Origin of the sequence: Shewanella livingstonensis, from assembly GCF_003855395.1 — a bacterium.
GTDB lineage: Bacteria > Pseudomonadota > Gammaproteobacteria > Enterobacterales > Shewanellaceae > Shewanella > Shewanella livingstonensis.
In genome coordinates this window covers 3917269-3974939 of record NZ_CP034015.1, presented here as the reverse complement: position 1 = coordinate 3974939, position 57671 = coordinate 3917269, and the positions used below count along the sequence as shown (strand labels likewise).

The following is a 57671-nucleotide window of genomic DNA, read 5'->3' as shown; positions in this document are numbered from 1 at the left end:
ATATGATGTTCCAATCGTATGCTTTATTTCCGCACATGACCGTTGAACAAAATATCGCTTTTGGGTTGAAGCAAGATAAAATGCCGAAGGCTGATATTGCTGTGCGCGTTAAAGAAATGCTCAAACTGGTGCACATGGAAAAATACGGTAAACGTAAACCGCATCAGTTATCCGGTGGTCAGCGCCAGCGTGTGGCATTAGCTCGTTCGTTAGCAAAACGGCCTAAATTATTATTACTTGATGAGCCAATGGGCGCATTAGATAAAAAACTGCGGACACAAATGCAGTTAGAAGTGGTTGATATTTTAGAAGCCGTAGGCGTAACGTGCGTGATGGTAACTCACGACCAAGAAGAAGCCATGACTATGGCGGGCCGTATCTCAATTATGCATGAAGGTTGGATCGCGCAAACGGGTAGTCCAATGGACATTTACGAGTCTCCAGCCAGCCGTATGGTGGCAGAATTTATTGGTACGGTTAATTTATTTGAAGGCGCAATTATTGAAGATGAAGTTGACCACGCAATTATTAAGTCAACTACTCTGGACCGTGAGTTTTATATCGGCCATGGTATTTCAACCAGCCTTGAGAATAAAAATGTCTTTTTGGCCCTACGTCCAGAAAAAACCATTATTACTCGCCAAAAACCAGAAAGTGAATATAACTGGGCACATGGCGTTGTGCACGACATTGCCTATCTTGGTGGCTTGTCGGTGTATTACATCAAGTTAAAAAACAACCAAATTGTACAATGCTCAATGATTAACCGTGAACGCCGCGCCGATCATCCTACTTGGGAAGACGAGGTGTACATCAGTTGGGAAGACACCAGCGGGGTTGTATTAAACTCATGAAAAATCCACTGAAGTTATTCAAAGGTCGACATCTCACCATGGGTATACCGTACCTATGGTTGTTAATGTTTTTTGCCTTACCCTTCGCCATTGTATTAAAGCTAAGCTTTTCTACTGCGGCCATTGCGATTCCACCTTACGAGCCAACGTTTAACTATGTTGATGAGGCACTTAATATATTCGTTAATTTGGGTAACTATTTATTGTTACTGCAAGACTCGATGTATTACATGGCATACCTTACCTCATTAAAGATGGCCTTTGTGGCCACTTTAGGTTGCTTGATACTGGGTTTTCCAATGGCTTACGCTATTGCCCGTGCGCCAGCAAGAATGCAGGCAGTATTGCTGCTATTAGTGATGTTGCCATCATGGACTTCATTCTTAATCCGTGTTTATGCCTGGATGGGTATTTTAAGCAACAACGGTCTAATTAATAATGCCTTAACCTGGTTAGGGGTGATTTCTGAACCCATACAAATGCTCAATACTAATTTTGCGGTATATATAGGGATTATTTATGCCTATTTGCCGTTTATGATTTTGCCGCTGTACGCCACCTTAGTTAAATTAGATTTAAGCTTAATTGAAGCCGCATCAGATTTAGGCTCTAGCAGTATTAATACTTTCTGGAAAATTACTCTACCACTATCAATGGGCGGTGTTATAGCTGGCTCAATGTTGGTCTTTATTCCTGCCGTGGGTGAGTTTGTTATTCCTGAATTACTTGGTGGTCCAGACTCATTAATGATTGGTAAAGTGTTGTGGCAAGAGTTCTTTAATAACCGCGATTGGCCTGTGGCCTCATCGCTAGCGATTGTGATGTTGGCATTACTGATTATTCCAATCACTTTATTCCACCGTTATCAGTCACGCAGCATGGAGAGCGAGGTATGAAGAACTTAAGTTTCTCTAAAGTGATGTTGTGGGTGGGATTAATCTTTCTATATGCGCCAATGCTTATTTTGGTGATCTACTCATTTAATGACTCAAAACTGGTTACCGTGTGGGGTGGTTTTTCGCCTAAATGGTATGGTGAACTATTTCAAGATCAGCAAATACTCAATGCCGTGTGGACCAGTTTACGTATTGCCTTTTACAGTTCTACCATGGCAGTGATTATTGGCACCATGGCAGCTTTTGTGATGACCCGTTTTAGACGTTCATGGGCTAAGTTAACCCTGTCTAATATGATCACTGCGCCATTGGTTATGCCTGAAGTGATCACCGGTTTGTCGTTGTTACTATTATTTGTACAAATGTCGGAAACCTTTGGTTGGCCAACTGAACGTGGCATGTTTACCGTGTGGATTGCCCATTCTACTTTCTGTGCGGCTTATGTCGCGGTGGTAGTGTCGTCAAGGCTGCGCGAAGTGGATTTGTCGATAGAAGAAGCGGCGATGGATTTGGGTGCAACACGATTAAAAACCTTCTTTTTAATTACAGTTCCTATGATTGCTCCATCACTCATCGCTGGTTGGTTATTATCATTTAGCTTGTCATTAGATGACTTAGTTATTGCCAGCTTTACTTCTGGTCCAGGTTCTACAACCTTGCCTATGGTAGTGTTTTCGTCAGTGCGTTTAGGTGTTTCACCTAAGATTAACGCACTCGCGACAATTATTATTTTAGCGGTATCTTTAGTGGCCTTCTTGTCTTGGTATTTAGCCCGCCGAGCAGAGAAAAAAGCTAAAGCTGCGATGGAATAAAAAAGTCTGAATAAAGACCTTATGAAAGCCATGCTGATATCAGTGTGGCTTTTTATTTTTAGATGATTTTTTACTATATCCAGATTTTATGGGTGTTTAATATATTCTACAAAGTGTCAAAAATTACATGATAAATGCTAGTTTTTGAATTTGCTTAAGTGTAGGATGAATCAGTTGTATTACGTTTTGAACATATAAAGGAAGTGCTATGTCCGCCACACCTCATGCTAGTTCATATTATGCTGCATCGGCCAATGATAAAGTTGAACGCCCTCGCTTAGAATCTACAATTGAAACAGATGTTTGTATCATTGGCGCGGGTTATACCGGGCTGTCTTCTGCGTTACATTTATTAGAAAGCGGCATGAAAGTTGTGGTGCTTGAAGCGGCAAGAATTGGCTGGGGAGCCTCCGGTAGAAACGGCGGTCAAATTGTCAATTCTTTTAGTCGTGATATTGATTCTATTGAAGGTGTTGTTGGCAAAGAGCAGGCTAAGTTATTTGGTCAAATGGCGTTTGAAGGTGGTCAAATTATTCGTGAGCGTATTGCCAAATATAATATTGATTGTGACTTAAAAAATGGTGGTGTTTTTGCCGCCATGAACGCAAAACAAATGGGCCATTTACAGTCGCAGAAAAAATTATGGGAAGCTCATGGCCATAATAACCAGTTAGAGTTACTTGACCAGGATGGTATTCGCAAAGTCGTAAATACTGATTTATACGTCGGTGGCTTACTGGACAAAAGCGGTGGTCATATTCATCCGCTCAACCTTGCATTAGGTGAGGCTCGTGCGATTGAATCTCTTGGTGGTCTGATTTTTGAAGACTCTGCAGTCATTAAAGTCGACGATGGCGTATCACCGGTAGTGCACACAGCACAAGGCCAAGTTAAGTGTAAATATGTAGTGGTTGCAGGTAATGCTTACTTAGGTAAGTTACTACCAGAGCTACAAGCTAAATCAATGCCTTGTGGTACTCAAGTGATCACCACTGAACCATTATCAGATGAAATGGCGGCGAGTTTATTGCCACAAGATTATTGCGTTGAAGACTGTAACTATCTATTAGACTATTACCGTCTAACGGGCGATAAGCGCCTTGTTTTTGGCGGCGGTGTGGTTTACGGCGCACGCGATCCAGCTAACGTTGAAGCTTTGATTATGCCTAAACTATTAAAAACCTTCCCGCAATTAAAAGGGATTAAAGTTGATTACGCTTGGACGGGTAACTTCTTAATGACCTTGTCGCGCTTGCCACAAGTGGGCCGTATTGGTAACAATATTTATTACTCGCAAGGCTGTAGTGGCCATGGAGTTACCTACACTCATTTAGCCGGTAAGTTAATTGCCGAAATGCTTAATGGCCAAGCTACACGTTTTGATGCTTTTGCTGCATTACCTCATTATCCATTCCCTGGTGGACATGCTATGCGTGTGCCGTTTAGTGCCATAGGTGCTTGGTATTACACCCTTAGAGATAAGTTTGGTATTTAACCTCCTTTGAGTGCAGATAAATAAGAGTGTGAGTCGGTTGAGTACAAAGAGTCAATTTAGGAGAATATTGTGCAATTGAACGATCCAAGTTTATTACGTCAACAGTGCTACATAAATGGCCAATGGCGCAATGCCGATAATGGTAACACTATCGCAATAGCTAACCCTGCTACCCATGATGTTATCGGTCATGTTCCCGTAATGGGCAGCGCTGAAACGCTTGCGGCCATCGATGCTGCTAATGCGGCACTACCAGCATGGCGTGCATTAACGGCCAAAGATCGCGGCCAAAAATTGCGACGTTGGTTTGAGTTAATGCTGCAACATAGCGATGATTTAGCGTTATTGATGACTACCGAACAAGGCAAACCTCTTGCTGAAGCTAAAGGTGAAGTGGGTTATGCCGCCTCTTTTATTGAATGGTTTGCTGAAGAAGCTAAGCGCATTTATGGCGATACTATTCCGGGCCATCAAGCGGATAAGCGTATTACGGTGATAAAGCAACCTGTAGGGGTTACAGCAGCCATTACGCCGTGGAATTTTCCTGCGGCGATGATTACTCGTAAAGCAGCGCCAGCGTTAGCAGCCGGTTGTACTATGGTGGTAAAGCCTGCGCCGCAAACACCGTTTACCGCATTAGCATTAGCCGAGTTAGCTGAGCGCGCTGGTATTCCTGCAGGTGTCTTTAGCGTGGTGACCGGTGACTCAATCGCCATTGGTAAAGCCATGTGCGAAAGCCCAATAGTACGTAAGTTATCGTTTACCGGCTCAACGCCAGTAGGCATTAAGCTGATGGAACAATGTGCTCCAACGCTTAAAAAACTATCACTTGAACTGGGGGGTAATGCGCCGTTTATCGTGTTTAATGATGCCGACATTGATGCCGCAGTTGAAGGCGCAATGATTGCCAAATATCGTAATGCAGGCCAAACCTGTGTCTGTGCTAACCGTATTTACGTGCAATCTGGTGTTTACGATGAGTTTGCTAAACGTCTTGCTGTAGCAGTAACTCAGCTTAAAGTGGGTTTAGGCACTGAAGCTGGCGTGACCACAGGGCCGTTAATCAATGCTGATGCCGTTACAAAAGTACAGCGTCATTTAGATGATGCAGTATCAAAAGGTGCGCAGATTATTGCAGGTGGCAAACCCCATGCGTTAGGTGGTTACTTCTTTGAACCCACCATATTAACTGGCGTAACCCGTGAAATGTTAGTGGCAACCGAAGAAACCTTTGGTCCTTTAGCGCCGCTGTTTAAATTTGATGATGTTGATGATGTGATTAAACAAGCTAACGACACTGAGTTTGGCTTAGCAGCCTATTTTTACGGTCGCGATATTTCGCTTGTATACAAGGTTGCTGAAGCGCTTGAATATGGCATGGTTGGTGTAAACACTGGATTGATCTCGACAGAAGTGGCGCCTTTTGGTGGCATTAAATCGTCTGGATTGGGCCGTGAAGGATCTAAATTTGGTATTGAAGAATACCTTGAAATGAAATATATCTGCATGTCAGTTTAAGAGAGCGGGCTATGACTAAAACAAATGATGGACTAATGGCTCGTCGCCAAGCGGCTGTGGCACAAGGTGTAGGGCAAATTCATCCCATATTTACTGATCGTGCTGAAAACGCCACAGTATGGGATGTTGAGGGGCGTGAATATATCGATTTTGCAGGTGGTATTGCGGTACTGAATACTGGTCACTTGCATCCTAAAGTAAAAGCAGCTGTGGCAGCGCAGTTAGAGGCATTCTCACATACTTGTTTTATGGTCATTGGCTACGAAAGTTACATTGAAGTGTGCGAGAAACTCAATCATTTGGTACCGGGTAATTTTGCTAAAAAAACCGCTTTATTTACCAGTGGTTCTGAAGCGGTCGAAAACGCAGTTAAAGTCGCCCGTGCTTATACCAAACGAGCAGGCGTTATCGCGTTTACTTCGGGTTACCATGGTCGCACCATTGCTGCGTTGGCATTAACCGGTAAAGTGGCACCGTACAGTAAAGGTATGGGCTTAATGTCGGCTAATGTGTTTAGGGCAGAATTTCCATGTGAAATGCATGGCGTGTCTGAAGATGATGCTATGGCATCGATTGAGCGTATCTTTAAAAATGATGCCGAGCCTGCCGACATCGCCGCGATCATTTTAGAACCGGTGCAAGGCGAAGGCGGTTTTTATGCTGTGACACCATCATTTATGAAGCGCTTGCGTGAACTGTGTGATGACCATGGCATTGTATTGATTGCTGATGAAGTGCAAACCGGCGCCGGTCGTACGGGAACATTTTTTGCCATGGAGCAAATGGGCGTAGCAGCTGATATTACTACGTTTGCTAAATCTATCGCGGGTGGTTTTCCACTGTCAGGTATTACTGGTAAAGCCGAGGTGATGGATGCCGTTACTGCCGGTGGCTTAGGCGGTACTTATGGTGGTAGCCCTATTGCTTGTGCCGCGGCATTAGCCGTTATTGAAGTGTTTGAAGAAGAGCAACTACTGGCCCGTGCTAATGACGTGGGTAATAGACTTAAGTCGGCATTAACCGATATGCAGGCTAAGTATCCACAAATTGCTGATGTACGTGGATTGGGTGCAATGATTGCTATTGAGCTGATGGAAGACGGAGAACCTGCACCACAGTATAGCGGTAAAATTTTAGCTGAAGCGCGTAATCGTGGCTTGATTTTATTGTCTTGTGGTACCTATGGTAACGTTATCCGCGTTTTGGTGCCATTAACCGCTCCTGATGCGCAAATTGATACAGGTCTGGCGATTATGGATGGCACATTTCAAGCGGTGTTTAATTAGTGAAGTATGTTAAATTGGTTTTGACATAATATTCAATAAAATCCCGCTTTTAGTGGGATTTTTTATAAGATTTAGCTATACATTCTCAAAAGCTGACTACACTTCATATTATCGGAAAAACGAATACAAAAGCGGGAGCTAAATTGAATGAAGGCATTGTCCATTAAAGTAAAGTTGTTGTGGATCACCTCGGCATTGTTTATTGCCACTGTAGTAGTGCTGTCATCCAGTTTATGGGTAGTTCTAAAAGATAAAAATAATAGCTTAGCGGCAGAAGTTGAAGTGGCATTACAGCAAGAGATCAACGATAAGTTATCTGCCCGAGCGGGTGAGTATGGTGAGCGTATTGCAGGCTTTATTAACGAGGCGTATCGTATTCCATATTCATTTGCTGGCTTGTTAGAGCAAACTGCTCAAAAAGATCCTTTAAGTCGCGAACGTGTAGAGTCGTCTTTAGCCGCAGTATTGCAAAAAAATGAACAGATATCATCCATGTATGTTCACTTTGAGCCTAACGGTTATGACTATCTCGATGACAGTTATTTAGACGGTAGTAGTCATAGTGTGGTCAATGCAGGCACCTTAGAGGTTTATAACACTCGCGGATCGGATGGATTGGTACAACAGCAATCTGTGGCAAATGCAGAAGATAAATATATCAGTACGCTAAATGAATTTGGCGTACGCGAAGCCGAATGGTATTTGTGTGCTAAAGACAGTAAAAAGCCTTGTTTAATGGAGCCGTATTTATACGAAATCACACCGGGCAATAAAGTATTGATGACATCGTTAACTGCAGCGGTCGTCGTGGATAATCAATTTAAAGGTATCGTTGGTGTCGATATTAACTTACCGATTTTCCAAACCATGATTATGCAACTGTCTAAAAGTTTGTACCAAGGGCAAGCCAAAGTCACCCTGGTTAGCCAAAAAGGCTTTGTGGTGGCAGCGAGCCATTATACTAAATTCGCTCGGCCACTGAGTGAGTCGGTTAAGCCTGAATTGGCCAAAAAGTTATTAGCATTAAATAACACGTCTGGTTTTGTTAATGAGCCAGACAGCATTGCAGTTGGCTATCCTATTGCTATCCCTATTGCCAATGCAACGTGGTCATTAATTATTGAAGTGCCCAAAAGCCAAGCCTTTATGGCCGTTAATAACATGAACGATTCAATGACCGAAATGGAAATGTCATTAGGTGGCTTGTTATTGATGATTGGCATAGCCGTTACGGTTATCGCCGTTATTATTATTAGCTTGGTTATTCGCAGCATCATTGCGCCGCTTAGTATGATCCAAGCTCGGGTTGAAAATCTTGCCAGCGCGGAAGGTGACTTAACTCAAGCGATAGAAGTGGATGCGCATGCGGAGTTGATTGCATTAGGTAGCGGCATTAATGCTTTTATTGCAAAACTGCGTCATCTTATTTCTGAGCTTAAAATTCTTGCTGATCGTTCACAGCAAGAAAGTATAAAATCGGCCGATATTGCTAAGCTCACTCGTGAAAGCGTTAATCGTCAATATGGCGAAATCGAAAGTGTGGTTACGGCTGTTAATCAAATGAGTGCTACCGCGCTTGAAGTGGCTAAAGCTTCTGAGCAAACCGCAATGGAAACGGAGTCCATGACCGTCAATGTCAAAGATGGTCAATCTCGATTAACTCAAGCGATGGTATTTGTCGAGGGTGTATCGACAGATTCTGAAAAAGCGCAACAAGCTGTGGGTATGGTGTCGCAAAGCAGCGCCAATATTAGCCGTATTTTAGAAGTAATAAGTGCGATTGCAGAGCAGACTAATCTATTAGCGCTCAACGCCGCTATTGAGGCTGCCAGAGCCGGAGAGCAAGGTCGAGGTTTTGCGGTTGTTGCTGATGAAGTAAGAACGTTAGCCTCTAGAACGCAAAAGTCGACTAATGAAATTAGTACCTTAATTGAGTCGTTACAAAAAGAAGTTAAAAATGCCTCGAGCATTATTGATAAAGGCGCTCAGGGGGCACAAAAAGCCGTTGAACAAACTCAGCTTGCGTTACAGTCGCTTAATGCCATAGTGGAACAAATTAACGAGGTATCGGGTCAGGTTACCCATATTGCCACTGCTGCAGAAGAGCAGAGCGCGGTAACCGAAGAGGTTAATCGTAATATTACAGGTATTTCAGACTCTGCATCAGAGTTGTCACAGCTTGCTGACAGTGCCCAACAAAGCAGTGATAGCTTAGCCAAATTAGTACATGAGCAACATCAGCAGTTGGGTAAACTAAGAACGTAACCTGTTTTAGCAGGATACCAACAATATCAAAGGTGGCTTCTACGCCACCTTTTCTATTATTATCTCGGTTAAAATAGCTCCTATGGAGATGTTATTTGACTATTGCGATGAACACATTATTCCTCTCAAGGCATACAACCAAGACATTGCAACCAAGCCATATAACCAAGATATTACGACTAAGGCATAATGACTGAATTTATTGCTCCACCCTGTAATGGGATTATTGAGGTTTTATACCAAGACGAGCACCTATTATTAATCAATAAGCCAACAGGGATATTGAGTCTCTCGGGGAAGAACCCATTAAACAAGGACTCAGTACACTATCGGTTAGTACAAGATTATCCAACTGCAACCTTAGTGCATCGACTCGACTTTGGTACCTCTGGTCTTATGCTGGTGGCGTTAAACAAAGCGATTAATGGATTATTAACTAAGCAGTTTCAGCTGCGCACTGTTAGTAAAAATTATACCGCTGTGCTTCATGGTGATGTACTCAACGATAGCGGCGACATTGAATTGCCAATAGCTAAAGACAGTGAACATTTTCCGCTAATGAAAATTTGCCATGACAACGGTAAACCTGCTCATAGCCAATACCAAGTCACAACGCGGGATCCGCAAGGGCTCTCTACGCGCGTAATATTTACTCCTATTACAGGCCGAACTCACCAGTTACGGTTGCACAGCCAACAAATGGGTCATCCTATTTTAGGCTGTGATTTGTACCATAATGACTATTCGCAGCAGATGTCAGATAGATTAATGTTACATGCGACTGCTTTATCATTTACTCACCCTATGACAGAACAACGAATTGACTTTGTTTGTCAGAGTCCTTTTTAACGTGTTAAGTATTTGACTATTTAAGTAACAAACTGATTTCAGCATGATGAAAACTGATGCATAATCAATCCATTATTTATTCTTACGCAGGTTAATCAGTATGGTTATTTCATGGTTAGATGCGCTAGCATTAAGTGTTTTTTTAGTTAGTTGGGTCGGTTATACCGGTTTTGCCCGGCGTAAAGCAAAAAACACTAATTGCATCGCGCGAGTGATGCATCAACAACGTATTCATTGGATGTCACAAGTGATAGCAAAAGAAATACGTGTAGCCGAAGCGGCGTTACTGGCTAATTTAGAACGTAATATTGCATTCTTTGCTTCAACAACATTACTGATCCTTGCCGGTGTATTAACGCTTTTTTCTCAAGTAGAAAAGCTGGAAACCGTGATTGGTTCTATTCCTTTTACCTCATCGCCTAATCATGCCTTGGTACAGGTTAAACTGGCTCTTTTAGCCGGGATTTTTGTGTTAGCTTTTTTCCAATTTACTTGGTCTATGCGTCAATATGGTTTTGTTAATATTATGATTGGCGCTGCACCATTAGATAAAACGGGCACTGATAAAAATGCGCTCGGTTATGCAAGGCAAATGGCCGTAGTGCAAGACCAGGCAGCGCACTCATATAACTACGGCTTACGTTCGTATTATTATTCTATGGCTGCATTATGTTGGTTTATGCATCCGGGAATGTTTATTTTAGCCAGTTTATTTGTAGTTTATACCTTGTACCAACGTGAATTTAACTCAAAGGCTGTGGTCGCTATCACCGCTGCGCAGGCCTATTTAGAAAAAAATCCCGCTTATATTCGCGCTGATTAAATCGGTTTTAAAAATAAAGAGGTCACCTCGCTGTTGATGTTTTTATCGATAATCCTATTAATCAACTGAGGGGACGGTGGCACTCTTTTAACATAAGCCGTTATCAAGTTTAATCAATATGCTATTGCTGTCGGGATCGAAGTTTAGGTTATCGATTAGCAGATAATATTAACTGTCGTTAAGTGGTTTAACATCTTAATACGTTCCTGGAATAGTGTATTGGTTAATATGGATTGATAAGCGCGAAGGGAGAGGTGACAAACTACAGATATGAAAAAGCTACAGACATGAAAAAGGCGCTTGAATTTCTTCAAGCGCCTCATCAACAAATTGGTGGCCCCTCCCAGACTCGAACTGGGGACCTGACGATTATGAGTCGTATGCTCTAACCAACTGAGCTAAGGGGCCGACTTAAGATAGTCGTCACTATCGAAAGCGGGTGAATTATACGAAGTTTATTCTTGCTTGTCACCCGTGATCTGCATTGAATTATAATATCTTGTTCTAATTGGTTATCTGTTAAGCAATATGCCTGATTTGAAACATAAAAAAACCTGCAGAAGCAGGTTTTTTATCATTCGTTTTTAACAATTACTCGTCAAGGAACGATTTTAATATTTCAGAGCGAGAAGGGTGACGTAATTTACGTAACGCTTTGGCTTCAATTTGACGAATACGTTCACGTGTTACATCAAACTGCTTACCCACTTCTTCTAACGTGTGGTCGGTATTCATGTCGATACCAAAACGCATACGCAATACTTTGGCTTCACGGGCCGTTAGACCGGCTAAGACTTCGTGTGTAGCGTTCTTTAGACTTTCGCTGGTTGCAGAGTCTAATGGTAGCTCGAGGGTAGTATCCTCGATAAAATCACCTAAATGCGAATCTTCATCGTCACCGATTGGAGTTTCCATTGAGATTGGCTCTTTAGCGATTTTAAGTACCTTACGGATCTTATCTTCAGGCATCATCATACGTTCTGCTAATTCTTCTGGAGACGGCTCACGGCCCATTTCTTGAAGCATTTGACGAGAAATACGGTTCAACTTGTTGATAGTTTCAATCATGTGTACTGGAATACGGATCGTACGTGCTTGGTCGGCGATTGAACGAGTGATTGCCTGACGGATCCACCACGTTGCATAAGTTGAAAACTTGTAACCACGACGGTATTCAAACTTATCTACTGCTTTCATCAAACCGATGTTACCTTCTTGAATTAAATCCAAGAACTGCAAACCACGGTTGGTGTATTTTTTAGCAATAGAAATTACCAAACGTAAGTTAGCTTCAACCATTTCTTTTTTCGCACGACGAGCTTTCGCTTCACCGATAGACATACGACGGTTAATGTCTTTAATGCCTGCGATGGTTAAGTCTGTTTCTACTTCGATAGCCGCTAATTTGGTCACACAACGTGTTACGTCATCGGTGATCATACGCAAACCTTCAGCGTAAGGCTTAGAGCTTTCTTTTTCTTTGTTAAACCAATCTAAGTTGGTTTCGTTGCCGGTGAAAGCCTTAATAAAGTTTTTCTTCGGCATTTTAACTTGTTCAACACAAAGCTTGATGACTAAACGTTCTTGAATTCGAACGCGGTCCATCATGTTGCGCATACTTTTAACTAAACGGTCAAACTGTTTAGGTACTAAGCGGAATTCTTTGAATAATTCACCAATAACAAATAATGAGCCAATGGCTTCAGGATGATCACGGCCTTTTACAGCAATAATACCTAAGCTTTTTTCGTAGGCTTCTCTGAGTTGAGTAAATTTCTCTTTGGCTTCTTCAGGATCAGGTCCTTTGTTACCTTCTTCCTCTTCTTCATCATCGTCATCGTCATCATCGTCATCATCGTCATCTTTTTTAGTATCAGCTAATTCTGAACCAACGTTGGTGGCGGTAGGTGCGACGTCATCGTCGTCAGGATTGATAAATCCAGAGATAATATCAGACAAGCGCAATTCTTCAGCTTCATACTTATCGAATTGCTCTAAGATCATTGCGATCGCTTGAGGGTATTCACTGACAGAGCTCTGTACAGTGTTGATACCTTCTTCAATACGTTTAGCAATAACAATTTCGCCTTCGCGAGTAAGTAGTTCTACCGTACCCATTTCACGCATATACATGCGGACAGGATCTGTGGTTCGGCCTAACTCACTTTCTACGGTTGCGAGAGCTGCCGCTGCTTCTTCTGCAGCATCTTCGTCTGTGTTGTCTTCCGACATCATCATGTCATCGGCATCTGGCGCTTCTTCAAAAACGCGGATACCCATGTCATTTATCATCTGGATAATATCTTCAATCTGATCGGAATCGACCATGTCTGCAGGTAAGTGGTCGTTCACTTCTGCATAGGTTAAGTAACCTTGCTCTTTACCTTTAGCGAGCAACAGTTTGAGTTGCGACTGCGGAGTGTGATCCATAGATATCATCCAATTTTGGGGAACTGATAAAACGATAGGCCAGTTAGCTGTACTAAGTGGCACGCAAATCGTCAATTATAGCTGTGTGGACTAACCTTAGCTAGTCCATGGCAATGTTTGTACGCATATTCTTTAAGAATAATTGCGTATTACTTCGCTATGCCTTTCATTATAGAAATCAACTTTGTTAGCTGCATTTTTTCAACTTTCGTTAAAGCCTGTTTTAGACTTAATTCCTGATATCGTTGTTCAATATATTGGTTGTTTAACCAAATCAGGGTTTGTTTAAACTCTGGCAATACGTTTTCATCCGCCACTTGATGGTCCCATTGGGCTAGCTTTATGAGAGTGCTCTTTTGGTCATGCTCTCTATGCATTTCAAGTAGTTGTGCGCTGTTTAACGTTTGCTCTCGAGTTATATCTAACAAATGATTGAGCAATTCTATGCCAGTCATTTGCAATCGATCTAGTGCAGGCTGTTTTGCTAAACCAAAGCCTAAACTTGGGTTTTGGACCAGGAGCGCAATGGCCAATCTTAATGGCGTGCCCCGGCCTTGTAAGCCTTTAGCATTTAATGGTTTTATCTTTTTTACCGAAAAACCTAATTTTCTCTTTAAATCTTCGCTACTGTTCATGCCTAATTTATGGGCTAAATTTTCTAACAGTAAATTCTGTAGGACGGTATCTTGTACCTTTTCGATTAGCGCAATTGCTTGCTTGGCTAATGCCCCTTTATCGGTACCGTGGTTAGCACTTAATGTGTCAAACAAAAACTCGGGCAGTAACATGGCTTCTTGCATTAACGCTTCGAATGCTTCTTTGCCAATTTTGCGGACCATAGTGTCAGGGTCTTCACCTTGCGGTAGAAACATAAACTTGACTTGGTCACCCGGTTTTAACAAGGGTAATGCTGTTTCCAGTGCACGCCATGCGGCTTCTCGGCCGGCGCGATCACCGTCGTAACAACACACTACTTGTTTTGCACTACGCACTAAAAGCTGAAATTGTTCAGCTGTCGTCGACGTACCTAACGATGCAACCGCATAATCGACCCCAAACTGGGCGAGTGCGACGACATCCATATATCCTTCAACAATTAACACATGTTGTGGATCTCGATGCGTTTGCTTTAGCTCATATAAACCATAAAGTTCATTACCCTTATGAAATATGGGCGTTTCTGGAGAATTCAAGTACTTTGGGGTGCCATCACCCAAAACTCTTCCACCAAATCCCACCACACGACCACGACGATCGCGTATTGGAAACATTAATCTGTCGCGAAATCTGTCATAGCGTTTACCGCTATCATTGGCAATTAGCATGCCTGCTGTGAGTAATTTATCTTGGGCGGGCAAATTTTGCCTGTAACGACCCAGTAAACCATCCCAACCATCGGGTGCAAACCCAATACCGAACTGCTCAACAACGTCATTTGATAATCCGCGGAACTCAAGATAATCGATGACTTTTTGTTTGTCTGCATGTTGCCTAAGTTGGCTTTGATAGAAGAGGTTAGCTTCTTCCATCAGTTCGTATAAGTCTCGACTTAATCCTTGATCAGGTCTTTTGCCTGTACCTTGTTCTCGAGGTACATCAAGACCTAATTGACTTGCAAGTTCTTCAATTGCATCAACAAATTCTAGGCGATCATATTCCATGACAAAATCAATAGCATTGCCATGTGCACCGCAACCAAAGCAGTGGTAAAACTGTTTGTCTCTGCTGACGGTAAAAGAGGGTGATTTTTCGCTGTGAAAAGGACAACAAGCCGAATGATTCTTACCGGCTTTTTTCAACGTGACTTTACGATCAATTAGATCGACTATGTCTATTCGAGCTATTAGCTCATTGATAAAATCACGAGGTATCGCCATTGATTGCTGTTGTTCTCGAATTTACTTTATCAACTGATGTAAACAAACAAGCCGTGCAAGTGCACGGCTTATTCAACATTAAAACTTGATTACTTCAATTTTGCACGGATCATTGTACCAATGGCACTCATATCTGCGCGGCCTTGAACTTTAGATTTTAATGCTCCCATTACTTTACCCATATCCGCCATGGATGCAGCACCAACTTCAATAATAGTTGCATCGATAATCGTTGCAACCTCATCTTCAGTTAACGGCGTAGGCAGAAAATTTTCGATAACTCGAATTTCTTCTGCTTCTACTGCGGCCAACTCCGGACGATTCGCTGCTTCATATTGAGCAATCGAATCACGGCGTTGTTTAACCATTTTGGTTAATACAGCTATTGTCTGTTCATCGGTCAGAGTTTCGCGGGTATCCACTTCAATCTGTTTGATGGCAGCAAGTGCCATACGAATTGTTCCTAAGCGTACTTTTTCTTTAGCACGCATGGCGTCTTTCATTTGGTCTTTTAGCTGATCGGTTAAGTTCATAATGAGATTAATATAAACGTACGCGACGTGCGTTTTCGCGAGAAAGCTTCTTAGCTAGACGCTTAACTGCAGCTGCTTTTGCACGCTTACGGGCAGTAGTTGGCTTCTCGTAGAATTCACGAGCACGCACGTCAGCTAGAATACCAGCTTTTTCACAAGAGCGCTTGAAACGACGAAGAGCTACGTCGAATGGTTCGTTTTCACGTACTTTAATAATTGGCATACGCCATCACCCCTTAGGTGTAGTTATGCTGGATGATTAAATCGACTAAACATTTTAGTGATTTAACTCAAACCAAAGGCTATTTAAAATGGTGCGGAATTTTACACCGAGCGGCGACCATTTGTAAACCCCCAGATTGATTTTCTCTTTGGGCGAGAGCTCACACTTTCATTTAATAATCGTTATCGCGAGTTCAAGATTCGCATTGGTTATCTCGCGGCTCTTTATTTACTCTGTTTAACATTGACTAACTATAGGCCTGTTATCGGTGCATTAAGGTGTTTTGTTAGTAAGCACATGGCTAGCTTGATATTACAGCTTTAACATAATGCCATTTTTAACGATTTACTTTACCTTTCGTTCCGTATTGAATTTATCTCATAAAATCTCTGTTTGGGTAAATACTGAAACATTGGAATATTTATGTTTAGACGGGTAGAATTGATGCCTTATTTTTAATGAAGACGAGAGATTATGCGGGTTATTGGTATTGAGACATCCTGTGACGAGACTGGGATTGCAGTATATGACGATAAATTAGGCTTATTGTCACATGTGCTATATAGCCAAGTTAAATTGCACGCCGATTATGGTGGTGTGGTGCCCGAGTTGGCCTCTCGTGATCATGTTCGTAAAATTGTGCCATTGATTAGACAGGCCTTATCGCAAGCTGATTCACGTTTAGATGATATCGATGGTGTGGCATACACCAAAGGCCCAGGGTTGATTGGTGCATTGCTTGTTGGGGCTTGTGTAGGGCGGTCGCTAGCCTATGCGTGGAATAAGCCCGCCATTGGTGTGCATCACATGGAAGGGCATTTGTTGGCTCCTATGTTAGAAGATAATGCGCCTGAGTTTCCTTTTATCGCCTTGTTAGTCTCTGGTGGTCATTCAATGTTGGTGCAAGTTGAAGGCATTGGCCGGTATCAAGTGCTAGGCGAATCTGTTGATGATGCTGCTGGCGAAGCTTTTGATAAGACAGCCAAGCTGATGGGTTTAGATTATCCAGGTGGGCCACGTTTAGCCAAATTAGCTCAAAAAGGCTTGTCTGTTGGCTATAAATTTCCTCGCCCAATGACCGACAGACCTGGATTAGATTTTAGTTTTTCAGGCCTAAAAACATTTACTGCAAACACGATTGCTAAAGAGCCTGATGATGATCAAACTCGTGCTAATATTGCGCGCGCGTTTGAAGAAGCTGTTGTCGACACTTTAGCGATTAAATGCAAGCGTGCTTTAAAACAAACTGGCTATAAGCGCTTGGTAATAGCAGGCGGTGTGAGCGCTAATACACGCTTACGAGAGACTTTAGCTGAGATGATGACCAGTTTAGGCGGCCAAGTGTATTATCCTCGTGGGGAGTTCTGTACTGACAATGGCGCTATGATTGCCTATGCTGGATTGCAGCGATTACGTGCAGGGCATATTGAAGGACTTGCCGTTAAAGGTCAGCCTAGATGGCCTTTAGATACCTTGCCTGCAGTGGATTAACGAAGCGTTTATACGGTTAATTTATTTTTGCCATTTTAAGCCAATATGAAAACCTAATCCGACTTGGTATTAGGTTTTTTTATGGTTTTTTTTCGTGAAACTTTGCTTTCTTTACCAATACGTAAACGCCCAATATTATCTTTGTGACGAATCAAAATAAGAGTGGATAACATCGCAACTGGAATAATAAAGCGTTCGTCTAGCCACCAAGTATACAAAGGTGCCAAGGTAGCCGTTGCCATAGCGGCCACAGATGAATAGCGGGTTAATAACACAAGCACAATCCACGTTAGCATTAAGCATAGCGCTAAATCACCACCAATAGGGGCCATAGCACCAAAGGCTGTCGCAACGCCTTTACCGCCTTTAAAACCAAAAAATATTGGGAATATATGCCCTAAGCAGGCGCTGACAGCGATCAAACCTAATGATACGGCATCGAGGCCCATAAGGTAGCCAAAGTAAGAGGGCAGTGCGCCTTTAAGCATATCAAAAAACAGCACTAGGGCTGCTGAACTTACGCCACCAATGCGCAAAACATTCGTAGCACCTGGATTACCAGAGCCGCTGCTCCTTGGGTCGGGTAAACCTCTAATTTTACATACCAATACGGCACTTGAGATCGAACCAGCTAGATAGGCGGTAATGATCATCAACATTGTGACGGTAACGGTGTTCAAATTGGTTTCCTTACTCTTCTTAGGGTATTATCGCGCATTCATTTGTGAGACAAATAATTTTCAGTATCCACTGAAGTCGCTATAGCGTTAACATTAATCATTTAGTTGATGTTAATTGCACAATAGCGCCTATCCTACTGCTTTAATTCATTAGGAAAAAGGCTAAATGTGGATTAATAAGCATATAATCGGTAATAAAGTTTGTTTAGAACAATTTTGACACTGTTTAACGTTGATTAAAGTAGGGATTTATATGGATAAAGTACTCATACGCCAGCTAGCGATAGAGACCATTATTGGTATCTATGAATGGGAAAAAAAGCTTCATCAAACATTACTTATCGATTTAGATATGGCGTGGGATAATCGTCTTGCCGCTGCTAGTGATAGTTACGAAAATGCTTTGTGCTACGAAACAGTATCAAATCGTTTAACAGCATTAATTACTGAAAATCCGATTGAACTGATTGAGACTGTTGCCGAAATGATTGCCCATTGTTTGCAAGATGAATTTAATGTTCCGTGGGTTAAAGTTGTGGTGATGAAGCCAGGGGCAATACCTCATGCTGCTTCGGTCGGTGTTGAGATTGAACGCGGTAGCCTTTAAGTCTTATTTCTTTTTATTGTTTAGCATTAGGTCAGTCAATGGCACGTATTTACATTAGCTTAGGCACCAATATTTCTCCTGAGCAACACCTAAAAGCAGGTTTGGTTGATTTACAGCAACATTTTGGCCAGTTACAGCTATCGAGAGTTTTTGAAAGTGAATCGGTAGGATTTAAAGGCACTAATTTCTTAAATATGGTGGTCGCTGCTGATACCGATTTATCGATTGCACAGGTTGTGGCAACCTTTAAGCAAATTGAACAAGATAACGGCCGTATTAGAGGCGAGAAAAAGTTTAGTCCACGAAGCCTTGATATTGATTTGTTGCTCTATGACGATGTTATTTGTGACATTCCCGTCCAAGTGCCTCGAGGCGAAATCTTGTACAACGCATTTGTGTTGTGGCCACTGGCTGAATTAGCCCCTAATTTATGTCATCCGCTGACGTTACAAACCTACCAAATGCTTTGGCAAACTTATGATAAGCAGTGCCAGCAATTGTGGCCTATTACATTTGAGTTCCCAGCAGAATTATTACCCGTTAAATATTAATTATTCATCAATCAATTAATTTCTTACAAGGAAAGATATGGAAACGTTTCAAGTTATTTTGCTGGCATTAATTCAAGGGCTAACAGAGTTTTTACCGATTTCTAGCTCGGCACATTTAATTTTACCATCACAAATTTTAGGTTGGGCTGATCAAGGTTTATCATTTGACGTTGCGGTAAATACCGGTTCTTTATTTGCGGTAGTGATTTATTTCCGCCATGAAATTATTATCCTAGCGAAGGCGTGGTTTACCAGCTTAGCCAGTAAACAACAAACTCAAGAAAGTAAGCTCGCTTGGTGGATTATTTTAGCAACCATACCTGCGGTTATTGTCGGCTTTACCGCCAAAGACTTTATTGAAACACATTTTAGAAATACCCTCGTTATCGCCATCACTACGATAGTGTTTGGTTTACTATTGTGGCTAGCCGATAGAATGTCAAAAGCACAGTTAACCGAATTTCAAATGGGTTGGAAAAAAGCGTTGATTATCGGCTTAGCACAAGCGATGGCATTAATCCCTGGCACCTCACGCTCAGGCGCCACCATGACAGCGGCACTGATGCTAGGTCTTACCCGTGAAGCCGCTGCTAGATTTTCATTCCTTATGTCTGTGCCTGTTAGCTTTGGAGCGGCGTTATTGGTGACAAAAGACTTAGTCAGTAGCCCTGCACCGATAGATTACCAAGCCCTTGGTTTAGGGATCGTGGTATCATTTTTTGCCGCCTATTTATGTATCCATTTCTTTTTAAAGTTTATTAGCAAAATAGGCATGACACCGTTTGTATTATATCGTCTTGCCCTTGGTGCGGTATTGCTTGGATTGCTCTATCTTTAAGGTAAGTATTTAAGCGATATTTCTTTGCATAGCGGGTAGTCTTACCAAACTAGGTATTACTACCCGTTTTGTTTTATCCTTTTTTAATTAACTATCAGTGTAATTATGACTTTATCTCTATTATGTCCAGTGTGTTCTGCTCCACTAAATCAACATCAAGCTTCTGCGGGATTTTATTGCGACAACAAGCATCATTTTGATAAGCATCCTAATGGCTATTGGCCACTGCTGAGCAACACTAAGGCCAAATCTAAGCCGCAAGTGGAGTCTCGTCAACAAATGCGTGGGCGACATTTCTTATTAGAGTCGGGTCTGTTTGCACCGCTAATTAAACAACTTCAAACAGTGCTGTTAGATTTGTGTGCACCACGTGGCGAAGCTCAATTGCAGCATATCGATTATCAATGTGCTGATGGTTATTATTTACGCCAGCTTGTTCCTGCATTAGCTGAAGCCAATGTGTCATGTGAGCATTGGGGTATTACTGATGCTGAAAATGCTATTTTTGCAGCGGCTAAAGCAGAAACGCCAGCTAATTTATTGTTGCTGGCACTAAAGAAATTACCTTTTGAATCACAATCAGTCGATATTGTGACGGTACTTGACTCACCGCTAAAGGGTAAGGAGTGTATTCGGATTTTAAAAGACGATGGTCGTATTGTGCTACTGCAGCCTGGAATTCGACATCTATGGCAGATTAAACAACAAGTTTATCCTGACCTAGTGGAAAAGCCGCTGCAGTTAAACTTAACCAATGATGTTGAAATTGATTCCCAGCAACAAGTGGTATTCACCCAATCTGTTACTGGTGAGCAAGCATTAACATTACTTGATATGTCGGTATTTGGTTGGCGCGCAAATGATCAGCTAAAGCATCAAGTAAAATCTACTGCCATTAGTGAGTTAGAGTTTGATTGGCAGATTATAACGCTCAAAAAACGCTTGTAAAAATGTAAAAGCTGATGGAAAGCGATAAGGACGACAATGCGGTGAGAGCGTTAGAGCCTAAGGGCTAGGACGCTTCGCGGCTAGATGATATACAAGCTAAAATTGGTTGCGAGCGGTGTTAAGCGATGAGAGTTGATTAGGGCGATAATGTGGTGAGAGTGTTAGAGCCTAAGAGCTAGGATGCTTCGCTGCTAGATGTTATAAGAGCTGGTGCTAATATTTCTGTGAGATTGTTTAGAAAGATTAAATGCAATGTATAGATTAATAGCGAAAAAGCTGGTGTGGAGAAGCTGTAGGTGTTTAGATTTTTCGCTTGATACCGCTTGATACCGCTTGATACCGCTTGATACCGCTTGATACCGCTTGATACCGCTTGATACCGCTTGATACCGCTTGATACCGCTTGATACCGCTTGATACCGCTTGATACCGCTTGATACCGCTTGATACCGCTTGATACCGCTTGATACCGCTTGATACCGCTTGATACCGCTTGATACCGCTTGATACCGCTTGATACCGCTTGATACCGCTTGATACCGCTTGATACCGCTTGATACCGCTTGATACCGCTTGATACCGCTTGATACCGCTTGATACCGCTTGATACCGCTTGATACCGCTTGATACCGCTTGATACCGCTTGATACCGCTTGATACCGCTTGATACCGCTTGATACCGCTTGATACCGCTTGATACCGCTTTCTAACAGAGCAGAAATAATTAAGGCTTGATGTTGAAGTACTACTTAACGTAGTGGTATCAACAATCAAGCCCTAATAATCAACCTATTAAATAAGCTAATTTTTAATCACAGTTCTTACTTTTTGTAAGAAGAAGCCATGTTGTCTAAACGGTCATTAGCACGTTTAGCTTCAGCTTGTGCGTCCATAGAAGCAGCTTTAGCGCCTTTAACATCGGCAGATAGCTTGCTTTGCTCAGACTTTAAAGAACCAACTTGTGCTGATAGTTGATCAACTTTGTTACCTAGGTTTGCTACGCTTTCTTCTAAAGCAGTAGTGTTAGCACAACCACCTAATAAAGCAGTCATCGCAACACCAGCAATCATCAGTACTTTCTTGTTCATGGGTAAATCCCTTAATATATAGGTTGTTAAATAGTGCAACGGCATGTGCCTTTGCAACGGCGTAATTATGTCACAGATTTTTTTATTTGCTATAGGCAAATATAAGAATGTTTATTTAAAATAGCGAAATAAATGAAAATTGCAAGTCTACTGGGCTAAAAGCATCATTAATTGCCGAATTTATATAAATTTTAGTGATTTATTGCTTATTCACTGCTAAAAAATGCATTTTTCCGCTTTTTTCAACAAAACGTTAATTAGGCGATTGCTAATACAGTCAATTACATTCAATGTGTTGTATTTTATAGTTATTAATCACTTCAGTTCGCTTTAGCTGAAGTTGGCCCTTAATTTGTGATCCCTGGTAACCTGCGGCAATAATAGATTGCACATCAACGTTGCTCGCTAACTGATAGCAATGTTGTAAATATTCAGCTTGTGGATAGGGTACTTTTTCAAATCCAGTTCGTCCTCTTAAGTCGCCATGGCAACATAATAATAACTCTGTTAAGCGTTGTGGTTTGCGCCAAAAATCACCTTTATCAAATAGTTTGACGATGGTTTCTGCCCTAAGTTCAAAGGCGTTATGGATATTCTGATGTTGGTCGCTAACGAGTAAAGCTAAATCACGGTATTCATTTGGCACCCGTATTCTTTGGCACAGCGCTTTGATAGCGCTTAAGCCTTTTTGGCCGTGACCATAATGTTTTGGCCAATCTTGTTTTGGGGTTAATGCTTTGCCTAAGTCGTGAACCAGCGCGGCAAAACGTACCGCTTTATTGTCACTTAACAGACTCGTTTGCTCGAGAACCATGAGGGTGTGAATGCCTGTATCTATTTCAGGGTGCCACTTTTCAGGTTGTGGCACGCCAAACAATGCATCAATTTCTGGAAATAGCACCGCTAATGCTTGGGATTGCTTTAATACGTCAAAAAAGATTTGCGGACTTTGGCTGCTTAATGCTTTATCACATTCCTGCCATACTCGCTCTGGAGTGAGGTGATCGAGTTCGCCACTATTAGCTATGTCAGTCATTAACTGTAAGGTTTCTGCTGCAATGGTAAAACCTAAGTGATGGAATCGGGCTGCAAAACGAGCCACGCGCAATACTCTTAAGGGATCTTCTATAAAGGCATCGGACACATGGCGCAGTACTTTGGCGTGAATATCATCAATGCCATGGTAGGGGTCATGGAGGGTACCATCACTCTCTTGTGCAATGGCATTAATGGTTAAATCACGGCGCAGTAAGTCATCGGCAAGGCTAACATCTTTATTGGCATCGCAGCTAAAACCTTGGTAACCCTTACCGGTTTTCCGTTCTGTTCTAGCCAATGCATATTCTTGTTGAGTTTTTGGATGTAAGAAAACCGGAAAGTCTTTACCGACTTGCTGATAGCCTTGAGCTAACATTTCTTCAATGCTACTGCCAACTACTACATAATCTTTATCGACAACAGTTTGTTTAAGAAGCGTATCGCGCACCGCCCCGCCGACTAAATAAATCTTCATGGCGTACCACAACGTGTAATAATAAGTTGCTTAAATCTTATCAGAGTTAGATTTTTACGGCTAACTTTTGACAAGATGTTGTACAAGCATTAACGTGAGCCGTCAGTTTCAAATAAGGATTTTTGGTCGAATGTATAAAGCCTTCTATGGATTAAACGATAATCCATTCTCTATCGCGCCTAACCCTCATTATATGTTCTTAAGCGATCGTCATCGCGAGGCCTTAGCACACTTAACTTACGGGTTAGGTGAAACCGGTGGGTTTGTATTGTTAACAGGTGAAGTCGGTACTGGAAAAACCACCGTTTCACGTTGTTTATTACAACAAATACCCGACAACACCGACACGGCATTTATTCTTAATCCATCATTAACTGAGCTGGAACTCTTAGCTACCTTGTGTGATGAGCTTGAAATTAAGTATGGTGATAATCCGACGTTAAAGCAGCTAACTGATTTAATCAGCATGTATCTGTTAACTAATCACAAAAATGGTCGTAATACCGTACTAATTATTGATGAGGCACAGCATTTGCGCTCAGAGGTATTAGAGCAGCTTCGTTTGTTGACCAATCTAGAAACCAATACCAAAAAGCTGTTACAGGTTATTTTGATTGGTCAGCCAGAGTTACAACAATTGCTAAAACGCCAAGATTTACGCCAGTTAGCACAACGGATTACCGCGCGTTATCATTTATTGCCACTCAATAAAGATGAGATTGGCCTATACGTTTTGCACCGATTACAAGTAGCGGGTCGGCATGAACCCTTATTTACGCGTAAAGCGATAACTGCTTTGCACAAGCATTCTGGCGGTATTCCACGTTTAACTAACTTATTATGTGAACGTGCATTAATGGCAGGTTATGGCCAAGCTAAAGTACCGATAGATCATAAAATGGTAAATCAGGCTGCGGTTGAAGTGTTAGGTGATATTGATGCACCTAACGACAAACGCTGGCCATTCATTGCTGCAACAGCACTAGTATTGGCATTTGGTTTGTCATTCTATCTGTTTAATCGTTCGGCGATTGACGATAAACTTAACGCTCACACGGAGTTGCCAGCGAACCAATCTGAACCGTCTATAAATACGCCAGCGTTAGCGGCCATTGCCAGTGCTGCTAATCAATCTATTACTGCTCAGGCTCCACAAATACAAACCTCTACACCAGTAGTTAATGCACAGCAACAAATTCTGCGTCAAGCCATGGCACAAAGCAGCAGTATTGATAATGCTTTTGCTGGCTTATTTGGTTTATGGAGTAAGCAACCCATTATTGGCTTATCTGCCTGTCAGGCTGCGCAGCAACAAGATTTAGCCTGTTACCAACAGCAAGGTAATTGGCATAGTATTATGCGGCTTAATTACCCTGCCGTGGTGTATCTTCAAGATGCACAAGCGAATGTGTTCTATGGCGTCATTGTTGAACGTCAAGTGGAGCAAATTTTATTGCAACTGGGCGAACAACAATTCTGGGTTAATAAAGATTGGTTCGATCGTCACTTTAGCGGTACCTTTGAAATCCTGTGGCAACCAGACAGTATATTGCCACGTGAAATTGGCGTGTCATCGAGTCTGGCGCAAGTGCAATGGCTTGAAAATAGCTTAGCGCAAGTTAATAAACGCCGCGCTCGATTACTGACGCAATTTGATAGTGAGCTAGAACAACAATTAATGAATTTTCAACGTCAACATGGTTTAAAACCCGATGGTATTGCGGGTAATCAAACCTTAGTACAGCTTAATTTATATTTGAGCCAGCAAGGCCCACGTTTGAGCGCTTCTTTGGAGCGCAGTTAATGTCAATTTTATTAGATGCAGTTAACCGCAAAAAGCAACAACAAGAAAATGTTGTTGATGTTATTTTAACTCCTAGAGCCCATTATTCTTCGCAGCCTAAAATATCTGCTAATACCCGAAAAATAACCTTGCTTGCGCTATCGATAGCTCTGGGCGTGGGTGCAGCATGGAGCATGAGTTTATTGCTACAAGCTCCGTCATCAACTGTTGAAACGGTTGCGTCACAAGCTGGGTTTATTGCGGAGCCACAAGTAGCGAGCTCCGTGGACGTGCGATACCCTTCAAATTCGACAGTGAAAGAAGTCGTCGTGAGTAATCGTTACAAGAACCCGCAACGTGTTGAGTTGAGTGCTGTTGCGCAGGCTAATGATGACGTTCGATTAGCCGGTAAAGTGGCATTGCCGATTGCTCAACCTTTTAATCAAAACATCAATCAATCTTACATTACTGCGTCGAGTCATCTTGATAACTCAGTGGATGCGCAATTTGAATCTCGTTATCAATCCAATTCAGGTATTGTTGCTATTGATGACGTGCAACAGCATAATAGTGATGCTTTTGTGGATTTATCCTTGCAAACTCGTGATCAACCTTATGAAGTGTCAGGCAGTAGTGCTTCTTCTAATCGGACCAATAATATTCAGCCGATTATATTAGGTGCCAATTCAAATCGTCGTGGTCAAGCTGAACTTGAAGCATTACGTTTACAGGTGAATGCAGCAGCACAGGAAGTTGATTTTGCTTCGGTAAAAGCACCATCAATTGATGAACGTAATAACTTGTTAGCCGCCTTTGAAACAGCGCTAAAAGATGTTGAATATGAACAGTCTGCTAATCAGCAAGTGACGCAGGAAAAGCTCGATCCGATTCCACGACCTTCAAATCAACAAATCCCCAAATATGGTGATTTACCTGCCAGTATTCAGTTACAAGTGCCTGAGTTTAATATTAATGCTCATGTGTATTCATCTGAACCAAACAATCGCTGGCTCAATGTCGATGGTGTTGAATTGCAGCAAGGTGGCATGATTAAGAATAAGCTTACAATTATTGAAATAAGGCCTAGGGATATCGTATTAGAAATTAACGGCGAGCAATTTAGAGTACCGGCTATATAGGCGTGACTTGATTCGTTATATCAAGATCTGTATTTGTTACCGATATATTGGTATCAAAGTCAAAATATACACCTTAATAGATATCAACACCGCTATTCTAATCCGTTAATCTCAATGGATAAATAACACTAAGGCGCTTATAGCGCCTTAGTGTTATTGGTCGAATTAATCGTTAATGCTAGGCATGAATGTTATTGGCTAAAAACAAGGTTAATCCATAACCGATGCAGTAGCATAATAGTAATGCCGGTACGTATTTTAAGTAGCTTACAAATGTTAGCTCTTCAACTTTACTCATGGCAATAATGCCTGATGCTGAACCGATGATTAATAATGATCCACCCACACCCACAGAGTAAGTCAGTCCTAACCACTGTGCCGTTGTTAGCACAGGATCTGCTTTTAATAATGCCGCCGTTAATGGCACGTTATCTAACAGTGCAGAACCCACACCGGTGAAGAAGTTAGAAATGCTAGGGTTATACATACCATAGACTTCGGTAAGTAAATTAAGTGTGCCAATCTCTTTTAGCATACCGACAAGCAGTAAAATACCTAAGAAGAACAATAGAGTATCGAATTCAACTTGGCGAATATATTCTAATACTTGCAGTTCTTCTTTTTTACTCTTATGGGTAGTGCCAACTAAGAACATGACTGATAAGCCGAATAAAAAGGTCAATACTGGTGGAATACCAAATAGTACGTTAAGTACCATGGTTAATACGATGGTAGTGAAGAAAATCACCCCGATAACAATATCAACCGTATTGTAATTTTGCTCAATCGGAGTGGTGCTGACATGCCCTTCAGCTTTGAGTGAAAACAATATTGCCAAGATCATCACGCTAACGCTTGCGGGAATAAACAGGATTAATAATTCCGAAATATGCACTTTACCGGCCAGGAAAATCATCAAGGTAGTCACATCGCCCGTGATTAATGCTACCCCACCAGAGTTCACGGCAAAGATAATTAACACCGCCATACGGCGACGCATTTGCTTATCTAAATTAAACGTTGTTAGTAACCCTAACGATACCAATGTGGCCGTTACGTTGTCACAAAAAGTCGACAATACTAGTGAGAACATTCCTACCTGTATCATCAACATGCGCACAGATACTTGCTGCGGAAAGATCTTTTGTACCAGTACCTGAATCATACCTTTAGCATTAAGGTAAGCAACAAAGGTCATAGTTGACATTAAAAATAACCATAATGTGGCAATTTCTAATAAGTTTTCATTAAGGTTTTCACCCACGAGTTTACTTTTTTCTGGGCTGCCAGAAGCAATAAACAAGGTGATCCAAGCTACACAGCCAAGGAACAGAGTGGTTTTTGCTTTATTAATATGGGTAACTTCTTCGAGCACGATACTTAACAGCGCAAGCACCGCAAGTGAGATAAGAAAGGTATGTAGCATGACTGCAATTCCAACTTTGTGTTGTAGGTAATTAACATCATTACCATGAATTTTTGCTAACCTAATTTAGACCCGTTTTTAAGGTTAAATTAAGCTTTCCGTTTGGCGGGGCGATCACATCACACAACAGCGGATTTCGCAACTGAGATCACAGTTATTTTGTCAATAATCGACCAAAGTAGTGAATAAAAAATGATTATAGTGAAAGGAAATAGCAATTTGTTAACACAAATAAAAATAGGATAAACAACGTAGTTGTTTATCCTATTTCTGTTATCAACCGTTTGCTTAACCTAAAATAGGCTTAAGCGATGAGGTTAATTTATTTCATAGCTGCAAAAATGCGATCAACAGCCGCTAAAGTATATTCAATTTCAGCATCGCCATGAGCCATTGACATGAAGCCAGCTTCATAAGCACTTGGTGCCAAATAGATGCCTTCATCTAACATGGCATGATAGAAATGACGGAAGTGCTCCATGTTGCATTTTGTCACTTGGGCAAACGAGGTCATTGGGGTGTTATCTTCAGTAAAGAAGAAACCAAACATGCCGCCGACATAAGTAATATTTAACGGAATACCATGCTTATCTGCTGCCGCTTTAAAACCTTCAGCAACCCGTTTAGTTTTATCAGCAAGCGCTTCGTATAAACCGGGTTCACACAATGCATCCATTTGGGCTAAGCCAGCTGACATTGCTATTGGGTTACCAGACAAGGTACCCGCTTGATACACCGGACCCGTAGGAGCAATAAACTGCATAATATCTTTACGGCCACCAAATGCGCCTACAGGCATGCCGCCGCCAATCACTTTACCTAGTGTGGTTAAGTCTGGTGTTACGCCGTAGTGACCTTGTGCGCCGCTCATTGATACACGGAAACCTGTCATCACTTCATCAATTATTAATAATGCGCCAAACTCATCACAAATAGTACGCAAGCCTTGTAAGAAACCTTCAACTGGCGGAATACAGTTCATGTTGCCTGCAACAGGTTCAAGGATGATACAAGCGATACTTTCTGGGTTCTGTTTAAATATAGCGCGGACAGAATCAAGGTCGTTATAGGTTGCGGTTAAGGTATGCTTAGCAAAATCTTCAGGGATACCTGGAGAGCTTGGTTGCCCTAACGTTAATGCACCAGAACCTGCTTTTACTAATAAACAATCGGCATGGCCATGGTAGCAACCTTCAAATTTTAAAATATTGTCACGGTTAGTAAAACCACGAGCTAAACGAATGGCGCTCATGGTGGCTTCAGTGCCTGAGCTCACCATACGAACTTGTTCTATTGATGGCACCATTGAAATGACTTTTTCAGCCATTTGCACTTCAAGTTCAGTCGGCGCGCCAAATGACAAGCCATTCTCAACAGCATTTAATACCGCTTGGCGAATTTTAGGATGGTTATGGCCTAAAATCATTGGTCCCCATGAACCTACATAGTCGATGTACTTTTTACCATCGGCATCAAAAATATAAGCACCATCAGCTTTTTCAATGAACAAAGGTGAACCACCCACACCATTAAAAGCACGTACAGGTGAGTTAACGCCACCAGGAATGGTTTTTTTAGCCTGTTCAAATAAAACTTCGGAACGGGTCATGTTTAATCCTTAATATTATGTGCCAATTATCTATCGGCTTTACGTGAATACCAGTTGACTGGGCACTCATACTTTTCGAGCTGATCTTCAACCCCAAGTGTTAATGCAAAGAGTGCCATACGTATAAGTAAGCCATTATCGGCTTGTCTAAAAATAGCCAAACTTGGATGGCTGTTTAAATCATTGTCGAGTTCATTTGCTTGTGCGCGTGAATCACGAGGTAATGGATGCATAATCACCGTATTTGATTTGCAATGCTGCGTATAAATATTGTGATTTAATCGGAACTTACCACGGTATTTATTGGCTTCTTCCTGTGACGGAAAGCGCTCTTCTTGAATACGGGTAAGATATAAAATATCTGCGTTATGTAAATTGCCTTCAAGTTGCTCGGTTATTGTGATCTTATGGCCAGCATTTTCAATGTCGGCGATCACATAGTCAGGCATTGCCAGCTCACTAGGTGATATCAATGTGAACTTAATGTCTTTATGCATGCAAAGTAAGCGAGAAAGTGAATGCACTGTACGACCATATTTTAAATCGCCTACCATGGCGATATGCATACCGTCGATACCCATACCTGAATGGCTTAATTCTTTCTTGATGGTAAATAAATCAAGTAAAGCTTGAGTAGGGTGTTCATTTGGACCATCGCCACCATTAATAACCGGTACGCGGCTACCTTCGGCAAATTCCTTTACTGAGTAGGCATCTGGGTGACGCATGGCAATCACATCAGAATAGGTTGATAGCACACGAGCGGTATCGTAAAGCGACTCGCCTTTAGATAATGACGATGATGCCATTCCAGTGGTTTCTCGAACATGTCCGCCAAGTAAATTAAAGGCACAACCAAAGCTGACACGAGTTCGGGTGCTGGGTTCAAAAAACAGATTGCCTAAAATGGCACCTTCTAATACTTTGGTACGTTTTTCACGCAAAGCATAAGGGGTCATTTTGTTAGCGACGTTAAAAATAGTGTTAATCGAATCCAGATCTAACTGGCTTACTGAAAGGATGTGTGAACCTTCGAACTGCGTCATCAGCCTGATTTCCAAAGTTTGGGGGCAAAATATTCACCAGAACAGCATGCTATTTTACCGTATTATTATATAGGGTGTTATAGAGATTACATGTAGGGTGGCTGAGGCAAAATTGTAGCAGAAAATAACCGCCAGATAAATATAATAACCATACTGAACGCCGAGATTCACTTGCTGTAATCAAGAACATTGTCACGGTTTTAGTCGTCAATTTAATGCTATTTGTTTAATGGACTTTGCTTGTAAGTAACATCATTAATTAACATTATACTCACCGAAATATAATCTGAAGCTCCAATTTGCTAAACAAGCTAAACAAGCTAAAGAGGTATGAATTATATTTGTCCTGAGCGAATTTCTTGGAGTAAATTAGCCCAACTGATCACGCCAACCACTTTTTGATTGTTACCGCGGTAGATATACACTTCACCAGAGCGTTTTGGTGCCAGTGCTTCATAGGCTTCATTTAGGGTAGCGCTGTCGGGTAATCCGGGCATAGGATGACGCGACAAAGTCGTCGAGTCTTCAAAAGATTGCATTTCAAGCCGCAGCATTTCAATTGCACCTTCAGCATTACGCACCAATACTGGCCGCCCAGCGGCACGTTTGAGTACTTCAAGTAGCAGTTCGTCATCATCGTTAACAATCACAAAGCGTTTATCCATTAGTACCCTAACACCTTTCTTCTGCAACCCTTGATTCAATGGTGCTACCTTGTAGCCTAAGCCCATAATATCCAGTTGTTTAAGCAAAATAGAATTAGTATTAAAACCTTGGTAGGCGACTAAAAAGGCTGGAATAGTGACAAACATCGCCGGTAAGATAATCGACGCATCGTTAGTTAATTCAAGCAATGCAACTAATGCCGCTAAAGGCGCGCTAAGACAAACGCCCATCATTGCCGTCATGCCAATAACAGTATATAAGCCCACATAAGGTGCAATTGATGGAAACAGTAAACTACTGACTAAGGCCAGGATCGCACCAATTAATGCCCCAATACCATACAGCGGGCCAATGAGTCCGCCAGGTACGCCAAAGCCAATGGCGGCGATGGTGGCCAACATTTTCGCTAATAACAACGCAATTAAAAACAGTAAACTAGGATGCTCACTAATGGCTTCTGTTATCGCTAAATCACCCGACCCTAAAGCTTGTGGCATCACCAGGCCCACAAGCGTAGTAATTGCGCCAGCAATAAGCAGCCGATAAATTAATGGCCAGTGTTGGCCTGTGGCGGTAACTTTTACTAATGAAAAGTTAAACAATGCAGCGACACACCCCAACGCAATGCCGCCAATCAGTAAAATAGGGTAATGATCCAGCGGAATGTGAATTACGTTGATCAAGTCGTACTCATGAATATTGCCAAACACCAGTTGACTGGATACCGCGCCACAAATGGCAGACAGCATAATAGGGAAAAAATAGTGGATTTTGTATTCGCGCACAATCACTTCAAATACAAATAATACCGCAGCCAGCGGTGCATTAAAGGTGGCGGCAATTCCAGCAGCAATACCACTGGCGCACATAATACGTACACTGTTATCTGGCAGGCTAAATTTTTCGGCCATCACACTGGCACTTACTGCACCTAAGTGAATAGCGGGGCCTTCTTTACCAACAGAAAAGTTAGCCATTAAGGCGATTAATGCTTGGAAAAACTGTCCAGCAGCTGATTGAAGCGGTACCTTACCGTAATGTAATTTGAATCGGTGCAATACGTACGCAATACCCATGCGCCGATATCGCTTTGAACCCAATAATGACAGTAACCAAATCAGTAATGCGCCGATGATGGGTAGATAAGAGCGCCAATCGGTTAGGGTTGAGCTAATGCTCATTGTTTCGGTATGCAGGTATTGATCTGCCCACACTAAGCTCAAACGGAATAAGATAATCACTATAGAGGCTATGATGGCAAACAGCAGTGCGAGTGCACAAAGTTGCACACTAATTTTGGCCTCAGATAACTGATCTCTAAATTCATTACGAAGATATTTGCGCGTCGTTCTTTTGGCGTGAATAATAGCGGCTTTATTTATCTTAAATTGCACTGTTGGACTCTAAGGTCTGTGGATGTTTTAGGAATGTTTTTAGTTGTTGTTTATTGATTGTAAGATAACGCGTCGGTGTCATGTTATGACTCTCCATCAATAGAACTAAGGTTGTTAACAGCGCAATACTTAAAGCACAAATAAGGCTCTTTTAGTGCTCTGAGCTGGGTATTAAAACTTCATTTAGTAAGGTAAATATAATCATCTGCATTTTAGATAGAATGGGTGATATTTGCATATAATGTTATGTGCTATATAAAAATTAAACCTAGGCAAATAAGCTTCAACAAGCATACTGTATTTTATTAAAAGGTTGTAACTTAATGTTAAATTATCACCGTTGGCTAGACAGACTGCAAGTTTTAGAACGTAAAAATCGGACATCAAGCATATACTTGATCGGATTAATGTTAGTGTGTTTTTTACTGGGTGCAGTCAGTTTTAATCTGTGGCTTTCATTTGCACCAGAGGCCACACCCAATAGCGCCAGTGGTAAGCGTAAATTATTGCAACAACTCGAGACGCAAGCGCAAGTCCTTGCCAGTCGAAATTTAGCACTAAATATTGCCGATAATGCCAATAAAGAAATGCAACAGATGTTTAGTCAGCAATTATCCACGCAGAAAGCATTAGAGAAAGAATTAGCTTTTTATCGCAGTATTATGGTTACCGATGCCGATGTTGAAGGGGTAGCTATTCATGGAGTGGAATTGGCTCAAGGTTTGTCTCCTGATCAATATCAATTAAGACTCATCCTTACTCAGTTGCAAAAACACCAAGTAAAAGTGAAGACCAGTACTACTGTATTGTTGCTAGGTACCCAAAATGATCAACCCGCGGAGCTGTCTTTGAGCAAGTTAATTGATAAAAAACTGGATTTTGAATTTAATTATTTTCAAATTATGGATAACAATTTTGTACTACCAAGCGGTTTTAACTTACAACGGATAATGGTTAAAGTGAAGGTAGCTGCTAGTCGTGGTGTCAAAGGTGGCGAGATTGAACAAGTCTTTAATGTACCAGAGCTATTGATGGGCGAAAAAGAACTGCGGGTAATACTTGAACAAAATAGTCAGGTAAAGGATAATTCTCAGTAGACACCGAAGTAAGAGGTAGTAATGACTGAACAAGTTGATGCAGCAATGCCGATCCAATTTACCGATGCGGCGGCGATAAAAGTAAAAGGTCTGTTAGAAGAAGAACAGAATCCTGAATTAAAGCTACGTGTGTATGTAACAGGTGGTGGTTGCTCTGGTTTTCAGTATGGCTTTACATTCGATGAAAAAGTCAACGAAGGTGATTTCACCATTGAGAAACAAGGTGTGCAGTTGGTTGTTGATCCAATGAGTCTTCAGTACCTTGTTGGTGGTGAAGTAGATTATACATCGGGTCTTGAAGGTTCACGATTTTTTGTTAAAAATCCTAATGCGACGACGACATGTGGTTGCGGGGCGAGTTTCTCGGTGTAACGAGTTTAACTACACTGATAAATGTACCTCAGGATGAGTTATAAATCATCCAATAAAAAAGCCGTCTTTCGACGGCTTTTTTATTGGCGCCAGTACAGGCATCAATCGATAACTAGCTACTCATAATATTAAGATTCATCCGCGGTTTAAACCACGCCTTCACTTTAGCGTTGAAGCTGATCCACACTTGAGTTATCCCTAGCACAATCAGCACAGAGTAGATCATCCAATCGGCAACAACGGTTTGGAATAAACCAAAATCAAAGGTGGTTGGGCCGGCAACTAAATTATCAGGATCATACATAATAATTGGCAGTACGCTGTATAACAAAAGTTGCAGCACACAATATACCCGCAATAGGTATAAGCCGGCTTTCTGGCGGCCGATTATAGCTAGCACCATCATCAATGTTAATATGCATAACATTGCACTTAACTCTGACAACGAGTTGGCAGCAAATAGCCCACTAATAGCCGACAGGGTATAAATGATCATTAAGCCAATTAACCTTTTAGGTAAATGCGGCTTAGCAACGGTCTGAGCTTGATCAACGTGGCTTAATTCTGGGCTAGTATCGGTCATAACCATTAATGCTTTTGTTGTTTCTTTGGTGAAATTCGTTCATTCATTTCAAACGGAGGTACTACAACACCTAAATCTTCTTGAACCGGGAACACCGCAATAAATAAGTCATCGTCTTCCATACCGCTAACCCAACGTTCTTGAAACTCGTCAAGTGGAATGGCTAATGGTTCGCAATCTTTCCACTCATCCACAGCCCATAACACAGCTGTTTCTTCAGATGGCCACATTGGAATACAATCTTCATCTTCGGTGGTCAGCATGACACAACCATCTTGATCTTGAAGTGTCCAAATAATCTTTTCAGTTTTAATCTGCTCAACCATATAATCATAACGACCTTCTGGCGTTAGATTCATTAATTCAGACACACTCTTGGTTTTGTTGCTCATATTGACTCTCATCTTAAGTGACGGCTTTGCTCAATTTTACATAATTAAGCAAATTTGTGGGCATCATAACATTGAGGCCACAATTGCAAAAGTAAACCGCACATATTGGTGTATTTATCTTGCTTTAAAGCGGCCACCTAATACAGCTGTGCGTGACGCCCCTGTAACAGCCGGTAAGTTGGCGGGTAAATCATGATGATAACGCATGGCTAACCAGGCAAAGGCGATTCCTTCAACCCACTTAGCATCCACACCTAATGCGCTGGTGGTATCAACTTTATAACTGGGTACCAATATCGCCAGTCGTCGCATTAAGGCTTTATTTAATGCGCCGCCACCGCAAACAAATAATTCACCTGTTGGTGACAGTTTATTAATGTCGTTGGCGATACTATGACAGGTCAGGTCAAGTAAAGTTGATTGAATGTCTTGTTGATCTAAATGACTATAATCAGCAAGTTGTTGCTCAAGCCAAGCTTGATTAAATAACTCTCTGCCTGTGCTTTTAGGATAGGCAAGCGAAAAATAAGAGTGTGACAATAGCTGCTTAAGTAAGTCTGGATTACTGGTACCAGACTCAGCCCAAGCACCATCCTCATCAAATGGTTGATTTAAGTTTTGCTGAATAAAGACATCAATTAAATTATTACCTGGGCCAGTATCAAAGCCTAACACTTGGTCACTATTGCCGGGTAAATAGGTTACGTTGGCAATGCCACCGATATTCAAAATAACTCGAGAGTGACCAGATTGGGCAAACATTTGTTGGTGAAAGGCGGGGACTAATGGTGCGCCTTGGCCGCCAAGAGCGATATCTTTACGTCTAAAGTCTGCGATAACATCAATATTGGTTTCAATGGCAATAGTATTTGGGTCACCAATTTGTAGGGTAAAACCCATCTCTAAATTAGGCATGTGGCGCACGGTTTGTCCATGAGAACCAATCGCGATAATTTCATCCGCTGTCACCGTTGTTTTGGTCAATAAGTGATTCACAGCTTGAGCAAATAATTTACCGACACTACGATCGAGTCTACCCAGGCGATTAATCTCATCGGTTGCAGGCTGACATAAACGCTGTAGGCTCGTTAATAAGTGGGCTGGGATAGCTTCTGTGTGGCTGGCGACTAGAACCGGTTTGTCGGCCGAAAAATCAACCAATACCGCATCAACACCATCCATGCTTGTGCCCGACATTAGACCGATAAAATATTCTGGCTTAGACATGAAGTCACTCTCTGTTAACTGCAATAAATAGGCGTTAATTACTTGCCAATCGCTGTTGTTGATTTGATTTTAATTGCGTCATCAATTGTTTACTGAGTGCAGCAAATTTGTTCTTTTCTCTACTATCAATCGGCATTGACTTAGGTAAGTCGATGGTACGTGGATTACGATGAACACCATTTACAATAAATTCGTAATGTAAGTGAGCACCCGTCACTCGGCCTGTTTTACCCAGAGTACCAATTATCTGACCTTGTTTTACCGTTTCACCACGGTTTACATTACGCTTGGTCAAATGTAAATATTTAGTAGTATAAGTTTCATTGTGCTTAATAAATACATAGTTACCGTTAAACTGGTTGTAACCAGACTCAACCACCTTGCCTTTACCTGCCGCTTTAATCGGTGTGCCAATTGCGGCAACATAATCAACTCCGCGGTGGGCTTTAATTTGGCCTGTTACCGGGTGTAAACGACGTGGATTAAAGTTAGAGCTAACATATTTAAAGTCTACTGGTGAACGTAAAAAGGCTTTACGCATACTGTTGCCATTTTCTGAATAATATTCACTGTCGGTATAACGAACCGCAGTGTAGCGTTCACCTTGGTTAATAAACTCAGCGGCGAGAATATTGCCATTACGCAAAAATTGGCCATCGGCGTACTCTTGCTCAAACAATAACGAAAAGTGATCGCCCTTACGGATATCAAGAGCAAAATCGACGTCCCAGCCAAAAATATTGGCTAACTCCATAATGTGATTACCCGATAAACCAGCATCAGCAGCCGCATTCCAAAAGTTGCTTTTAATGTTGGCGCTAATAAACGAGGTACGATTTTCGATTTCTTTGGTATTAACGGTCTCTTTGTATTGTTCATTGTGTTGACTAATCACTAACGTCGACACTTTATCCATACGATAAGTTAATTCTTGTAATTCACCCAGGGCATTTTTACTGATAGCGATTTCTTCGCCGGGCATAATTTTTAGCAGATTCTTTTTCGCTAGTGGCAATTGAGTTATGTCATAGACATCTTTTGCGCTGAGTCCTGCACGGCTAAATAAGCCGCCCAATATGTCGCCTTTAACTACTTCATAGTATTCGACGGTATCGTCATTGTTAGCAACTTGTTGCTTTAATTTGGCTTTTTGTTTTGCAACTTGCTTATCGATATCATTAATCATGCTATCAATATCTGAGGTGCTAGTTTGCAACATTGCAAGGTGATGGGCAAAAGCTTCATCATCTGGGGTTTCGCCGCTGTTCAAATCTTTGCTGTCATTACTTGATATCAGGTTGTTATTTGGTGCGGCATCAATGGTCCCATCATGATCAATAGTGTCATCATTTTCTGGCGGTGTTGGCGTGCGAAATGCCAGTGGAATAGCATAACGTTTATTGGTTTCTATGTCGGGTTGTTCTACCGATTGATTCATCAATTTGGTTTGTTTGGATGCTTGAGCGTCTTCCGATGGGAACATCAGAATAATAGTCGTTAGAATCACCAATAAAGATAATGTGATTTGATGTGCTTTTGGCAACAATGTGAATAAAGTAAGAAGCTTTGCCATTGATTCAGGTACCAATTTCTCTCTAGCGTTATTATCTACCAATTGTACACTCTTTCATTTGCCGTGGCTAACAAGTAACATAGGCCTCTTTATTTTTTGTGCAAGCCCCAGGAGTTGCAGTAGTAATGGCTAATTTAGATCAAGTATTGGCAGAGATTAAGCGCGGTACCGATGAGATATTACTTGAGGCGGATTTGCTTGAGAAACTGAAAGAAGGGCGCCCATTACGTATCAAGTTAGGTGCAGATCCTACCGCTCCTGATATTCACTTAGGCCACACGGTTATTTTGAATAAGATGCGTACTTTTCAAGAGTTAGGTCACGAAGTGATTTTCTTGATTGGTGATTTTACCGGTATGGTCGGTGATCCTAGTGGTAAAAATAGCACCCGTCCGCCACTGACTCGTGAACAAGTGCTTGCTAACGCAGAAACCTACAAAGAACAGGTCTATAAAATTTTAGATCCAGCAAAAACTCGCATTGAATTTAATTCTAGCTGGTTAGAGCCATTAGGCGCAGCCGGTATGATCCGTTTAGCATCGCAGCAAACGGTTGCCCGTATGATGGAACGTGACGACTTTAAAAAGCGTTATGCATCTGGTCAATCTATTGCGATCCATGAATTTATGTATCCTTTACTACAAGGTTACGACTCGGTTGCATTGAAAGCTGATGTTGAATTAGGTGGTACTGATCAAAAGTTCAACCTGCTAATGGGTCGCGAACTGCAAAAGTCTGAAGGCCAAAAGCCGCAAACTGTCATCATGATGCCATTGCTTGAAGGTTTAGATGGCGTTAAGAAAATGTCTAAATCGGCCCACAACTATATTGGTGTGAGCGAGCCTGCCAACGAAATGTTTGGTAAGCTTATGTCGATTTCAGATGATTTAATGTGGCGTTATCTTGAACTGTTGTCATTCCGTCCACTAACTGAATTAGCCCAATTTAAGTTAGATGTTGAAAATGGTACTAATCCACGTGATATCAAGATTTTGTTGGCTAAAGAAATCATCGCGCGTTTTCATGATGAAGAGCAAGCACAAGCGGCGCATCAAGCTTTTATCGACCGTTTCCAAAAAGGTGCCATTCCTGATGACATCGAAGAAGTGGTATTAGAAGCGGGCGACGGGTTAGCTATTGCTAACTTACTTAAAGATGCAGGCCTTGTGGGTTCAACCTCTGACGGTATGCGCATGATTAAGCAAGGCGCAGTTAAAATGGACGGCGAGAAGATTGAAGACAGTCGCATTAGCTTTAATGCTGGTCTTGACGCGGTATTCCAGGTAGGTAAACGTAAGTTTGCCAAAGTGATGTTAAAGTAATCACGGATATCAAAAAAAACGGCTTATTACTAAGCCGTTTTTTTATGCCTGATACATGGTCAATCGATGATTAATTGACGCGTGTAACATTACTGAGACTCTAATTGATCAGACATGGTCTGATAATCCATTAAGTCCATTTGCTCAATTAAACGCTCAGTATTGTTATCAAATTTTAGGGTGGTGACACCTGGTACCGCAAGGTCGATAATTTTACCGGGTTTACCATATTGATCGCCGGGGCCTCGTAATCGATAACTGCCTATTATCACCACGAGAGAGCCGGTATTAAACATGTGTTCTACGTTTAAACGGTATTCTAATACACCTTCATGAGCCCGCTGTAAAAACGCAATAATATGCCGACCGCCTGTGTAAGTTGTATTGGCTGTTTTATCGTAAAAGACCGTATCGCGAGAGTAAAAACGTCGCAAAACGGTATAGTCATGATCGGTAAGCGCTTCCATGTATTGCATCGCAAGCTGTTGTTCTCGTGGCATATCGCCAATATTGGCTTTTGTAGAAAAGCTCAATAGCAAACAGCATAATATGAAGATTATTCGCACATTAAGTTCTCTTTGTTTTCAAATCAAAAGCCGGTAAAGATAAGTGCCAGCGGATAGCACTAAGACGGATGATTAGCGTGCTGAACATAGCGATCAACATCGATGTCATGCTATCCATGCCGACAAATATGCTTAAGGTATAACAGATCCCTCCAACGATGGAAGCGGTTGCGTAAATTTCCGTTCGCAACACCATTGGAATTTGCCTACATAACAAATCTCGGATAATACCACCACCGACACCGGTTATTAATCCCATGACTACCGCGACCATACCAGATAATTCAAGCAATAAGGCTTTTTCTGCACCAATTACGGTAAATAGTGCTAAACCGAGTGCATCGGCAATAGATAATGAACGTGGAGGTAATTTATGCGGTTTACGCACTAACACTAAACAGGTTATTACGGTCGCAAGAATGACGAGCATATAATTAGGATCACGGATCCAAAAAACTGGCGTGGCACCTATTAACGCATCGCGAATACTACCACCACCAATGGCGGTTACTGAAGCTAATACAATAACGCCAAAGGGGTCCATGCGGTGCTTGCCCGCAGCTAATGCACCTGAAAGGGCAAATACAGCGGTACCGCATAAATCAAAAAAGTAGATCCACTGACTCATTTACTTAACTCTTCAAGGTGAATCGTGAGAGCATCGACTGAAATACGGATCTCGATTACAGATAAAATTAACGAATACAATAACAGTAATAAACTTAACCCAAAGACTACCGAACCAATTTGGTTAAAACCAACATAAATCAAAATCATGCAAAACACACATAGGGCAAAGCTGCTAACACCGGCTTCTTGCATTTTTCGGATGATAATGATGCGTTGGCGTAAGTTTTTAATTTGATCGCCTTGCACCGGTTTTTTGTCGTTGCTTAATTGACGGATCAATGCGGCTAACGAAAAAAAACGATTAGTGTAGGCTAGTAATAACAGCGAAATAGCTGGGAAAAGCAACGCTGGGGTTGTTAGTGATACATGTAAATTGTTGAACAAAATGACATTCCTAAACAGATCTTCAAGCTGGTAATCATCAATATTGAATGACTATAAGATATTTTTGTTATCGAGATGTAAGCTCTTTGGAATCATAATTATCTCATGTTAACAACTGACTATGACATAACGTCATAGTAGGCTTATTTCACACAAATATTGATTCATTATCGCTAAATGATAGCCTGTTTAAAACAAGATTTATATGGTTTAAATAAATCTTAATCCACTCCAAATAAGCGGCAGTAGCAAGGTTAAGCTGATCCAAAATAGGTTGGCAGTATGAGTTACCGTTATGGCTTGGCTGATGTAGCGATAATCGGGTAATGGGCCAGCTTTTATTTTAGGTAAATCTACTCGAATTGTTTTACCGTTTTCAACAAATTGCTGCGGACCACCTAATTCTATTTTTAGTAATTTTGCCGCCAATGCATAACTACTGTAATGATTGTTGGGCTGATTTTTATTCGTTTGGGCCAATATTGGTTGAGAAAAAATAGACTTAAGACCCAGTTGACCAAATTGAATGGCTAATGAGCAGTGCCATAGCAAGGTAGGAATAAAAAATATTACTCGATTGAACTGACCAATAAAACTAGAGAAAATATGAAAGTGTGGATGATATGGCGGCCAACAATGTTCTAGTTGTCTTAACATTCGCACCACCAGTGCCATGGTAGCGCCGCCTAAGCTAAAAAATAATATAGTAGCTAACGTGCCATAAATGGGCGTGGTGAATAACTTCTCAATGGTAGTTTTACTTAACCCGACTTCAGACAACACTTGAGTATTTTGCCTTACCCAAGGAGTGAGTAGTTGTTTAGCGTCTTGCTTATTCCCCATTTTTATTGCTGTAACGACCTTCTCTGCCACGGGTTTAAAAGCGGAATCACATAAACAAAAATACAAAATAATAAGCTCAAAGAACCATGGGTAGGCGGCAAGGCTAAGTAGAAAACTGACGATAATCCCGCTAGGTACTATCAAAATAAGTGTGGCTAAAATGCCAGCGATAAGCTGCTGGCTCACTGCTCGCTCAGGATGATTAACTTTACTGGCAATTAACACCGCTAAACGATTGAACCATAATAGGGGCTGTAAATCTCGGGGAATTGGCGCGAAGCGAGCCAATATTAATGCACAAAATAAAATACAACAGCTCTGTAGTAAGCCGCCATCTTGGCTCAATAATTGAGGATTAAATAATTGATTGACCATAGAAACTCAATAGTTAGTCGGTTGTTAAACCGTCGGGCTTCATTGGCCCAGAAGCAGATACTACTAAGTCATAATACCTGCACTGAGTCTAGGGCCTGTTGATCTTTGTTGGTTGAATTTTGTTCAAGTTAAAAACGTTTTAATCGAGGCGAATGGATTGATGCCTAGTCATCTAAGCAAAATGCATTCAACAAAGAGTAAAACGTTTTTAGCCGAACCCTTCGGGCAGCGTTTGTTGGCCATTTTTACTGTGTTATCGACTTTTTATGTAGAATAACTACACCTCAAAGTCTCTGCCTTGTACAAATGGCCAACAATTCGCTGCAAAAATAACCTTGAAAGATCAACAGGCCCTAGAAAGTTTATAGCTGTTGCAACAGTGCAATAACCATCATTGCTGAATGCATACCAGCTTTGATTATGTATGAGTCAAAATCAACTGGCGAGTCATTATTGGCATTATCTGACAGTGAACGGATCACCACAAACGGCACGTTAAACTGATGACAAACCTGAGCAATTGCAGCGCCTTCCATTTCGCATGCTGCCATGGTTGGGAAGTTTTCGCGCATCACTTTCGTTCTAACAGGATCGCAAATAAAACTATCGCCAGTACAAATTAACCCTTCAATTGCTTTTACTTCACCCAATTCAGCAACGGCGCTTTTGGCGGCATTAACTAATGTGCTGTCTGGTATAAATGCCGCAGGTTGCTGAGCCATTTGGCCAATTTCATAACCAAAAGCAGTCACATCTACGTCGTGGTGACGCACTTCTGATGAAATCACAATATCGCCAATCGCCAAAGAATCAACAAAACCACCAGCAGAACCGGTATTTATCACATGAGTGGCGGCAAATTTTTCGATTAATAATGTAGTCGCGATACTGGCCGCGACCTTACCGATACCAGAGCGAGTAACTACTACATCTTTACCAGCAATGCTACCGCTAATAAATTCGATTCCAGCAATTGTTGTATGTACTGGTTCTACAATCGCTTGAACTAAATGAATAACTTCTGGCTCCATAGCGCCAATAATACCGATTTTCATGGATAAACCTTCACTGATTAAACAAATTCGAATGGGCGCTAATATAGCATGGGCGGGGGGATTTGTGAAAAATACGCTTGAGTTAAGTGATTTATATCGCGTGATTTAATCCGTTAGCGAAGCGTTACCCAGCTAACGGTTTTTTATCATAATTAGAGTGCAAGGTAATTATTGGTGCTGACTTTGCGACAGTAAACTATCGATGGCTTTTACCACGCGAATACTGGCATCTTCCATGCTTTCAAGATGAGTTAAAATCGTTGCTTCATCACCTGACTGCATAGCCACCACCGCAGCTTTACCTGCGCTGTGTACTGTTTTGTGTGGTTGCTCAATCGCTTTAAAGCTGGATAAACTGGCAAATTGTTGGCCTTCACCATGGTAATACCATTTTCCGAGTCGACACTCGGTGTGGCTGTTGACACTGGCTTTATTGTCTTTATTGGCTAATATACTGTAAACGTTACTCTTCCAGACGCTATGGTCTAACTTGACCGTAGTTAAAAATGCAGTCATTGACGCTTCGCCAATAACACGTTTCATCACACCAGAGCTTTGTAGTACTTCGGTGACGACTTGATCAATTTGTTCAGAAGAGACTGCTATTTCACTTGAGCAAGTTTGGTTGGTTATCACAACTTGTTTAATTTGTTCGGTTTGTTCAATGACCGTAGCGACTAACTTTTCAATGTTGGCGCTAGCGTCATGAGCATTGCTTGCTAATTGGCGAACTTCACTGGCGACAACGGCAAAACCACGGCCAGCATCTCCTGCTCGTGCAGCTTCAATTGCGGCATTAAGGGCGAGTAAATTAGTTTGTTCTGAAATTTGTTGAATCGATGCCACCAGATTACTAATGCCATTGGCAGAATTACTCAACTTAGCCGCTGTAGCCATGCTTTTTTCTGCATGCTCATTTAAATGCCCTGCACGATCTTTTAAGTTACCAATAGCGACACGAGTCTGATTGAACAGTTTATCTACAGCTGAGAGCATCTGCTTTTCTTCATCTAACTTGATTGAGTTAGCTAGGGTTGTGTCACGGATATCGTTGAGCATCGTTGCGCCTTGTAGCTGTAAATTGGCGCGAGCGGCGTCGTATTCTGATTGATTTTCAGACATTGTTAATTGTTCAGTTAACATCGTAATGCGTTGTTGTAATTGAGTGAGTTCATCACTGTGTTGTTGCTTTTTACTAACGATTTGATGTTCTAGGTCGGCAATGCGGGCTTTCAAGCTTTGGGTAAAACCGATCATAGTATCTCTATTGGTTATTTATATATTAGTAATATAGTGGTCAGGTTTTACTGTTTAATCAAGCGATGAAGGTGTTGCATATCACATTCTGAATGAATATAAACCTAAGATTAAAGGGTTAATGAGTATGGCGTTCTATTTATATTGTTAATACAACACGCTGACATTAATTTAACTTGCAGTATCACAATCACTTTCTAAAGTGTTATTTGTTCTTGTTGCTAAAAGGCATCCACAATAAACCGTTTAACCATGCATTTTGCTTCGCATTAGGGTATTGGGTTAACCCAATATCAATTAGGGCATCAGGTTTACTGGCCTGTGCGGTGTAAGTGCCAAATAGTTTGTCCCACCAGATAATACTAAAGCCAAAGTTGGTATTGCTTTCGGCCATTAATTGGCTGTGATGTATGCGATGTAATACTTGGGTGACCAGAACCAAGCGGGCTAGTTTTTCAACATTAGCGGGTAAACGTATGTTGGCATGGTTAAAAATAGCAAAGCCATTGAGCAATATCTCAAACAAGATGACCGCTTCAGCTGGGATACCTAATACCACAATGGCAAACGCTTTTATGCCAAGGCTGGCAATGATTTCGATAGGATGAAAGCGCAATGCGGTGCTGCTGTCGACGTGGCGGTCGGCATGATGAACTTTGTGCAAACGCCATAATGACGGAATGCGATGAAACAACCTGTGCTGCCAATAAATCAACATATCTAACAGCAATATACTGACGCCGATATTAAGCCAAAGCGGCAAACTCAAATAATGTAATAACCCCCATTGCTGGTTTGTGGCATACAAGGCAAAGCCTGCTAAACCCAATGGTAGTATTAACCTTGCGATTAGCGATGAGATCATTAGCAAGCCAAAATTTCCCAACCAACGTGTTGCCATGGTGGCTGTTTGTGGCGTTTTAGTCAGCTTTCTGGCGGGAAACAACCATTCTAGACTCATCATCAATGCTAAAATTGCAATAAACACCCCTAAGCGAATCGCTGCCATATCATCTATCATGTTCTAGGCTCCTTAACGTTTTTCTCTTGCTGGTTATTGGCTTGCTGGTTAGTAGAGTGATTTTTTAAGGTGTTATAACCGCCATGGATGCGTGTGAAAATAGTAATCGCACCTAAAAATGCAAACGTATAAGCAAGCTCTGGGAAATAGTCTGGCCATAAGCAAAATGCCATAAAAAAGGCGATGGTTTCGGTACCTTCAGTTAGGCCATTTAAGAAATAGAAACTTTTATGAGCAAACTGTGGTCGTGGTAAGTTAAGTTTTTCAGCAGGAATCGCAAAAGCTAAAAAGCTTGAGCCTGTGCCAATAAATACCGTGAGCAATACCGCTGCAGCTAAAGCATTTTCATTAGGGTTGGCTAAGGCAAATCCTAGCGGAATAGCGGCATAAAATAAAAAGTCGAGGCAAATGTCTAAATAACCGCCCGCAGCAGAGGTGTGTTTTTGGTGGCGGGCAAGGGCACCATCAAGTCCGTCGATAACCCGATTAAGTGCGATAAATAATAACGCGCCATACCAAAGCTGTAATGCCAGTAACGGTACTGCCAACATGCCTAAGCCAAAGCCGACTAATGTCAGTTGGTCTGGATGGACTTTTCGTTTATCGAGTAACAGCACCACTGGCGTTAATAGTGGTTTTATCACCGGCGTAATAAATTTATCTAGCATATGTTGTTCCAAATTAAGCGTTCGTCGCTTATTGCTGAATCTAGTTAATTAGTGGCTTATATCCATTTATGTTAATTGAATAACCTTGCCTTGAGCAGCATCTGCGTCAGTTTGATCATGCGTTACCATGATGGCGGGTAACTTATATTGACGTATTTGATCAAACACCAATTGCCGAGTTTCCTGGCGTAATTGGCTGTCGAGTTTGCTAAAAGGCTCGTCCAGTAAAATAGCTTTAGGTTGACTCATTAATACCCGTAATAACGCCACCCTAGCTTGTTGGCCACCAGATAAACTTTGCACGTTACGTTGCTCTAGCCCACCAAGACCCACCTGAGCAAGTGCCTGGCTAATATCGGCTTGTCGCTGCGCTTTAGGGCCTGCGGGCATCGCAAAACTGATGTTACCTGCCACGGTTAAATGCGGAAACAATAATGGGTCTTGATACAATAAACCAATACGGCGCAAATGGCTGGCGGTATCAGTAATATGTTGGCCATTTAAGTACAGTTTCCCAGTTGCGCTAAAGCCTTTAGGTAGCATTCCGGTTAACCAGTTTAATAAGGTTGATTTACCGCTGCCAGAAGGCCCCATGATAGTGAGGATGTCACCGCCTTTAATGGTTTCATTTAACGATAACAACTCATGCTGTTGTCGATGCAACACTAGCTCATCAATGATTAGCGCAGGAGATTCCTCTTTGATCTCAGTTGAGGGTGTTTGCATGGGCTTCCTTATTCGTGTGGTCTAAAGAGGATTTTTGGTATAAACCTGTTAATGCCCATGCCAAAAGAAAGCCAAGGGCAGGGAGGAACATTTGCACTAATGCATACACGGCACTGGTGCGACGACTGCCGCCATTAGCGAGCGAAACAGCTTCGGTGGTAATAGTATTAATTCGCCCACCTCCGGCTAATAATGTGGGTAAATATTGACTAAAACTAATCGCTAAGCCTAATGCACAGGCAATCAAAATAGGCGCGAGTAACATCGGCAGTTTAATTTTCCAGAATATTTTTGCATCACTTGCGCCTAAACTGGCAGCTACTGCACTAAAGCGTGGATCTAAGCGGCGATAGCTACCGGACAGCGATAAAAACACATAAGGCAATACAAACAACAGATGAGCTAATACCACGTTGATAAAGCTATGATGGCTGTTAATTTGTTCAAATAACCACACTAAACCAAAGAGAAACGCAATGCTGGGGATCAGCAGTGGTAAATAAATGATCACACTGCTTAACCTCGACACCTTTTTACTTGTGTGTTGTTCAGCCTCTAGGGTAAACAAGGTTAAAATGATGGCTAAGCTGGTGGCGCAAACGCCAATCAATACGGTATCGATTAGTGGCGTGTGCATTTGTTGCAATGCCGACTGCCAATGTAAGCCAACAAATTGTTGCGGCAATACATCAGGAAAATGCCAAAAACCAGCTACAGACCATAACATCATGCCTATTAATGCTAAACCAATAGTGCTGATCATTACCACGGTGATCACGTGGGTAATGTTTTGCATAATCGCGCCGGCATACTCACGTTTGCCGTTGATGAGCATGGTTTGAGATAATATTTTGATCAGCTTTTCAAGTCTCCACCAACTGAGTAGCAAAAGTAGTGTCAGTATAATTTGTACTATGGCACCAGCTGATGCCTTAATACGCAAGCTTAAATCCACATCGTGAAACCATTGCATAATGGCCACAGCAAGCGTTGGGGGACTATTAGGGCCTAAAATTAACGGAATTTCGACACTGGCACTGGCATAGGCGAGTACCGCTAAAATCGGCAGACGCAAAAATGGGTATAAGCTGGGCAATACCACTTTAAAAAAAGCGGTCATCGGGCAATAACCCAGGCTTAATGCCACTCGATGTTGAGCTCGCAGCGTATGCCCTAGCTCGGGTTGAGCAAGTACCCCTAGTGCCATTAATAATAAAAAGGGTAATTCTTTTAGTGTTAGACCAACAATAATGCTCAGGCCCATCGCATCATGAGGATACAGCCAATCTGGCGGCGCATCCCATCCGCTGAGCCAGGGGGAAACCAGCCGAGATAACATCCCCGATGGGGTAATTAAAAAACCAATCGCAATCGCCGCCGCTGCGTGAGGGATCACTAATATAGGCCCTAATAACCGTTGAATGTAACTAAGCCAGGGGCTGGTAAAATAACTGCCTAAGATTAAAATAGTAATTATAAATGCAAGTACAGTGCTGATAAAGCTGGTGGATACGCTGAGTAATGCCATATAACCAATACCCGGTGTGTGCCATAAATCGACAAAACCATCCACACTAAACTGAGTCTGACCAAGTACCGGAAACCAACCAAAAGCAGGTAAAACAACCGCAATTAAGCCACCCATTACCGGAATAACCAGTAACGCCATCATGATGTATGGGCTGCTGCGCACCAAGGTATTAAATCCACTTTTTGATGTCATCATCACATTACCCCATAGCGTTGTAACCACTGGGTGGCAATCACTTTGGTCCAGCTCGGATCGGGCTCGCTCAATGCTGGGCTACTCGCCTGGTTAGCAATTTGGGCGCTAGGGTGTGATTCTGTTGGTGCCTTAAACCATGCTTGTTGCGCTGTAGGCAGTTGCGATAGCGCGATGACACTGGTATCGCCCCAGATGCTAGGTTGTTGCTTTTTAGCTTGAGCCTGTGCACTGAGTAAAAAATTAACCACCAGTTTAGCGCTGTCAGTGTGAGCAGCATTATATGGAATGGCGACAAAATGGATATTACTTAGGCTGCCATCTTGCATACGATAACTACGAATGCTGTCTGGTAAGTCAAAACGGGCCACCGCTGCAGGCACATCGGCGGCAGAAAAGGTAAAAGCCAGTGACAGTTCACCATCACCCATTAGGCGGCGCAGTGCCATGCCATTAGACATAAAGTGTTGGCCTTTACGCCATAAATTTGGATGTAAATTATCTAGATATTGCCAAAGTACCGGTAACAATAATGCTTGGCTTTGTAAAGTGGCAGGTTGATACAGCAGGTTATTAACCGCTTCTGGTTGTGAGTGATTAAGCACAATTAAGGCGTATTTTAAAAAGCTCATGCCTAAAAAGTCAGGTGGCTTAGGATAGGTAAATCGCCCAGGGTGCAGTTGAGCCCATTGGCTTAACTGTTGCAAGGTTTGTGGCGGCGCATGGTTAACAAGGCTGTCGTAATAAAAGGTTAACGAGGCTTTACCCCACGGCGCTTCCATGCCTTGTGTTGGCAGGCCAAAATCTCGGGTCATGGCTGGGTTATTGTCTGGGTCGGTTAAGCCAAAGTTCGGCAGTTTTGCCGCCCAGAGAGGTGTGAGCAACTGATGTTTAGCCATCGCGGCAAAATTATCACCATTAATCCATACCATATCCACTTGACCGTTATGATCATTATTTGCTGATTTTTCTGCCAGTACGCGACTGACTGCTTCGCTAGTGTCTGTGAGTTTTACATGGTGTAATGTGATTTGATATTGCTGCTTAACTTGATCTGCAACCCACTGAATATAGCGATTGATTTGCGGATCGCCGCCCCAAGCATGAAAATACACATCTTGGTTTGCACCACGCGCTTCAATGTCTAACCATGTTACAGAACCATTGGTATCAGCGTCACCAGCCCAAAGACTGGCGCATAGAAAAATGCTTAATGCGGTTGCTGTAATATTCAAGGTGGCTTTAGGCGTTTTGATTAAAAACATCAACTTATCGAACAGCATTTAACGACCAGTCATAATCTAAAAAATCGATATCCAATTGCTGCTTTTCTGCTGCGGTTTCAAGTGCTGGACTGAGTTTTAGCGCCGCTGGATACAATAATAAAAATGCATCTATCGAGTCTGCTCCACCAAAGCCTTTGGTAAAGTCGTCGCCATACCATTTAAAAATCGCCGACAAATAAACCTTATCGCCTTTAGTGTTGTTTCGGCTGCTGTCGCTAAGGAAGCGCTCGGTTTGTGCTGTTAGCTGCTGCTCAAGTTTGGCGCCTGTGTAAGCTTCTTCACGTAGTGCTGGGCAGCCGATACTGGCACAATTGACCGCAAAATGAATTCTGGGGTCGTTGTAACGATCGCTACCACGGATCAGCTTATGCTCAATATCATTGAGGCTGCGGGTTTTACCCAATAATGGGATAAAGCTTTTATCCCAAGGTGAGCTAAAAAAACCGCCTAAGTCTTTGATTGACTTGATGTCAGGGTACTTGGTTAAGATAAGCTCAACTGTCCACGCGTTGTAAGCATTGATTAACAATGCGAGTTGCGTTGATTTATCCCAGGCATCGAATTGGGTTTGTGTAATTTGACTGAGTTGAGCCAAATAGCCCTGCAATTTGGCGCGGTCTTGCTGGATAGCAGTGTAGTCTACCGCGCTACTGTGACTTTGGTTAATGGGCTGTACATGCTGGCTGACTATGTCTTGCCAGATTTGGTGTAATTGAGCCGGCGCTGTCGTTGGCGCAGATATAGCCACTGACGCAGGAGTATCAGTTGTTGCTACTGGGTTTACTGCTGCAATACTCACTTGGCTTATTAGCAGGGGAAACATAACCACTGCGGCTGAAATTAATCTCATCATCTTATCCATCTGGTAGTGTTCTCCTGCTAGCGGACCATTAATGTCCCGCCTAGCGAATCTTATGACTGCTAAACGGGTATAGATTAACCACGACGCCATGTGTGATATTTTTCTAACCATCGCAGCACGGTTGCTGGCGCATGATTACGTTTCCACTCACCTGCAGCATACTTATTGCCTTCGGCCCATGTTGGGTAGCTGTGTATGGTGCCTAAAATCTTGTTAAGCCCTAAGCCGTGTTTCATGGCTAATACAAACTCAGCAATTAAATCACCAGCATGTTCTGACACAATCGTTACACCCAGGATTTTGTCTTTGCCTTTTGGAGTGATGACTTTAATAAAACCGTCGGTGGCACTGTCGGTTATAGCGCGGTCAAGCTCGGCAAAATCAAAGCGCGTGACTTCGTAATCAATACCTTGTTGCTGAGCTTCGTATTCATTTATACCGACGCGCGCCACTTCTGGATCGATAAACGTGGTCCATGGAATAACGCGGTAATCGACTTTAAATTTTTTCAAATGACCAAATAGCGCATTTACCGCCGCATACCAGCCTTGATGTGCAGCAACGTGAGTGAACTGATAAGGCCCAACAATGTCACCTGCCGCATAAATATTAGGGTATAGCGTTTCTAAATATTCATTGGTTTGAATGGTGCGATTGGTTTCAATGCCTAACTCTTCTAAACCGTAACCGCTTAGACGTGCACTGCGACCGACAGCACATAACAGCTGGTCGTATTCAATAGCTTGCTCTTGGTCTTGATGCTTAACGATAAGGTATTTTTTACCCTCACGCAGTTCACAGCGCAGCGCTTGGTGTGAGGTTAAAATGTTAACGCCACTATTACGTAAAGCTTGGGTGGCAAACTCAGACACTTCAAGATCTTCTTTGATCATGATGCGCTCAGCCATTTCAACTTGAGTGACGTGTGAGCCTAAACGGGCAAAGCTTTGCGCAAGCTCTGAGCCAATAGGACCGCCGCCTAATACCACGAGTTTCTCTGGTGCGGTGTCGAGTTTGGCAAATTCGTCCCATAAGGTGTCACTGGTAACGTAACCGACTTCTTCAATACCGGGTAATGGCGGTACAAATGGGCGGGCACCAGTGGCAATCACAATGCTACGCGCGGTTAGGCGAGTGGTATTGCCGTCTGGGTAGGTAATTTCGACTGTCCATGGGTCGATTAATTTGCCGTAGCCTTTGACCACATCAACACCTAAATTGGTGTAACGCTCAACACTGTCGTGCGGCGCAATATCGGCAACCACTTGATGTACACGTGCCATGACCTTTTTAAATGAAAACTCAGGTGTGGTGTCTTCTAGGCCGTAATGATGGGCATTACGTATCTGCTCGGCTATTTTGGCGCTCTTGATAATGGCTTTACTGGGTACGCAACCATAGTTTAAACAGTCGCCGCCCATTTCTCCGGCTTCAATTAAGGTGACTTTAGCTTTAACTGCTGCGGCAATATAACTGGTAACAAGACCACCGGCGCCAGCACCAATCACAATAAGGTTACGATCAAATTTAGCGGGTTTAGTCCAGTTGCTGTAAACGCGACGTTTTTTAATCATATTCACTATGGCCTTAGCGATAAGTGGGAATAAGCCTAATAGTGCAAATGACAAAATCAGGTTGAACGATAAAATATTCGATAAGCTGTCGATTTGTGCTAATTGAGTCCCGGCATTGACGTACACAAAGGTGCCCAAAAACATACCGACCTGGCTTACCCAGTAAAAGGTCCATGACTTAAATGCGGTAACGCCCATTAACATATTGATTAAAAAGAACGGGAAAATTGGCACTAAACGTAAGGTGAATAAGTAAAATCCGCCTTCTTTTTCAATCCCAGCATCAATGGCCGCTAAGCGCTCTGGAAACCGTTGTTTAATCGAGTCACGTAGTAAATAGCGTGATACTAAAAAGGCCAGTGTTGCACCGATGCTCGAGGCAAACGACGCAATAATTAATCCTTCAAATATGCCAAATAAGGCACCTGATGCAATGGTAAGAATTGCAGCGCCGGGTAAGGACAATGCCGTTACTGCGACGTATAATGCAAAGAAGCCACCGATGACTAATAGCGGTGATTCTTGACGCAGCTGACTGAATTGCTCCATTGAGCCTTTTAGGCCGTCTAAAGTCAGTAATTGGTGCACATCAAAGTGGAAAAATAAACCCACTAATGATGCCGCAATCAGTAATAAAACAATTTTTTTAAACATAATTTATAGCCTTAAAATGAATGCTGTAAGGTAAGGGTGGCATTAACCGGTAGTTCAGGAAAAACCAAGGTAGAACCGAAATAACCGCCTTCAAATACTGGGCGCCAGTTCTTTTGGTTGGTGACGTTATTGATGTCTAATCTTAAACTTGTTTGTTCGTTAAAGTCATAACGAGTATTGATATTGAGCGTGTATTGATCGCGAATATACACAGTCGCTAAATAGTCTAATGGGTAACTCTTGGTATATAGACCGGAGAAACCGGCTTTCCATTTCTCAGTAATCGCCATTCCGCCATTAATTGTGAACGTTTGTTCAGGCAAACCTTGTACGCGGCTATTTGATGGTGCAAATGAGGCAAAGTTTGGCGCGCCTATTCCGGTACCTGCAATGATATCGGGGCGAGAGTTATCAAATGTATCGGCAACTTGAACCGTATCCTGGCTACTGGCAGAGTTATCATAACGCGCGTCTAAATAACTGTAGCCCGCGCTTAACCAAAATGGGTCAGCATCATAAAAGGCTTGTGCTTCAAATCCTTTAGTACGAATACCTGTGTTGCTGCCATCACGATTTCGTAAACTGCGTTTTTGATCAAACACGGCAGCATCAACATACCAGGCGCTGTCGTTTGGCGAATACTTAATGCCGATTTCAGTTAGGGTATTTTCGGTGGCAAAGTTTTGGCTGCTAATTTGGTTATTGGCGCCTAATGTGGTGCCGCCAGCCATGCTGTTTGAGGTTGACTCGTTATAACTGGCACTGGCATAAGTAGTGATAAAGTCGCTGAGCTGGTAGCTAATACTGATTTGCCCCGATTCGAGCATTTCATTAATTGAATCACTGGCGGCAATTTGCCCTTTCGGGGCAATGGCATCACGCGCATCGACATTATAAAAATCGGCACGATAACCCACGCTGGTCGAAAACTTATCAGTCCATTGGCTGTTATGTTGAATGGCTAAACCCGTTTGCCAACTGGTTGAGTCCGTGGTGTCAGACAGTGAAAAGTTGCCGCTGCCATCGCCATTGGTATCGTACTGGGCACCGGGTGATACAAACACACCAGGGCGCAGTTCAACTAATCTGCCTTGTTGTTCTGCGGTTAGCGGAATACGGCGGTTTTCAATGGGGCCAGTTAAGTCAATCGGTAAGTCCGCTTCGGTGGTAAATTGACTGTAACCTAATACTTTGTTGTAGCGGATATCGACAGCAGTAATAGTGCTTTGAGCATCGTTCCACTGATAGGCTAATTCAACTCTATTTTGTGCGGTATCTGCGCCATCAATAATTTCAACAAAACTATTCTGAGCAATTTCTTCACGTTCTAGATGCTGATAATAGGTAATGTTTTTAAAGGTCGCTTTATCGCTTAGCTCACGCACATAGGTGCTGTGAAGTAAAAAGGTTTGGGCGTTATTGATAGTGTCGGGGTCGGTTAATACTTGGCTGCGATCAATGTTAACTAACCCGGTTGGTGACACAATGGCATTGGCGCCAGCGATGGTGCTGCCGTTAGGCTGAACGCCTTGACCGGTAACATATAAACCATGGTCGATTAATGCTTGAGTAGGGCGGTTGATCCCTGCGTTGTCGGTAAATTCAACATCATAATATTCGACATTGATGTCCCAGGTGCTGACATCGTCTGGTAATAGACGAAATGCCACAAAAATACTGTCGCTTTGAAAACCAGAGTAATCGTAATAGCTGCCGTTATCGATGTGCTCGACACTTAAACGTACACCACTTTGATTTTCAACTATATCTGTCGCTACATCTAATTGAGCACGGTAATGATCCCAACTGCCTGCCGATGCGGTAAGTTTGGTAAATTTGTCATTAGTGGGCGCCACTTTAGAGTGCACATTGACAAAACCACCATTACGTTGGCTGGTGCCTAGCAATACTGGAGGCGCTCCTTTTACTACATCAATTTGATCAATAGCGTTAAACGACATCGGAATACCGAAACCATTATTACCTGCTTGGCGGCGCACACCGTCTTGGTATAACTCGCCTAACTGACCACGAATAGTTGGCAAACTTGATGCGCCAAAGCCGCTAGCCGAATAACTATTAGGGCTGACTTTTTGGATATCTGACAAGTCGACAATATTAAGCTGTTCAATCATCTCGCTGGTAATGGGTGTCACCGAGCGTGCTATATCTTTCAATGCTATGCCGTCACCAAATGGGCCATTAACAGTGCTGTTTTTAGGAGATAAGCCTTTATCGTTAATCGCTTTGCCTGACACTTGAATGACTTCGATAGCCGAAATGTCTTCCGCCGCGACAGTTAACGAAGAGAATAGGGCTAAGCCAACAGCTAATGCTGTCAATGAACGGTTTGGATAACGATAAATAGTCATAATATTTTCTGCTGTGATTAACTTGGCCTAAAAGACCTAATGATTAACGAATTTATTACAACAATCTTATGCCTAATTTTGTTTGTTTAGAACTAAATGACATAAGTGGTTGTGCAATATGAATTGAGTTTATTCGGTCCATTGGCGGCTGGTTAACTTTTAGTTAATACCAGTTTAGCCTATTAAGAGCTCAGCAGAATGAGTTTTATTTATATTTTTTAAGGAATTAAGATGCAAACAACACTTACTAGCAATGTTCAAAGCAAATTACAATGGTCGTTATTGTCTTTACGCCTAGGTGTATTTTTAGTGATGCTAGTGTGGACATTGGATAAGTTTGTCAATCCTAGTCATAGTATGAAAATTTTCGAGAAATTTTACGGGATCGGTGGGGTGAGTGAGGTTGCTGCATATGTTATGGGTGCACTGCAATTAGTCTTAGTCTTTGCGTTTGTATTGGGTATTAAAAAGCGTATCACTTACGGGATTATCTTTCTAATGCACGGTGCTTCAACGTTATCGGCATTTAATCAATATTTTGATGCATTTAATAACCTCTTGTTTTTTGCTGCATGGCCTATGTGGGCCGCGTGTTTTGCGTTATACATGTTAAGAGATGAAGATACCAAGTTTACTGTGAAATAAATGACTAAGTGCTTTTTCGATACAAAAAGGCCGACTAAATATATTTAGTCGGCCTTTTTTATTGAGCGCCTAATGTTAAACAATAAAACCAAGCACTAATCAAATTCTAACAATAATTCCATTAGTGAGTATTACTTTACGTCACGATTACGGATAACCAGTAGACTAAATAACACCACAATGACCATTTGTGTACTTAAGCCTTGCCATGTAGATGCAATACCTAACCAGCTAATAGACACATCAAATGGGAAAGGCGTCAGGTTGATTACCGCCGCCTCTTGCAATGCTGAAATGCCTTTTCCTGCCAGAACAAAGGCTAACACCAGCATGAAGTAAGAGCTGACGGAAAAGAAGCGAGCTAATGGTAACTTAACTGAATAGCGCATCATTAACCACGCAATAACCGCTAAAATGGCGATGCCGGCTAACAAACCATAAATTAAGTAACTCACCTGTTCATTACTGCTGGTGGAGCCAATGGCTTGGGTCAATAGCGACTGATAGAACAAGATAGTTTCAAATACTTCGCGATACACCGAAATAAACGCAAGTCCAGTGAGCCCCCATAAAGTGCCGGTATTTAAATGACGGTCGACATTATTTTTAATGTAACTTTGCCATTTAGAGCCTTGGGTTTTACTGTGCATCCAATAACCAACATAAAACAATACTAACGCAGCTAATAGTGCCGCGCCGCCTTCCATTAATTCCCTTGATGCTCCGCTGATGCTAATTAGATTATCTGCTGCCCACCAGGTTAATACGCCAGCGGCGAGTGCTGATATCCAACCAAAGTGAACAAATTTAATCGCATCTTGGCGTTCAGTTTTAATTAACACTGTCATTAAGGCAATGATCACCAATAGTGCTTCTAAGCCTTCGCGCAATAGAATAATTAATGCTGCCGAAAACATCGCGTTATTTGACAATGATTGGCCGGTTAATACTGTCTCAGCCTGATTAAGCTGTGCCAGTATGCTGGCAAACTCTTGATTGACTAGTGTGGTTTGACCTTCGGTTTTGAGTAAGTTTCTAAAATTAAGCAGTTGGCCCTCGATAGATTTACGCAAACTACTGTCATGAGCATCTAAGGTATTTTCAATTAACTCAAAACCATCTAAGTAAGCACTTACCGCCAAGGTTTGTGCTTGCGTTAACTCATTGGCGTGGTAAGCATCTACAGCAGCTTGTAAGTTGGTGCGCGCGGTTGAAATAGGTGACTGTGCATGCTGAAACAGTAACTCAGGTTGTGAGCGTAATCGTTCTAATTGGCTACGATTAATATCGACATTTTGCTGAAGTAATTGTGTTGGGTTGCTATTGACCCATTGTTGTAATTCAATATTAGCATCATATTTGATATGTTCTAATGTTGCTGCCGATGGTTCAAATGCTAGGCTGCCAACATAAAACGCCAATGACCAACGTTGTTGATCATTTAACTCACTAAAGGCTCGCATCGCACTGCCATCTAAACCATCAGATATAGCATCATAAAGTCCCAGTAACGATCGATTTAACGCCCGTTCTTGGTCAGTAAAGTTGGTTGGCTCTGGTGACAGTGATTTGGCCAGTGGTCCATCGCCTTGGCCTAAATCACCATGACAGGTAGAACAATTTTCGATAAACAGCTGTTTTACATTCTCTTTAGGTAAAAGCTGTGTCGGTAGCACTAATGCTGGAGACTGGCTTAATAACTGCTTGCGTATTTTTTGGCTAAGCCCCTGAATAACATCCAATGATGATTTGTCAGCAATGGCTTGCTGTAATTGTAATGCATCGGCCGTTAATGAATTTGGCACATCATTGGCGAGCAGGTTA

At 42.1% G+C, this 57671-nt stretch carries 51 protein-coding genes and 1 tRNA gene (2 of these 52 only partly in view); 20 read left to right on the top strand and 32 right to left on the bottom strand.

All coding sequences use genetic code 11. The features are described from left to right. The 9 genes from potA to EGC82_RS17170 all read left to right on the top strand — a co-directional run. Positions 1 to 854 carry the 3' portion of a polyamine ABC transporter ATP-binding protein gene (gene potA / locus EGC82_RS17210; RefSeq protein WP_124731842.1) on the top strand. Its footprint begins 283 nt before the window's first position, so only the last 854 of its 1137 coding nucleotides appear in the window; its start codon lies off the left edge, out of view; the stop codon is at positions 852 to 854. Then, positions 851 to 1750 (top strand): ABC transporter permease subunit, encoded by a 900-nt coding sequence (locus tag EGC82_RS17205; RefSeq protein ID WP_059745650.1) that lies wholly within the window; start codon positions 851 to 853, stop codon positions 1748 to 1750. Before potA ends, EGC82_RS17205 begins: the two co-directional genes overlap by 4 nt. Continuing rightward, positions 1747 to 2562, top strand: a complete 816-nt coding sequence (locus EGC82_RS17200) for an ABC transporter permease subunit (RefSeq protein WP_059745651.1) — start codon at positions 1747 to 1749, stop codon at positions 2560 to 2562. Before EGC82_RS17205 ends, EGC82_RS17200 begins: the two co-directional genes overlap by 4 nt. Positions 2563 to 2770: 208 nt before the next feature. Beyond that, complete coding sequence (locus EGC82_RS17195) at positions 2771 to 4057, top strand: NAD(P)/FAD-dependent oxidoreductase (RefSeq protein WP_059745652.1); 1287 nt, start codon at positions 2771 to 2773, stop codon at positions 4055 to 4057. A gap of 69 nt (positions 4058 to 4126) precedes the next feature. Next, positions 4127 to 5575: an NADP-dependent succinate-semialdehyde dehydrogenase gene (gabD, locus tag EGC82_RS17190; RefSeq protein WP_124731841.1), complete on the top strand. Its 1449-nt coding sequence runs from the start codon at positions 4127 to 4129 to the stop codon at positions 5573 to 5575. 11 nt (positions 5576 to 5586) lie between these two features. Then, complete coding sequence (gene gabT, locus EGC82_RS17185) at positions 5587 to 6861, top strand: 4-aminobutyrate--2-oxoglutarate transaminase (RefSeq protein WP_124731840.1); 1275 nt, start codon at positions 5587 to 5589, stop codon at positions 6859 to 6861. 147 nt (positions 6862 to 7008) lie between these two features. Next, positions 7009 to 9126 carry a methyl-accepting chemotaxis protein gene (locus EGC82_RS17180; RefSeq protein ID WP_124731839.1) on the top strand — a complete coding sequence of 706 codons (2118 nt, stop codon included), beginning with the start codon at positions 7009 to 7011 and terminating at the stop codon, positions 9124 to 9126. 189 nt (positions 9127 to 9315) lie between these two features. Then, entirely contained in the window at positions 9316 to 9975 is a 660-nt protein-coding gene (locus EGC82_RS17175; RefSeq protein ID WP_124731838.1) for an RluA family pseudouridine synthase, read from the top strand. Between the two features lie 100 nt (positions 9976 to 10075). Beyond that, on the top strand, positions 10076 to 10798 hold the full coding sequence (locus EGC82_RS17170) for a DUF599 domain-containing protein (protein ID WP_124731837.1): 723 nt from the start codon (positions 10076 to 10078) through the stop codon (positions 10796 to 10798). Positions 10799 to 11129: 331 nt separating this feature from the next. Here EGC82_RS17170 and EGC82_RS17165 read toward each other — a convergent pair. From EGC82_RS17165 to rpsU, 5 genes are all read right to left on the bottom strand, one after another. Beyond that, a tRNA-Ile gene (locus EGC82_RS17165) sits at positions 11130 to 11206 on the bottom strand. Positions 11207 to 11389: 183 nt separating this feature from the next. Beyond that, positions 11390 to 13228, bottom strand: a complete 1839-nt coding sequence (gene rpoD, locus EGC82_RS17160; protein WP_124731836.1) for an RNA polymerase sigma factor RpoD — start codon at positions 13226 to 13228, stop codon at positions 11390 to 11392. Positions 13229 to 13377: 149 nt separating this feature from the next. Further along, positions 13378 to 15105, bottom strand: a complete 1728-nt coding sequence (gene dnaG / locus EGC82_RS17155) for a DNA primase (RefSeq protein WP_124731835.1) — start codon at positions 15103 to 15105, stop codon at positions 13378 to 13380. Positions 15106 to 15194: 89 nt separating this feature from the next. Beyond that, positions 15195 to 15638 carry a GatB/YqeY domain-containing protein gene (locus EGC82_RS17150; RefSeq protein WP_124731834.1) on the bottom strand — a complete coding sequence of 148 codons (444 nt, stop codon included), beginning with the start codon at positions 15636 to 15638 and terminating at the stop codon, positions 15195 to 15197. 7 nt (positions 15639 to 15645) lie between these two features. Further along, positions 15646 to 15861 (bottom strand): 30S ribosomal protein S21, encoded by a 216-nt coding sequence (gene rpsU / locus EGC82_RS17145; protein ID WP_006080725.1) that lies wholly within the window; start codon positions 15859 to 15861, stop codon positions 15646 to 15648. 474 nt (positions 15862 to 16335) lie between these two features. On the opposite strand from rpsU, the gene tsaD reads away from it, so the two are divergent. Beyond that, positions 16336 to 17352: a tRNA (adenosine(37)-N6)-threonylcarbamoyltransferase complex transferase subunit TsaD gene (gene tsaD, locus EGC82_RS17140; RefSeq protein WP_124731833.1), complete on the top strand. Its 1017-nt coding sequence runs from the start codon at positions 16336 to 16338 to the stop codon at positions 17350 to 17352. A 53-nt stretch (positions 17353 to 17405) separates the two neighbouring features. On the opposite strand, the gene plsY is transcribed toward tsaD, so the two are convergent. Then, positions 17406 to 18011 carry a glycerol-3-phosphate 1-O-acyltransferase PlsY gene (gene plsY / locus EGC82_RS17135; protein ID WP_415837616.1) on the bottom strand — a complete coding sequence of 202 codons (606 nt, stop codon included), beginning with the start codon at positions 18009 to 18011 and terminating at the stop codon, positions 17406 to 17408. 274 nt (positions 18012 to 18285) lie between these two features. On the opposite strand from plsY, the gene folB reads away from it, so the two are divergent. The 4 genes from folB to EGC82_RS17115 all read left to right on the top strand — a co-directional run bounded on the left by folB (position 18286) and on the right by EGC82_RS17115 (position 20976). Continuing rightward, the gene (folB, locus tag EGC82_RS17130; protein ID WP_124731831.1) at positions 18286 to 18639 is read left to right on the top strand and encodes a dihydroneopterin aldolase; all 354 of its coding nucleotides are present in this window, start codon (positions 18286 to 18288) and stop codon (positions 18637 to 18639) included. A gap of 38 nt (positions 18640 to 18677) precedes the next feature. Beyond that, positions 18678 to 19190: a 2-amino-4-hydroxy-6-hydroxymethyldihydropteridine diphosphokinase gene (folK, locus tag EGC82_RS17125; RefSeq protein ID WP_124731830.1), complete on the top strand. Its 513-nt coding sequence runs from the start codon at positions 18678 to 18680 to the stop codon at positions 19188 to 19190. Positions 19191 to 19227: 37 nt separating this feature from the next. Continuing rightward, complete coding sequence (locus EGC82_RS17120; RefSeq protein WP_124731829.1) at positions 19228 to 20028, top strand: undecaprenyl-diphosphate phosphatase; 801 nt, start codon at positions 19228 to 19230, stop codon at positions 20026 to 20028. Between the two features lie 105 nt (positions 20029 to 20133). Next, on the top strand, positions 20134 to 20976 hold the full coding sequence (locus EGC82_RS17115) for a putative RNA methyltransferase (RefSeq protein ID WP_124731828.1): 843 nt from the start codon (positions 20134 to 20136) through the stop codon (positions 20974 to 20976). A 300-nt stretch (positions 20977 to 21276) separates the two neighbouring features. Here the strand turns inward: EGC82_RS17115 and EGC82_RS17110 are convergent, their stop codons facing one another. The 3 genes from EGC82_RS17110 to EGC82_RS17100 form a co-directional block, all read right to left on the bottom strand. Further along, complete coding sequence (locus EGC82_RS17110; RefSeq protein WP_124731827.1) at positions 21277 to 21750, bottom strand: hypothetical protein; 474 nt, start codon at positions 21748 to 21750, stop codon at positions 21277 to 21279. A 47-nt stretch (positions 21751 to 21797) separates the two neighbouring features. Further along, positions 21798 to 22064 carry an Lpp/OprI family alanine-zipper lipoprotein gene (locus tag EGC82_RS17105; protein ID WP_011638433.1) on the bottom strand — a complete coding sequence of 89 codons (267 nt, stop codon included), beginning with the start codon at positions 22062 to 22064 and terminating at the stop codon, positions 21798 to 21800. A gap of 277 nt (positions 22065 to 22341) precedes the next feature. Next, complete coding sequence (locus EGC82_RS17100; protein ID WP_124731826.1) at positions 22342 to 23577, bottom strand: multifunctional CCA addition/repair protein; 1236 nt, start codon at positions 23575 to 23577, stop codon at positions 22342 to 22344. Positions 23578 to 23707: 130 nt separating this feature from the next. Between EGC82_RS17100 and EGC82_RS17095 the strand changes: the two genes are divergently transcribed. Both EGC82_RS17095 and EGC82_RS17090 read left to right on the top strand, forming a co-directional pair. Next, positions 23708 to 25381 (top strand): ExeA family protein, encoded by a 1674-nt coding sequence (locus EGC82_RS17095; protein WP_124731825.1) that lies wholly within the window; start codon positions 23708 to 23710, stop codon positions 25379 to 25381. Further along, positions 25381 to 26499 carry a general secretion pathway protein GspB gene (locus EGC82_RS17090; RefSeq protein WP_124731824.1) on the top strand — a complete coding sequence of 373 codons (1119 nt, stop codon included), beginning with the start codon at positions 25381 to 25383 and terminating at the stop codon, positions 26497 to 26499. The genes EGC82_RS17095 and EGC82_RS17090 overlap by 1 nt, the downstream gene beginning before the upstream one ends. A 178-nt stretch (positions 26500 to 26677) precedes the next feature. On the opposite strand, the gene nhaD is transcribed toward EGC82_RS17090, so the two are convergent. The 4 genes from nhaD to EGC82_RS17070 all read right to left on the bottom strand — a co-directional run bounded on the left by nhaD (position 26678) and on the right by EGC82_RS17070 (position 32640). Next, entirely contained in the window at positions 26678 to 27925 is a 1248-nt protein-coding gene (nhaD, locus tag EGC82_RS17085) for a sodium:proton antiporter NhaD (RefSeq protein WP_124731823.1), read from the bottom strand. Positions 27926 to 28247: 322 nt separating this feature from the next. Next, complete coding sequence (gene hemL / locus EGC82_RS17080) at positions 28248 to 29534, bottom strand: glutamate-1-semialdehyde 2,1-aminomutase (RefSeq protein ID WP_124731822.1); 1287 nt, start codon at positions 29532 to 29534, stop codon at positions 28248 to 28250. Positions 29535 to 29560: 26 nt separating this feature from the next. After that, on the bottom strand, positions 29561 to 30580 hold the full coding sequence (locus EGC82_RS17075; RefSeq protein WP_124731821.1) for an aspartate carbamoyltransferase: 1020 nt from the start codon (positions 30578 to 30580) through the stop codon (positions 29561 to 29563). 335 nt (positions 30581 to 30915) lie between these two features. Continuing rightward, positions 30916 to 32640: a chloride channel protein gene (locus tag EGC82_RS17070; RefSeq protein WP_124731820.1), complete on the bottom strand. Its 1725-nt coding sequence runs from the start codon at positions 32638 to 32640 to the stop codon at positions 30916 to 30918. 323 nt (positions 32641 to 32963) lie between these two features. Here EGC82_RS17070 and EGC82_RS17065 point away from each other — a divergent pair, with 323 nt between their 5' ends. Continuing rightward, positions 32964 to 33737 carry a DUF6776 family protein gene (locus EGC82_RS17065; protein WP_124731819.1) on the top strand — a complete coding sequence of 258 codons (774 nt, stop codon included), beginning with the start codon at positions 32964 to 32966 and terminating at the stop codon, positions 33735 to 33737. Positions 33738 to 33758: 21 nt separating this feature from the next. Then, on the top strand, positions 33759 to 34109 hold the full coding sequence (gene erpA, locus EGC82_RS17060; protein ID WP_124731818.1) for an iron-sulfur cluster insertion protein ErpA: 351 nt from the start codon (positions 33759 to 33761) through the stop codon (positions 34107 to 34109). Positions 34110 to 34221: 112 nt separating this feature from the next. Here erpA and EGC82_RS17055 read toward each other — a convergent pair whose 3' ends face one another. The 4 genes from EGC82_RS17055 to EGC82_RS17040 form a co-directional block, all read right to left on the bottom strand. Beyond that, positions 34222 to 34692 (bottom strand): hypothetical protein, encoded by a 471-nt coding sequence (locus EGC82_RS17055; RefSeq protein WP_124731817.1) that lies wholly within the window; start codon positions 34690 to 34692, stop codon positions 34222 to 34224. A gap of 5 nt (positions 34693 to 34697) precedes the next feature. After that, complete coding sequence (locus EGC82_RS17050; RefSeq protein ID WP_164839156.1) at positions 34698 to 35084, bottom strand: DUF2750 domain-containing protein; 387 nt, start codon at positions 35082 to 35084, stop codon at positions 34698 to 34700. A gap of 114 nt (positions 35085 to 35198) precedes the next feature. Next, positions 35199 to 36311 carry an anhydro-N-acetylmuramic acid kinase gene (locus EGC82_RS17045; RefSeq protein WP_124731815.1) on the bottom strand — a complete coding sequence of 371 codons (1113 nt, stop codon included), beginning with the start codon at positions 36309 to 36311 and terminating at the stop codon, positions 35199 to 35201. A 34-nt stretch (positions 36312 to 36345) separates the two neighbouring features. Next, the gene (locus EGC82_RS17040; protein WP_124732692.1) at positions 36346 to 37884 is read right to left on the bottom strand and encodes a peptidoglycan DD-metalloendopeptidase family protein; all 1539 of its coding nucleotides are present in this window, start codon (positions 37882 to 37884) and stop codon (positions 36346 to 36348) included. Between the two features lie 125 nt (positions 37885 to 38009). Here EGC82_RS17040 and tyrS point away from each other — a divergent pair, with 125 nt between their 5' ends. Beyond that, on the top strand, positions 38010 to 39206 hold the full coding sequence (gene tyrS, locus EGC82_RS17035; RefSeq protein WP_124731814.1) for a tyrosine--tRNA ligase: 1197 nt from the start codon (positions 38010 to 38012) through the stop codon (positions 39204 to 39206). Between the two features lie 89 nt (positions 39207 to 39295). On the opposite strand, the gene EGC82_RS17030 is transcribed toward tyrS, so the two are convergent. The 14 genes from EGC82_RS17030 to EGC82_RS16960 all read right to left on the bottom strand — a co-directional run bounded on the left by EGC82_RS17030 (position 39296) and on the right by EGC82_RS16960 (position 55202). Then, the gene (locus tag EGC82_RS17030) at positions 39296 to 39706 is read right to left on the bottom strand and encodes a nuclear transport factor 2 family protein (RefSeq protein WP_081430168.1); all 411 of its coding nucleotides are present in this window, start codon (positions 39704 to 39706) and stop codon (positions 39296 to 39298) included. Between the two features lie 67 nt (positions 39707 to 39773). Next, positions 39774 to 40400 carry a trimeric intracellular cation channel family protein gene (locus EGC82_RS17025; RefSeq protein ID WP_124731812.1) on the bottom strand — a complete coding sequence of 209 codons (627 nt, stop codon included), beginning with the start codon at positions 40398 to 40400 and terminating at the stop codon, positions 39774 to 39776. Beyond that, on the bottom strand, positions 40397 to 40786 hold the full coding sequence (locus EGC82_RS17020; protein ID WP_124731811.1) for a DUF2721 domain-containing protein: 390 nt from the start codon (positions 40784 to 40786) through the stop codon (positions 40397 to 40399). Before EGC82_RS17020 ends, EGC82_RS17025 begins: the two co-directional genes overlap by 4 nt. A gap of 210 nt (positions 40787 to 40996) precedes the next feature. Next, positions 40997 to 42004 carry a cobalamin biosynthesis protein CobD/CbiB gene (locus EGC82_RS17015; protein WP_124731810.1) on the bottom strand — a complete coding sequence of 336 codons (1008 nt, stop codon included), beginning with the start codon at positions 42002 to 42004 and terminating at the stop codon, positions 40997 to 40999. Positions 42005 to 42366: 362 nt separating this feature from the next. Continuing rightward, complete coding sequence (locus EGC82_RS17005; RefSeq protein ID WP_124731809.1) at positions 42367 to 43059, bottom strand: 5'-methylthioadenosine/adenosylhomocysteine nucleosidase; 693 nt, start codon at positions 43057 to 43059, stop codon at positions 42367 to 42369. 168 nt (positions 43060 to 43227) lie between these two features. Continuing rightward, a complete protein-coding gene (locus EGC82_RS17000; protein WP_124731808.1) occupies positions 43228 to 44316 on the bottom strand; it encodes a methyl-accepting chemotaxis protein in 1089 nt (362 codons plus the stop codon). A gap of 205 nt (positions 44317 to 44521) precedes the next feature. Continuing rightward, complete coding sequence (locus tag EGC82_RS16995; protein WP_124731807.1) at positions 44522 to 45337, bottom strand: sterol desaturase family protein; 816 nt, start codon at positions 45335 to 45337, stop codon at positions 44522 to 44524. Beyond that, positions 45334 to 46005 carry a CDP-alcohol phosphatidyltransferase family protein gene (locus tag EGC82_RS16990; RefSeq protein WP_124731806.1) on the bottom strand — a complete coding sequence of 224 codons (672 nt, stop codon included), beginning with the start codon at positions 46003 to 46005 and terminating at the stop codon, positions 45334 to 45336. Before EGC82_RS16990 ends, EGC82_RS16995 begins: the two co-directional genes overlap by 4 nt. Before the next feature lie 66 nt (positions 46006 to 46071). Next, positions 46072 to 46731, bottom strand: a complete 660-nt coding sequence (locus EGC82_RS16985; RefSeq protein WP_124731805.1) for an ATP-binding cassette domain-containing protein — start codon at positions 46729 to 46731, stop codon at positions 46072 to 46074. Further along, positions 46712 to 48457: an ABC transporter permease gene (locus EGC82_RS16980; RefSeq protein ID WP_124731804.1), complete on the bottom strand. Its 1746-nt coding sequence runs from the start codon at positions 48455 to 48457 to the stop codon at positions 46712 to 46714. Before EGC82_RS16980 ends, EGC82_RS16985 begins: the two co-directional genes overlap by 20 nt. After that, on the bottom strand, positions 48457 to 49737 hold the full coding sequence (locus EGC82_RS16975) for an ABC transporter substrate-binding protein (RefSeq protein ID WP_244212481.1): 1281 nt from the start codon (positions 49735 to 49737) through the stop codon (positions 48457 to 48459). The genes EGC82_RS16980 and EGC82_RS16975 overlap by 1 nt, the downstream gene beginning before the upstream one ends. Then, entirely contained in the window at positions 49724 to 50602 is an 879-nt protein-coding gene (locus EGC82_RS16970; protein ID WP_244212480.1) for a DUF547 domain-containing protein, read from the bottom strand. Before EGC82_RS16970 ends, EGC82_RS16975 begins: the two co-directional genes overlap by 14 nt. A 74-nt stretch (positions 50603 to 50676) precedes the next feature. Continuing rightward, complete coding sequence (locus EGC82_RS16965) at positions 50677 to 52830, bottom strand: FAD-dependent oxidoreductase (RefSeq protein ID WP_124731803.1); 2154 nt, start codon at positions 52828 to 52830, stop codon at positions 50677 to 50679. 11 nt (positions 52831 to 52841) lie between these two features. Beyond that, positions 52842 to 55202, bottom strand: coding sequence for a TonB-dependent receptor (locus EGC82_RS16960; RefSeq protein ID WP_124731802.1), 2361 nt, complete (start codon positions 55200 to 55202; stop codon positions 52842 to 52844). A gap of 231 nt (positions 55203 to 55433) precedes the next feature. Between EGC82_RS16960 and EGC82_RS16955 the strand changes: the two genes are divergently transcribed. After that, positions 55434 to 55847: a hypothetical protein gene (locus EGC82_RS16955; protein ID WP_124731801.1), complete on the top strand. Its 414-nt coding sequence runs from the start codon at positions 55434 to 55436 to the stop codon at positions 55845 to 55847. A gap of 131 nt (positions 55848 to 55978) precedes the next feature. On the opposite strand, the gene EGC82_RS16950 is transcribed toward EGC82_RS16955, so the two are convergent. Then, positions 55979 to 57671, bottom strand: partial view of a cytochrome c/FTR1 family iron permease gene (locus EGC82_RS16950; RefSeq protein WP_244212479.1) — the 3' portion only. It continues 236 nt past the right edge of the window; the window shows 1693 of its 1929 coding nt (coding positions 237–1929); its start codon lies beyond the right edge, outside the window — the gene reads right to left on this strand; its stop codon occupies positions 55979 to 55981.

Excerpts from the sequence above, each read along its gene's own strand:
- EGC82_RS17205 (WP_059745650.1), top strand. The coding sequence starts at position 851 with ATGAAAAATCCACTGAAGTTATTCAAAGGTCGACATCTCACCATGGGT.
- EGC82_RS17200 (WP_059745651.1), top strand. The coding sequence starts at position 1,747 with ATGAAGAACTTAAGTTTCTCTAAAGTGATGTTGTGGGTGGGATTAATC.
- EGC82_RS17195 (WP_059745652.1), top strand. The coding sequence starts at position 2,771 with ATGTCCGCCACACCTCATGCTAGTTCATATTATGCTGCATCGGCCAAT.
- gabT (WP_124731840.1), top strand. The coding sequence starts at position 5,587 with ATGACTAAAACAAATGATGGACTAATGGCTCGTCGCCAAGCGGCTGTG.
- EGC82_RS17180 (WP_124731839.1), top strand. The coding sequence starts at position 7,009 with ATGAAGGCATTGTCCATTAAAGTAAAGTTGTTGTGGATCACCTCGGCA.
- EGC82_RS17175 (WP_124731838.1), top strand. The coding sequence starts at position 9,316 with ATGACTGAATTTATTGCTCCACCCTGTAATGGGATTATTGAGGTTTTA.
- EGC82_RS17170 (WP_124731837.1), top strand. The coding sequence starts at position 10,076 with ATGGTTATTTCATGGTTAGATGCGCTAGCATTAAGTGTTTTTTTAGTT.
- rpoD (WP_124731836.1), bottom strand. The coding sequence starts at position 13,228 with ATGGATCACACTCCGCAGTCGCAACTCAAACTGTTGCTCGCTAAAGGT.
- dnaG (WP_124731835.1), bottom strand. The coding sequence starts at position 15,105 with ATGGCGATACCTCGTGATTTTATCAATGAGCTAATAGCTCGAATAGAC.
- EGC82_RS17150 (WP_124731834.1), bottom strand. The coding sequence starts at position 15,638 with ATGAACTTAACCGATCAGCTAAAAGACCAAATGAAAGACGCCATGCGT.
- rpsU (WP_006080725.1), bottom strand. The coding sequence starts at position 15,861 with ATGCCAATTATTAAAGTACGTGAAAACGAACCATTCGACGTAGCTCTT.
- tsaD (WP_124731833.1), top strand. The coding sequence starts at position 16,336 with ATGCGGGTTATTGGTATTGAGACATCCTGTGACGAGACTGGGATTGCA.
- plsY (WP_415837616.1), bottom strand. The coding sequence starts at position 18,011 with ATGTTGATGATCATTACCGCCTATCTAGCTGGTTCGATCTCAAGTGCC.
- folB (WP_124731831.1), top strand. The coding sequence starts at position 18,286 with ATGGATAAAGTACTCATACGCCAGCTAGCGATAGAGACCATTATTGGT.
- folK (WP_124731830.1), top strand. The coding sequence starts at position 18,678 with ATGGCACGTATTTACATTAGCTTAGGCACCAATATTTCTCCTGAGCAA.
- EGC82_RS17120 (WP_124731829.1), top strand. The coding sequence starts at position 19,228 with ATGGAAACGTTTCAAGTTATTTTGCTGGCATTAATTCAAGGGCTAACA.
- EGC82_RS17115 (WP_124731828.1), top strand. The coding sequence starts at position 20,134 with ATGACTTTATCTCTATTATGTCCAGTGTGTTCTGCTCCACTAAATCAA.
- EGC82_RS17105 (WP_011638433.1), bottom strand. The coding sequence starts at position 22,064 with ATGAACAAGAAAGTACTGATGATTGCTGGTGTTGCGATGACTGCTTTA.
- EGC82_RS17100 (WP_124731826.1), bottom strand. The coding sequence starts at position 23,577 with ATGAAGATTTATTTAGTCGGCGGGGCGGTGCGCGATACGCTTCTTAAA.
- EGC82_RS17095 (WP_124731825.1), top strand. The coding sequence starts at position 23,708 with ATGTATAAAGCCTTCTATGGATTAAACGATAATCCATTCTCTATCGCG.
- EGC82_RS17090 (WP_124731824.1), top strand. The coding sequence starts at position 25,381 with ATGTCAATTTTATTAGATGCAGTTAACCGCAAAAAGCAACAACAAGAA.
- nhaD (WP_124731823.1), bottom strand. The coding sequence starts at position 27,925 with ATGCTACATACCTTTCTTATCTCACTTGCGGTGCTTGCGCTGTTAAGT.
- hemL (WP_124731822.1), bottom strand. The coding sequence starts at position 29,534 with ATGACCCGTTCCGAAGTTTTATTTGAACAGGCTAAAAAAACCATTCCT.
- EGC82_RS17075 (WP_124731821.1), bottom strand. The coding sequence starts at position 30,580 with ATGACGCAGTTCGAAGGTTCACACATCCTTTCAGTAAGCCAGTTAGAT.
- EGC82_RS17065 (WP_124731819.1), top strand. The coding sequence starts at position 32,964 with ATGTTAAATTATCACCGTTGGCTAGACAGACTGCAAGTTTTAGAACGT.
- erpA (WP_124731818.1), top strand. The coding sequence starts at position 33,759 with ATGACTGAACAAGTTGATGCAGCAATGCCGATCCAATTTACCGATGCG.
- EGC82_RS17055 (WP_124731817.1), bottom strand. The coding sequence starts at position 34,692 with ATGACCGATACTAGCCCAGAATTAAGCCACGTTGATCAAGCTCAGACC.
- EGC82_RS17050 (WP_164839156.1), bottom strand. The coding sequence starts at position 35,084 with ATGAGCAACAAAACCAAGAGTGTGTCTGAATTAATGAATCTAACGCCA.
- EGC82_RS17045 (WP_124731815.1), bottom strand. The coding sequence starts at position 36,311 with ATGTCTAAGCCAGAATATTTTATCGGTCTAATGTCGGGCACAAGCATG.
- EGC82_RS17040 (WP_124732692.1), bottom strand. The coding sequence starts at position 37,884 with ATGGCAAAGCTTCTTACTTTATTCACATTGTTGCCAAAAGCACATCAA.
- tyrS (WP_124731814.1), top strand. The coding sequence starts at position 38,010 with ATGGCTAATTTAGATCAAGTATTGGCAGAGATTAAGCGCGGTACCGAT.
- EGC82_RS17030 (WP_081430168.1), bottom strand. The coding sequence starts at position 39,706 with ATGCCACGAGAACAACAGCTTGCGATGCAATACATGGAAGCGCTTACC.
- EGC82_RS17025 (WP_124731812.1), bottom strand. The coding sequence starts at position 40,400 with ATGAGTCAGTGGATCTACTTTTTTGATTTATGCGGTACCGCTGTATTT.
- EGC82_RS17015 (WP_124731810.1), bottom strand. The coding sequence starts at position 42,004 with ATGGTCAATCAATTATTTAATCCTCAATTATTGAGCCAAGATGGCGGC.
- EGC82_RS17005 (WP_124731809.1), bottom strand. The coding sequence starts at position 43,059 with ATGAAAATCGGTATTATTGGCGCTATGGAGCCAGAAGTTATTCATTTA.
- EGC82_RS17000 (WP_124731808.1), bottom strand. The coding sequence starts at position 44,316 with ATGATCGGTTTTACCCAAAGCTTGAAAGCCCGCATTGCCGACCTAGAA.
- EGC82_RS16995 (WP_124731807.1), bottom strand. The coding sequence starts at position 45,337 with ATGATAGATGATATGGCAGCGATTCGCTTAGGGGTGTTTATTGCAATT.
- EGC82_RS16990 (WP_124731806.1), bottom strand. The coding sequence starts at position 46,005 with ATGCTAGATAAATTTATTACGCCGGTGATAAAACCACTATTAACGCCA.
- EGC82_RS16985 (WP_124731805.1), bottom strand. The coding sequence starts at position 46,731 with ATGCAAACACCCTCAACTGAGATCAAAGAGGAATCTCCTGCGCTAATC.
- EGC82_RS16980 (WP_124731804.1), bottom strand. The coding sequence starts at position 48,457 with ATGATGACATCAAAAAGTGGATTTAATACCTTGGTGCGCAGCAGCCCA.
- EGC82_RS16975 (WP_244212481.1), bottom strand. The coding sequence starts at position 49,737 with ATGCTGTTCGATAAGTTGATGTTTTTAATCAAAACGCCTAAAGCCACC.
- EGC82_RS16970 (WP_244212480.1), bottom strand. The coding sequence starts at position 50,602 with ATGGATAAGATGATGAGATTAATTTCAGCCGCAGTGGTTATGTTTCCC.
- EGC82_RS16965 (WP_124731803.1), bottom strand. The coding sequence starts at position 52,830 with ATGTTTAAAAAAATTGTTTTATTACTGATTGCGGCATCATTAGTGGGT.
- EGC82_RS16960 (WP_124731802.1), bottom strand. The coding sequence starts at position 55,202 with ATGACTATTTATCGTTATCCAAACCGTTCATTGACAGCATTAGCTGTT.
- EGC82_RS16955 (WP_124731801.1), top strand. The coding sequence starts at position 55,434 with ATGCAAACAACACTTACTAGCAATGTTCAAAGCAAATTACAATGGTCG.